A 57,671-nucleotide genomic window follows, 5' to 3' on the forward strand; every position below is an offset into this window, starting at 1 on the left:
ATGCATCCATAGATTTTTCTGGATGTACGATTTGCACTAACTCAACTTTGTCAAATTGGTGCATACGGATCAAACCACGTGTATCACGGCCATAAGATCCCGCTTCAGAACGGAAACAAGGTGTGTGTGCTGTCATTTTCAGAGGAAGTGAGTCTTCATCTAAAATTTCATCACGAACCAAGTTAGTCACAGGTACTTCAGCTGTTGGAATCAAAGCATAAGTGCTGCTGTCTGCTTCTTCTTCCAGTGGTTTAGTATGAAATAAGTCTTCACCAAACTTTGGTAATTGGCCAGTTCCGTAAAGCGTGTCATGGTTGACTAAATACGGAACATACAATTCTTGGTAGCCATGTTGTTCAGTATGTAAATCAAGCATGAATTGTGCCAATGCACGGTGCATACGAGCAATTTGCCCTTTCATGACAACAAAACGTGCACCCGTCAGTTTTACCGCAGCTGGAAAGTCTAAGCCGCCAGATAGCTCACCAAGGCTAACATGGTCTTTAACTTCGAAATCATACTGGCGAGGCTCACCCCAACGAGCCACTTCAACGTTGTCAGAATCATCTTTACCGTCAGGTACTTGGTCATCAGGGATATTCGGGATACTCAAGGCAATATCACGGATTTCTTGTTGCAGCTTTTCAAGCTCCGCTTTTGCAGAATCCAATTTTTCGCCTAATTGGTTAACTTCTAGACGTAATGGTTCGATATCTTCACCACGTGCTTTTGCCGCACCAATAGTTTTCGATCGCGAGTTACGGTCTGCTTGCAGGGTTTCAGTTTCAACTTGTAAAACTTTGCGGCGTTCTTCTAATTCACGCAGCTTTTCCACATCAAGGGTAAAACCCCTGCGAGCCAGTTTTTCAGCAACCGCGTCTAGCTCCGTACGCAGTAAATTGGGATCGAGCATGCTTATCCTGTGATTATTGTTAGTAATTAATGATACTTTTTGAGGTGCATTCCAGCACAACAAATAAAGTAAAGTATTTCGCTATATAACCTTACCGCATTGCCCAGTTTAGCGATAGCGTTTTGTGGTGCTAATTTGATCCTGTTGGGCTAACCAGTCTAGTTTTTCAGCAAACTTGCTTTCTTGACCCCGTTTCGTAGGGTAGTAATAACGTGTTGTTTGCATAGGTTCAGGAAAATAGTTTTCCCCTGCCGCATAAGCGTTAGGTTCATCATGCGCATAACGATACTCCTTCCCAGCTCCCATTTCTTTTAATAGTTTAGTTGGTGCATTTCGAAGATGTTCTGGCACATCGTAATCCGGTTGCATTTGTGCATCTTTAATCGCAGCTTTATAGGCGGTATAAACCGCGTTACTTTTTGGTGCACAAGCTAAATAAACAATGGCTTGGGCAATTGCACGCTCACCTTCGGCAGGCCCCACTCGAGTAAAGCAATCCCAAGCTGAGATGGCTACTTGCATCGCACGAGGATCCGCATTACCCACATCTTCTGATGCAATTGCAAGTAACCGACGAGCAACATACAAAGGGTCACCACCCGCAGTGATGATCCTTGCAAACCAATATAGTGCGGCATCCGGTGCTGATCCTCTGATAGACTTATGCAGCGCAGAAATTAAGTCGTAATAACGGTCGCCTTTGTTATCAAACCTTGCGGTTCGTTCACCACTGACTTCTTTTAATAAATCAGCGGTTAAAATACGCTGCCCTTGGCCATCCGCTTCGGCCATATCCGCCATCATTTCCAGCAGATTTAATGAACGCCTAGCATCCCCATTAACCAACTGAGCAACCATTTTGCGCGTGCTGTCAGGTAGAACAATATTTTGCCCACCAAGGCCACGAGATGAGTCTGCCAGCGCTTGCAGCAATACTTGTTCAATATCATTCTCTTCAAGAGATTTAAGCAAATACACCCTAGCACGTGATAACAACGCAGAGTTTAATTCAAATGATGGGTTTTCTGTTGTCGCACCAATAAATGTAATCGTGCCATCTTCTATGTGCGGTAAAAATGCATCTTGCTGGCTTTTATTAAAACGATGAACTTCATCCACAAATAAAATGGTTCTTCGCCCTGCACTACGATTTTGCCGAGCCTTTTCAATGGATTCTCGGATTTCCTTAATACCAGAGGTAACCGCTGAGATGCGTTCAATATCGGCTTGTGCATAATTGCCAATAATTTCAGCAAGGGTTGTTTTGCCTGTTCCTGGGGGCCCCCATAAAATCATGGAGTGCAGATGACCCGCTTTAATCGCACGCGGTAACGGTTTGCCCTCTGCCAATAAATGCTTTTGGCCAATATATTGTTCAAGGGTTTCAGGCCGCATTCTTGCTGCTAAAGGTTGAAATTCATTCTGCGAAAAATCAAGAGACAGGTTACCCACTATATCCTCTTTTTTACCTCTTAAAATACCTTATATATTAACCAGCAAATACTCATGTTGCTGGTTAATATTTTTTCTAATCAAGCTTATTTTGCGTTTGAGCGCTGGTCATCTAAAGTGACACCTTTTGGCACAGTAAACTTGAATTTACTTGCATCAACGCGACCATTTTTTTGCTCTTTTAATTGATAAGCACTGGTTTGGCCATCTTGTTCAACCGCTGAAAACTGCTCAATCGTCCCTTGGGGAGAAACTGTAATGGAAAAACGTTTTAAAGTTCCATTAGTTTGTTTTGGTTTTAAATCAAACGTATTTCCTTGTTGGATGATTGAGTACTGTTTCCAATCTTTCGGGTCGTTACGTGTAATTAGTAGAAATGGCGTATCCTGCGTAGCATCCGCTAAATTAGTTACGGTCACTTGTTCTACAAACGGATTATAAAACCACAAATTTTTTCCATCTGACACCAGTACACTTTCATCCGGTGATGTCATGTTCCAATTAAATAAATTTGGGCGCTCAAGCCATAAATCTCCAACACCTTCTTGAATCAAATCCCCTTCAGGACTTGTCACTTTTTGCGAGAAGCTAGCTTGGAAGCTATTGACCTTATTCAAACGTTCTTGAAGGTCTTCGCTTGCGTCTGCCAATACTTGGCCAATATGTAAACTCAGGGCTAACGCACCCAATAACATCATTTTTTTCATCGATGAAAGACCTTAAAATTATTACCTTAAGAGGCGTCCCGTCTTTATACACCCCTTAAATTAAACCAGCAATCAGCACACTAAATTATTAATGTCCCATTGACGGAGGAGCAAGAACTTCACGGTTACCATTGTGCCCTTGCTCACTGACAATGCCTTGGACCTCCATTTGCTCAACAATCCTTGCAGCACGGTTATAACCGATCCTGAATTGGCGTTGAACCCCAGAAATGGAAACTCGTTGTTTCTCAACAACAAACTCAACAGCTTGGTCAAACAGTGGATCGAGCTCTTCGCCACCACTATCATAACCACCGCCTTCGCTATCATCACTACAGGTTGTAATGCTATCAATATATTGTGGTTTACCGCGAGCTTTCCAATCATTCACAACGGCATGAACCTCTTGGTCACGGACAAAGGCGCCGTGCACCCGCACTGGAATTGAAGAGTTTGGCGGTAAATACAGCATATCCCCCATACCGAGTAAAGACTCCGCACCGCCTTGGTCAAGGATCGTGCGCGAGTCAATTTTACTGGATACCGTAAATGCAATCCGCGTTGGAATATTTGCTTTGATTAACCCTGTAATAATATCAACCGATGGTCGTTGGGTTGCCAATACCAAATGGATACCCGCTGCACGTGCCTTTTGCGCCAATCGTGCAATTAGCTCTTCCACTTTTTTACCTGCCGTCATCATTAAGTCAGCAAACTCATCAACCATGACAACAATGTAAGGTTCTTTTTTCAGCATTGGATGCTCTGTATCCATACTATCACCAGGTTTCCAATGCGGATCAGGAATTGGCCGGCCCATTTCTTCTGCCGCTTTGATGCGATCGTTATAACCCGCTAGGTTACGTACCCCTAATGCAGACATGAGTTTATAACGACGTTCCATTTCATTCACGCACCAGCGCAAGGCATTTGCCGCATCTTTCATGTCAGTAACCACTTCTGTCAATAGATGCGGGATACCTTCATAAATGGATAATTCGAGCATTTTCGGGTCAATCATGATAAAGCGAACATCTTCTGGTTTCGCTTTATACAAAATGCTGAGGATCATTGCATTGACCCCTACAGATTTACCAGAGCCGGTTGTCCCCGCAACGAGTAAATGTGGCATTTTTGCTAAATCAGCAACGACAGGATCGCCTTCAATATCTTTCCCTAAGACAATAGTGAGAGGAGATGGATTTTTGCGGAAGTCATCGCAATCTAATACCTCACTCAAGTAAACAGTTTGCCGTTTCTCATTAGGGAGCTCTAGGCCTACATAAGGTTTGCCCGGTATCACTTCTACAACACGTACGGCTACGGTTGACAACGAACGAGCAAGGTCACGTGACAATGTAGATATCCTTGCTGCTTTTACTCCCGGCGCTAGATCAAGCTCAAACCGAGTAATGACAGGGCCTGGAGAGAACCCAACTACTTCGGCTTTAACACGATAATCATTGAGCCTCGCTTCAATCAACCTCGCTGTTTGTTCTAGTTTGAACATGTCCACTGGCTCTTCTTGCGCTGGCGGGCTTGCCAGCAAATCAAGAGATGGCATTGGCGTTGTTGGTTTCGGTAATGGTTGGTCATTACGCACTAAGAACGGGTGGAATAAGCTATCTTGCTGTGGCTGCTGTGGCTGCTGTGGCTGCTGTGGCTGCTGTGGCTGCTGTGGCTGCTGTGGCTGCTGTGGCTGCTGTGGCTGCTGTGGCTGCTGTGGCTGCTGTGGCTGCTGTGGCTGCTGTGGCTGCTGTGGCTGCTGTGGCTGCTGTGGCTGCTGTGGCTGCTGTGGCTGCTGTGGCTGCTGTGGCTGCTGTGGCTGCTGTGGCTGCGCAAAAGTTTGTGTTACTGCTGGTGAGTTGCCAAGCCCTTCAGCAATATTATCAATATTATTTTGCGGAGCCGTAGGTGGAACAGAAGACGTACTAAATGACGGCATAAATAATGGGTCAGCAGGCTCGTTGTCAACCAAATCATCAACAGGGGTAAAACTATCCAGTACAGAGAACTCTTTTCTTAAATCAATTCTAGGCTCAAAGTCCTCTTGTACTTGCGAAGAATACTCTTGCGTGAACTGAGGCTGATAGCCATTATCAACGACTGGCGCAACTTCCTCAGGCTCTGGAATTGTATGCGTATTATTGGACTGTTGTGAAGCCGACGCCCAACGGTGTTCAATTTCTGGCTGTGTAAATGAGCTGATTTTATTTTCTGTCATTGGCTCATTTTGTAATGGTTCTTCATCTGAATGTACGCTATTTAATGGCGCTTCATAATCCGTTTCATCAACTTCACCATAACGTTCGCGTTGCTGCTCTAAAAACTGAGCTCGTAGTAATTCACCTTGTTGTGCTTCATCATCAGTTTCAAGTTGCTCAGACTCACTCGCAGACCACTGCTGATATATCTGCTCACGTTTAGAGGCTTCTTCTTCACGCCGCTGTAGTTCTGCATCACGTAACGATGGAATGCGAATACCATATAACTCACGACGAGTCGGTAAGCGAACAGGGTTTGGCCGCGGAAGCTCTGGTTCCATATTTTGTTTAACCTGAGCATGACGTTCCAGCGCAGCCACTGAAATACCCGCAGCTGCTAATGCCGCAGGGTTAGAGACCCTTTCAGTGACTGATGAAGGAATAACACTTTGCGTTATATTGGTAGTGTCAAATGATGGAACTGAGTGAGTTTGTGATTCAAAAGCCGCTTGCTGAACGGGCGTTTCTTGTTTATCCGAATACTCTTGGTAAGCGGTATTACCTTGTTTTTGTGGTTCTGATTGTTGATTATGCTGAACACTAAACAGCTGTTCTTCTGGTGCAACATATGGCGACGCTTGAGCTAACGGCTCATTAACGGTATCTGAAGTTGTATCAAAACCAGTACCAAGCTTAGGCTGGTAATCTTCAGGTACTTCAAAATGATATGTGCTCGGCTCATCCACTGCAGAGAAGGCCGTTACTGGAACTTGCTCAGACACGCTTTGATTCACCAATGGGATTGCGTTTTCTGTCGCTGTCATCGCTTCATTCGTCGTTTTTTCCGTTGTTGGAGCGATTTCAGTGACTAATTCAGCCACTGTGGGAGCAGAAAATAAAATATCATCCGCATCAATATTTTCTAGATCGTCATTGGCCCTGTGCTCAGCTTCTTGCGCACGCTGTAAAGCCCCTTCAGTCTCTTCAACGTCATAATCATAGTTATCTAAATCATCTCCCCTTGCTCGATTTGTCAGCAACGTAATTGGGAGAAGCACAGCCGCACCAATTTTTTCTGCGATTGTAAGCCATGACCACCCAGTAAACAGGGTAAAGCTTATTGCCCATAAAAATAGCAATGCTAACGTAGCGCCTAATGAATTGAACCACGGCATAATGGCACTGCTAAATACACTGCCAATCACTCCACCAGAGGCGAAGTTAGGTAAGTCGTCAAAATTGAGAGCCGCGAGTCCACAAGAGGATAAAATAAGTGCTAAACCACCGATTAATCTTAATGATAAAGAGAAAAAGTCAATATATCGGCGCTGACTTTCGTATTGAAAAATCGCCCAGCACCCTAGAAGTAATAAGGGGGGAATAGCAAATGCAAGAATACCAAAAGCCGAGAAAAGGATGTCAGCGCTCCATGAACCAACACTTCCCCCTAAATTCTTCACTGGGGCATTCCAAGTTGTCTGTGACCAGCTTGGATCTGAAGGGCTGAAGCTCAATAAAGCCACCATTAAGAAGAGTGCGCTCAAGCATATTGCGAGCAAAATAACCTCTAATAGCCGCCTTCCGCTACTTAGTTTTTTAAATTTGATGTGTTTATCTTCTGTATATTCTTGGCTCATTATTGTTTCTTTGCTAACTGATGTTCTTGACTAACCTAGGTTTATTCTACCATTAAACGACTGACTCTGCCTGCTTTACAACATCTAAGGTAAATCAGGGCATTATGAAAACGCTAAGGTGCAGTATTCCATCTAATGTATGACGATTCAATTTCTATTTCTCATCAAAAGTCCTAAATATTTATAGCTTTAGAATCAATAAATTGAAAATAAAATTTATCAATTGCTAAGTAATTTTTGCAAGATAACACAGAAAGACTGGGATTGCGGTCAGACAATGCCTTTTAAAGACGAGACATTACGTTTTTATCTAGCAGCAAATGAGGTGAGAAAAACGGAACAACGCTGAGTAAACTCAGCGTTGAAACTGCAGTGCGGCAACAAAGCTGAAATGCTGTGCTGAAGCGAGGTTAAAAAGCTCTGATTAGCGAGTTTTGATCACTAAGCGATTGCTTTGTTTAACTTCTTCCATAACTACATAGGTGCGAGTGTCGTTTACACCTGGTAAACGTAACAGAGTTTCACCTAATAGTTTACGATATGCGGACATATCTGGCACACGCGTTTTCAACAGGTAGTCAAAGTCACCAGAAACCAAGTGACATTCCTGAATTTCTTCCAATTTTTGAACTGCAGTATTGAATTGCTCAAACACATCAGCTGCACCGCGGTTGAGTGTAATTTCAACAAACACGAGTAAAGATGCATCTAAGTAATGTGGGTTTAATAACGCCGTATAGCCAGAGATAAATCCTTGTCTCTCAAGACGACGCACACGCTCTAAACAAGGTGTTGGGGATAAACCAACTCGTTTAGATAATTCTACGTTAGAAATTCGCCCGTCTTTTTGTAGCTCGTTTAATATATTCCTGTCGATACGGTCAAGGTCTTTGCCTGGACGCTTTTTATTGTCAATCATCTCTTTATCTCTCTTTCTCTAATTGTTATTTTCTACATCTAAAAATAAGCACCTTAGCCACCACCTTTTTTATTTAGGAATTCGTGTTCAGGAGCAAATTTTGTTCGTAATGCTGAAGTTAGTGTGAATGTAATTATCACCCACAATTTTTACTTGTATTTTAAATTTGTAAGTAGTGTAAAGTTAATTTTCCAGTGAGAACAAAAATGCGCCATTTCCATTGATCCGCTAGATAATTAACTCTTACACTGATGTTTTCGCAAATGCGCAGCCGATTGTCAAAGCAAATGAATAAAAATCAGTACAAGATTTCGCTTTTTTTTCCAGTAAAACGTTTCGCAGCCTTAATTCAAGATAATTCCTAAAAATTGTGATGCGTGACACAAGCAACTTTTTGTCACACTTTTTTACATTTTGTCGGTTTTACCTATTAATGAAATAAGCCAAATGAAACTAAGTCGCACTTAAACCACTTTTGTTAGCCTCTTATTTCTCCTACAATCTGATAAATGCTTTTTAGATTAAAGAGGAATTCATGAGCACAACAACACATCGCAAGTTAATCATTCTTGGTTCTGGCCCAGCTGGCTATACTGCGGCTGTCTATGCTGCACGTGCAAACTTAAACCCAGCATTGATTACTGGGGTGGAAAAAGGCGGTCAATTGACCACCACAACTGAAGTTGAAAACTGGCCTGGTGACCCAGAAGGATTAACCGGTCCAGGGCTTATGGAACGCATGCATGAGCACGCGTCAAAATTTGATACTGAAATCATTTCTGACCATATCCAAAAAGTGGACTTAAAACAACGTCCTTTCCGTTTAATTGGCGATGAAAATGAATATACCTGTGACGCTTTAATTATTGCGACAGGCGCTTCCGCACGTTATATCGGTCTGCCTTCAGAAGAAGCGTTCAAAGGCCGTGGCGTTTCAGCTTGTGCAACCTGTGATGGTTTCTTCTATCGTAATCAAAAAGTGGCTGTCGTTGGTGGTGGAAACACCGCGGTAGAAGAAGCGCTGTACCTTTCTAATATTGCATCAGAAGTCCATTTAATTCATCGCCGTGATAGCTTCCGTGCAGAAAAAATCCTTATTAACCGTTTAATGGATAAAGTTGAAAACGGTAATATTATCCTGCATACCGACCGTACATTAAATGAAGTCTTAGGTGATGACATGGGGGTTACAGGTGTGCGCTTAGAGTGTACTAAAACACACGCAACAGAAGATATCCCTGTTATGGGCGCATTTATTGCCATCGGCCACAGTCCAAATACGGGCATTTTTGAAGGTCAACTCGATTTAGACAACGGTTATATTAAAGTGCAATCAGGCACCCAAGGTAATGCGACCCAAACCTCTGTTGAAGGTGTGTTCGCTGCCGGTGATGTCATGGACCACATCTACCGTCAAGCCATTACCTCTGCGGGCACAGGCTGTATGGCCGCCTTAGATGCAGAGCGTTATCTTGATGGCTTAGCATCTAAATAATCAATAAATTATTGTGATTTAAATAGGCTTCAATGTTTATTCAATTGAAGCCTTTTTTGTTACTGATATTACCCATCTTAACTATTGGTTTTACATATATTTTTAAGAGCAAGTTTATATTGTACTTCTCGAATACTCCCTATACTGTTTTTACATAACATTTACGAATATAGGTGTAGGTATGGGGCAACAATTAGAACGTGATGCCATTCGCGGTTATTCTTATTTTATTATTGTCATACTTGCCGTGATGCAAGGCATCGTCATCACTGCCACCACTGATTACGCCATCCGTATAGAAAGCCAATTAAGCACGACCACTCTATATCTGCCTATTTTGCTCGCTATTTTTGTTCCTTCAGCAATAAGTTACCTAATTACCAATGCAAAATCCGGTATTTTTTATCTCAACATCGTCGTTATTATTGGGTTAATTTTCTGGCTCAATTACTGGCATGCCCAAGACTTTAAAAATCCTGCAGATACAGACCCATTCTTCGCCTTTATCACCCTAACCGTCCTGTTCTTTTTTATGCTTCCTTGGATGCAACTGTGGCAAGTAACAAGAACATGGAAAATCGATTACGGTTGCTTAATGGGGCTATATATTAAAAATACCTTTTTAGGTGTTCTAGCTGCTGCTATCGGTGGGTTGCTAACTCTAATCATAAAAATAGCCAGTTTCCTATTTGATATTGTTAACCTTAATTTTTTGAGTGAAGCTCTTGATAACGACGTTATCTACTGGGTGAGCTTTGCACTTGGCTTCAACGTGAGTTTAGTTTTTTTACGGGCAACACTAAATGTACAGCTCAGTAATTTTGCTAGCTTTATTGCTCGTTTTTTCTTACCCCTCTTAAATATTGTTGCCGTTATTTTCTTAGTTGGTTTTGTTGTTTCCTACTTTTCAGGTTTAAGCTCCACGAATTTAGGCTCCGCGGTGATGCTATGGTTTTTAATTTTAAACCTCATTTTCATCAATTTTGTGTATGGTGATGGCACTAGCCAATATCAATACCGTACAGGTCTAAATGGTTTTGTCTTAGTTAGCATTATTCTACTCAATGCATTTTCAGTGCTTTCCCTCTATGGCATTCTGGTACGAGTAAACCAGTATAGTTGGAGCGTTGAACGCCTGTATGCATTTACTATTGCCTTATTTCTATTTGTATTGGTTTTTGCTTACAGTATTGCCATTATTTATAAAAGATCAGCTTGGATGTCCTATTTAGGGTTTATCAATAAAGCGGGAATTTTGTCTCTAATTGCCATTATATTGGTCATTAACAGCCCTATTGCTGATTTTAAACGCATCACACTAAACAGTATTCTTGCTGGCGTTGAAAATGGCAAAATTAAAGTCAATAGTTCGCTTGCTTATGACTTAAAACAATTAGGTGAAAAGGGGCAACAGGCTTTTGAGCAACTCAACAACAACCCTGAATATCAAAAACTATTCCAAACTAGCCCTTATGAAGAAGAACAGCGTAAGCCGCTTAAATCAGTATTAATTCAAGCTAAAAATAGCCCTACAATACCAGACAACTGGTTCGATCTCGGAGAAAACCTTAGCAGTGCGTGGTATTGCACTTCACAATACGACCCATACCCATGTGTAGGCTTTATGGCCGATGTAAACCAAAACAACCAAAATGATGTGGTTATGTGCTATTCCTACCCAAGTAGTTCGAGTATTGATTGCAATATATGGCAACAAACGGAACAGAGCTGGGAGTTAATGGATACGCAAACTCGCACATTTAATACCATGCAAGAAAAAGCTCAGGCTTGGGATAATTTATTAAAAGGAAATTTTAAATTAAAACCCAAAGAATGGTTAATGATAGACCCCACTTCTTAATACTAATTAAAAATGCAGGTGACTTAACATTTCTTTGTTAAGCCACCTTTTCATTACGTAAAAATACAGTAACATCTCAAGATTATTACATCCCAAACTTTACTGAAATATTAAACTTACCTTTATAAAACAATTTAATAACAAAATACAACTCACCGTAAATAACCCACTTTTATTATGTAACATATCGTGGTGAAGCTGTTATGATGTACCCTAGTACCCGAATTTATGGGTAAGATCAAAAACGCAGATTTTCTTATAACCACCAATTGCGTTACCAGATCAAAAAATTATCGTTCTCATGCGGTATAAAATAGTCCAACTGTAATATAGCGCATGGTAAAAGCAACGTTAGGTTGGTATTTCCTAACTATACTCAATGACATTAAAACTACACCTGCTAACTAAATCATTATGGATAAATCAAGACAGACTGAATTGGTACGTTGGTTAAAACAATACAGTGCCCCTGCCAAGCGCTGGTTGCGGATCTCTATGTTACTAGGTATTTTGAGCGGATTACTGATTATTGCTCAAGCCTGGTTCTTAGCTGTTATCTTACAAGCATTGATTATGGATAACGTTCCTCGAGAACAGCTATTAACTCCCTTTATTCTTCTGATTTGCGTTTTCATCTTACGTGCAATTGTCACCTATATACGAGAACGTGTTGGCTTTCGTTGTGGCCAAGTGGTGCGCCAAGAAATACGCACCATGGTACTCGATAAACTTCAAGAGCTCGGCCCTGTATGGGTTAAAGGTAAGCCTGCGGGTAGCTGGGCCACGATTATTCTTGAACAAATTGAAGACATGCAAGACTACTATTCACGCTATCTTCCACAAATGTATTTAGCGGGGATCATCCCCATTATGATCCTGATTGCTATTTTCCCATTTAACTGGGCTGCTGCACTTATTTTATTCGTCACTGCCCCGCTAATTCCTATTTTTATGGCATTAGTCGGCTTAGGTGCTGCGGACGCTAACCGCCGTAATTTTATTGCATTAGGTCGTTTAAGCGGTAGTTTTCTCGATAGATTACGAGGCCTTGATACCTTACGGTTATTTTTTCGTGAAAAGGCAGAAATTAAGCAAATTCGCGAATCAACAGAGGATTTTCGTTCCAGAACGATGGAAGTACTAAGAATGGCATTTTTGTCTTCCGGTGTACTTGAGTTTTTTGCATCGATTTCTATTGCTGTTGTTGCCGTCTATTTTGGTTTTTCTTACCTAGGTGAAATGAATTTTGGTAGCTACGGTTTACCTGTCACGCTATTTGCAGGTTTTCTTGCCTTGATACTGTCTCCAGAGTTTTTCCAACCACTACGAGATCTTGGCACATACTACCACGCCAAAGCACAAGCTGTTGGTGCCGCTGAAACACTCGAAACATTGTTAAACAGTGATGGGGAACAAAACACTCAACAAGGAACCCAAACACTAAGCGATGATGCTATCTATATTCAGGCTAAACAATTAGAAATTTTATCCCATGATGGAGTGCGCCTTGCTGGGCCATTAGATTTCAATATTGAACCACAACAACGTATTGCGATTGTTGGTCAAAGTGGCGCAGGGAAAAGCTCATTACTCAATTTATTGTTAGGCTTTTTGCCTTATCGCGGCTCCATCACCGTAAATGGTGTTGAACTTCGTGAATTATGTCCTGATAAATGGCGTGAATTACTTGGCTGGGTTGGGCAAAACCCTCACCTTCCAGAGCAAACACTGGTTGAAAACATCTGTTTAGGCAAGCCAAATGCTACAGAGGCAGAAATTCAACAGGCTATTGATAATGCATATGTTTCCGAATTCTTAGCCCATTTGCCTGACGGTCTAAATACCAAATTAGGTGACTATGCCGCCCGCCTTTCGGTCGGGCAGGCTCAGCGTGTTGCCGTTGCACGAACCCTGTTGAAACCTTCTCGTATGCTACTTCTAGATGAGCCCGCTGCGAGCTTAGACTCCCACAGTGAGCAACGTGTTATGCAAACACTTAACCAGCTATCAAGTCAGCAAACAACCCTTTTAGTCACCCATTTGCTGGAAGAAACCCTTGATTATGACCAAATTTGGGTAATGGCTAATGGTCAAATCATTCAGCAAGGTAATTACACACAACTAAGTCAATCAGAAGGCGCTTTTGCCCAGTTACTTGCCCATCGCAGTGAGGAGCTTTGATAATGAAAATTTTATTACCTTTCTTAGCCCTTTACCGCCGCCATTGGTTTTTAATTACATTAGGTATCATCTTAGCGATTGTGACCTTACTGGCGAGTATTGGTTTACTTACCCTTTCCGGTTGGTTTTTAGCCGGAACCGCAATTGCTGGTTTTCCGGGTCTTTACTATTTTAATTACATGTTACCTGCTGCGGGTGTCCGTGGCGCCGCTATTTTTCGTACCGCTGGCCGTTATGGAGAACGCCTAGTTAGCCACGATGCCACCTTTAAGGTACTTGCCCATTTACGGGTTTTTGCTTTTAGTAAAGTATTACCCCTTTCACCGGGAGGTATCAGCCGTTTCCGTCAAGGGGAGTTACTCAATCGCCTCGTCGCTGACGTAGAAACCCTAGATCATCTCTATTTACGCGTTTTATCACCGATCATTACTGCATTTTTTGTTACCTTTGTCCTTATTTTTGGTTTAAGTTACCTCGACCCTCGTCTTGCGTGGACACTGGGTGGCATCATGCTGTTTTTACTGTTTACCATGCCATTTATATTTTATCGTGCTGGCAAACCCATCGGCCGTGAACTAACCGAATTACGTGGAAGTTATCGCACTATTTTAACCTCTGCACTGCAAGGGCAAGCTGAGCTAACATTGTTTGGTGCCACTGACCGTTTTCGCCAAAACTTGCTTAATATTGAAAACAAATGGCAAATACGCCAACAACAGCAAGCGGCACTTACCGGGCTATCTCAAGCCATTATTTTATTTGCCTCTGGTGTGACTGCGACACTACTTCTTTGGATGGCTGCCGACCATGTGGGAGGGGATACCAAACCAGGTGCACTCATTGCTTTGTTTGTTTTCTGTGCGCTGGCTGCTTTCGAAGCACTAGGCCCAGTTGCGGTAGCCTTCCAACATATGGGGCAAGTGATTGCGTCTGCTACTCGCGTTTCTCAATTAATGACCGCGAAACCGGAGGTAACTTTCCCAAGTGAAAGCCCTTCAATCGCAACATTGGAAAGCCTGACTGTCGACAATATTTCATTTACCTATCCAGAGCAGCCATTTGCCGTTCTTCACAATGTATCTTTAACGTTAAATAAAGGCCAACACCTTGCTTTATTAGGTAAAACTGGCTGCGGTAAATCAACGCTCCTTCAATTATTAACTCGTGCTTGGGATGTTGATAGCGGAACCATCTACTTAAATGGCACGCCTATTAACGAATTTAGCGAAAAATCGTTACGCAATATGATGTCTGTTGTGCCACAACGGGTTCATGTCTTTAGTGATACATTACGCAATAATCTATTACTCGCCAATGAACAAGCGACTGATATCGAATTAAATGAAGTATTGCAACAAGTTGGCTTGGGCAATTTATTAGAAAACGAATTAAAGCTTAATGCATGGATGGGAGAAGGCGGTCGACAGCTTTCAGGTGGGGAACAGCGCCGCTTAGGCATTGCCCGTGCTTTGTTACATAATACCCCATTAATTCTAATGGATGAGCCAACGGAAGGGCTTGATGCGCATACAGAACAACAGATTTTAGCACTACTCAAAGAAAAATGTGCTGATAAAACATTAATTGTCATTACTCACCGCATGCAGGGCTTAGAGGAAATGGATAACATTTGTGTGATGGATAATGGTAAAATCATCGAACAAGGTACTCATCAAGCGCTGTTAGGCATGCAAGGCCAGTATTATCAGTTCCGCCAGCGCCACTGGGCACAGCAACCGCTCTGAGGCGTATATGTATCAATTAGATGACGACTCCTATTTATTCCCTCCCGTGTCTGAAGCCATGCGGGAGCCCAATGGTTTATTAGCGATTGGCGGAGATCTTTCATCAAAAAGGCTGCAAGCCGCTTATTATGATGGTATCTTTCCTTGGTTTAATCCTGGAGAGATGCCTTTATGGTGGTCTCCGGACCCTAGAGCAGTACTCATGGTTGGTGAGCTTCATATTAGCCGGTCAATGAAAAAAGTATTAAAAAAGCAGACTTATCGCATTACCGTTAACCATGCATTCAAGCAAGTTATTGAAGCTTGTTCTGTACGCCAAGAAGGCACATGGATTTTACCCGAAGTTCAAGCTGGGTATTTGGCATTACACCAAGCAGGAATGGCTCATTCCATTGAAGCTTGGTATGGCGATAAACTCGTTGGAGGCCTGTATGGTGTGAACATGGGGCACCTATTTTGTGGGGAATCTATGTTCAGTAGAATGAATGATGCATCCAAATTTGCTTTTATTACGTTCTATTTTCATTTTTTGCGCTATAATGGGCAACTTTTTGATTGTCAGGTACTTAACCACCATACCGCCTCAATGGGCGCAAAAGAGATATCCCGTAGGGATTTTTTACATATTCTTTATCGGTGGCGTGACAAAGCGATTGACCCCGCCTGCTGGATACCGCAATCGATTGAAATACCGCCAATTTTCGATTAATGAATTTTGGTTTTACATTAATTTTATTCCTTCACTTAAAAATAAAGATCGCGTTAAAATGCGACACTTCTTTACTTAGTGCGGGTTTTTGGGCATTATCTTGCCCGTTAAAAATCACGGTTATTAAACTTAGAGGATTAGATGGCCAAAGAAGACAATATTGAAATGCAGGGCACAGTTTTAGATACCCTGCCAAACACAATGTTCCGTGTTGAACTGGAAAACGGTCACGTGGTGACTGCTCATATTTCTGGAAAAATGCGTAAAAACTATATCCGCATCCTGACAGGCGACAAGGTAACTGTAGAGTTAACACCTTATGACCTGAGCAAAGGCCGAATCATTTTCCGTAGCCGTTGATATTCGCTTCAGGCAAGGCCTGACAACCACAGGTGCATTGATACACCTGTGGTCTATTCGTCAGAATACCGCATCCTCCGGAGAGGCCTTGTGCACGCTACTGAAGCTGTATGTCAGTGTGTTACTTTTTTCATCAAGCCCGATACTTACAGAGCCACCATTCGTTAGTGAACCAAATAGCAACTCGTTTGCTAATGGTTTTTTCAGGTTATCCTGAATGGTGCGAGCCATAGGTCGGGCACCCATCGCTTTATCATAACCTTTTTCACATAACCAACGGCGAGCCGCCGCGCTAACTTCAATTGATACGCCTTTCTCATCAAGTTGAACTTGTAATTCCACAATGAACTTATCAACAACTTGCGTAATAATTTCCGGAGTTAATGAGTTAAACCAAATGATACCATCAAGGCGGTTGCGAAACTCTGGTGAGAATGCCTTTTTGATTTCTGACATCGCATCAGTACTATTATCTTGCTCAGCAAAACCAATAGAACGACGCTGAGTTTCTTGTACCCCTGCGTTGGTTGTCATTACCACAACAACATTTCGAAAATCTGCTTTACGGCCGTTGTTATCCGTTAAAGTACCGTGGTCCATTACCTGTAAGAGGATATTAAACACATCAGGATGGGCTTTTTCGATTTCATCTAACAGCACCACTGAGTGAGGATGTTTAATAACTGCATCAGTCAGTAAACCGCCTTGATCAAAGCCGACATAGCCAGGAGGAGCCCCAATTAAACGACTAACAGTATGACGCTCCATATACTCGGACATATCAAAACGTAATAATTTAATATCCAGCGCTTTGGCTAACTGAACAGTGACCTCCGTTTTACCCACCCCCGTCGGACCTGCAAACAAGAAAGAACCCACCGGTTTATTTTCTAACCCTAAACCTGCCCGATTCATTTTAATTGCCTCAGACAACGAATCTATCGCTTTGTCTTGCCCAAACACTAACATTTTCAAACGAGAGTCGAGTGTCTTGAGTTTGTCTTTATCACTTGAAGAAACGGTTTTTTCAGGAATGCGGGCGATACGCGCCACAACAGTTTCAATTTCGGGTACACCAATGGTTTTTTTACGCTTACTTGGTGCAACCAATCGCGTTCGGGCACCAGCTTCATCGATCACATCAATGGCTTTATCAGGCAAATGTCTATCAGTGATATATTTAATAGATAAATCCACCGCGGCTTGAATTGCCTTTGCGGTATACCGAACATCATGATGCGCTTCGTATTTAGGCTTTAACCCATTGATGATGCGAATTGTTTCTTCTGGAGTTGGTTCCACAATATCAATTTTCTGGAAACGACGCGCCAATGCTCTGTCTTTCTCAAAAATACTGCCAAATTCTTGATATGTTGTAGAACCAATAACACGAATTCGGCCACTGGATAGCAACGGTTTAATTAAATTTGCCGCGTCAACTTGCCCACCAGAGGCCGCCCCTGCACCGATGATAGTGTGTATTTCATCGATAAATAAAATACTCTTCGGATCTTTTTCCAGCATTTTTAATAATGCTTTGAAGCGTTTCTCAAAGTCACCACGGTATTTAGTTCCCGCCAGTAATGAGCCAATATCTAATGAATAAATTGTGCAGCCTTTCATTACGTCAGGAACATCATCTTGCTCAATACGCCATGCTAGCCCTTCCGCAATCGCGGTTTTACCGACACCTGACTCGCCAACTAATAGTGGGTTATTTTTACGACGGCGACACAGTACTTGAATGGTACGCTCTAATTCAGCCTGACGTCCAACTAGAGGGTCGATATTCCCTTTCTTGGCCTGCTGGTTCAAGTTGGTCGTAAAGTTGTCCATATGGTCTTCTGGGACCGGCTGCTCTTCATTTTGCATGCTATTAGAGGGGATATCTTGTTCTGATGGCGACTCTTCGCCTTTTATCGTGCCATGGGATATATAATTAACCACATCTAAACGGCTAACATCATGTTTACGTAATAAGTACGCAGCTTGGGATTCTTGCTCACTAAAAATTGCGACTAATACATTTGCGCCGCTAACTTCGTTACGCCCAGATGATTGCACATGAAAAACGGCGCGCTGTAATACACGCTGAAAACTCAACGTAGGCTGGGTGTCTCTGCTATCATTTTCGGGTAACAAAGGTGTCGTTTGCGCGATGAAGTGTTCAAGTTCTTGACGTAATGCAACAAGATCAACCTTACAAGCATCTAAAGCTTCGCGAGCAGAGATATTACTCAGTAGCGCTAGCAATAGGTGCTCTACAGTCATAAACTCATGGCGGCTGTCTTTCGCTTTCGTAAAAGCTACGTTTAAACTAAGCTCCAGTTCTTGATTGAGCATAAGCACCTCCCAAAATTGATATTAAGCCAAATTAGACTTTCTCTATAGTGCAAAGCAAAGGGTACTCATGTTCACGAGCAAAAGTATTGACTTGTGACGCTTTTGTTTCAGCAACCTCTGCAGTAAAAATTCCACAAACTCCCTTTCCTTGAATATGGACATCTAACATTATCTGTGTAGCGCGTTCTTCATCAAAAGAAAAGTATTTTTGTAACACTTCGACAACAAAATCCATCGGAGTGTAATCGTCATTATTTAATAGCACCTTATACATCGAAGGTGGCTGTAAGGTTTGTTCTATTTCATCTTTAAAAATGACATCAGTTTTAAATGTGCCCAGAAAATCACTCATTACTTTCTTGCTCAGTGTTTAACTTCAATTTAAGCATAGTCTTTATTATCAACGATTTCTATCAATCATATTGATAACACCACAAAACTATACCATTTCGTAACCATGCTGTTTTTGTTTATATTGTTTCAAGTCACAGTGTACCATGGGAATCACCTTTGCTTCCATGGTTAGCAATCTGTGAGCCACATCAAATATTATAGAAAATGAGCGCTATTGATTAGCGAATTCTTAACACTTTCCACTAATTCCTGTACCTCGCCTCTTGACCTTAGAAGGCAATTTATTACAGTATATTTTACGAACAAATAACATCGTATTTATACTTATTTTGTGTGTTTTTTATACATTACTTTAAACGCAAATATTGGTAAATCTGAAGGATGAAATATGGAGACGGGTATCGTTAAGTGGTTCAATAACGCAAAAGGCTTTGGTTTTATTTGCCCGGCTGATGGCGGAGAAGATATTTTTGCTCATTATTCCTGTATTCAAATGGACGGTTACAGGACACTAAAAGCTGGCCAGAAAGTTCAATTTAGTGTGACTATTGGCCCAAAAGGTAATCATGCAGACCTCATTGTTCCTATTAACACTGAGGATGTCCCAGACAACATTACCGAATTAAATCAATAGCTCAGCAATAGAGCACAGTTAATTATTTTAGTAATACTGACAACACTAATAATTAACTGTGACTATTTATCAATTAATCACTTCTTTACTTCACCATTGCCCGCGGTTTGCAGGTGCGACATATCACCATATAGTGACGTTAATAAATCATACTGTTCAACATCATAAAACGCACATTGCTTTCCTGTGAATGCTTTAGCCACTTCTATCATAAATTTCACTGTCGCTGCAATGTCAACCTCATGGCTAGCCCCTGTAGAACAACCAGGCACCACCGTTTCTGAGCAGATAGCGACGCCAACCACAGGCGCAGATGTAGATACTGCAGGTTGTAATATACTGTTGATATGATGCAGGCCATTACCATATGGCGTGATATCTTGAATTGACAACGGGAATGTCACCGCTTTTTGGCCACTGCTCCACTCCATCAAACGGATTAAATCCTCTGATACAGGTAAAATATAGCCATTTTTTACCGTTGGAGACAGCGCATACCCTTTATGATTGAGTAAACGATTTCCCTTTGTGGTATCTACAGACAAAATAGCATCCGCTTCAGGGATAGCTTCATGTTGATTCATCGTGGCATCTTCAAGGGGGGAGTCCATGAAATCAACAGGTGTATGCGGACGTGTTGGCGCATTGGGGCAAATATGTGTCGTGATCACGACATCGCCGAGTAGCCGATCGCCCTTTTCATGCATTTGTGCCAGTTTAAGCGCTGCTGCAAGTGCGGCAATCGCACCGTCTGCATCAGAGACAACACCAATTCGAGAAGGCCTAGCACCAATTCCGCCTAACCGCCCGATGATCCCCAGCGTTGGCGCATCTTTATGGTGTGATTTACCTTGTGTTCCTGGAATAAGAATACGAACAAAATCGCTTTGCCCTTTGTTATCCTTAACCGTTTTAGACATGACTTCAATGTGTGGGAAATCTTGGAACAATGCAACAATGTCTTCACCTTTAACACTAGCGCAATCGATTAGCTCATATAGGCAAAGAGTTTGTTTTAGACTCATTGTACTTCCTTTAATTTTTTTTATGGGAGTGAAGAGCTACTTTGAGGTTAACTTGCATAAAATAGCGAGTTAACCTCATTTCGCTCTAGATGGAGCCTCACGTAATTGAGGTTCCACTTTTCCTGATGAAGGCGTATTCACGCACTTAAAATACTAACAATATAAATATTTATAATTTACTGATTACTTCTACTACCTACTTCTTACTACTGATTGCTTTTATGACACGAAATAAGTTCATGACTTATTTATGCTTTTTTGCAACCAATATGGGTCACCCACCATACAACCAAGATAAGCGGCTTTATGGCAAAGACTCTTGGATAACAGCGCCATAACCTCATCATTCATTTGCGTCGCAGGCAAACTTAAACACAAGGCATATAACGTATTTTGCGCTGGGTCGAACACCGTGCTAGATATGGAAGCGACTCCAGCAACGGATTCATCCATCGAAAATTCCCAGCCGCGCTCAGCCACTAAATCCAAACGCTCAACTAATTTACCGCGCTCTTCTTTGGGTTCACGGTCAATAATTTTTGACCGCTCATTTAGCGGTAACCTTGCTAATAATGCACGCCCCGTTGACGTTCCCAGTATAGGTAAACGTGTCCCCGGTTGAGTAATCACTTGCAACATGCTATTGCCAAAGCGTGCATGAACGACACGAACCATATCATCGTCAAGTGCTGACACATAACTGGTAAAACCGCTATCTTTCGCAAGTTCATCAAGCGCTTCAAGCATCATATCGATTAACGGATTCATTCCCCTAGCTCGATGCGCTAATTCCATAATCAGCAAACCTGGCCGATATATCGGTGCATTGTTTTTCTTTTCTAGCAACCCAAGCTCTGCCATTTGCTTTAAAAGGCGGGAAGCCGAGCTTTTAGGCATACCTAATTCATTAACCAACGTTGTCACAGTCAGCTCATTTCCAGAACGCAGGAACAGTTGGTAAACGTCAACAACGCTAGATAAAATACTCATGACCCTAAACCTTGGGTTAATACACTGTAGCTTTGTGGCTTTCTATCTCTCAGATAAGGCACTTTTAAGCGGGTATGGGCTTGGTTTAAAAAATCAACCTCACCAATTAATAGCGCCTCACCTTCACAGCTGGCTTCACAAAGTACTTGGCCGCGAGGACCTAAAACCTTACTACCACCAAATAAATGCAAATCTTCTTCATGACCCCAACGGTTCACTGCAAGTAAGTGAGTTCCATTTTCTAATGCACGACATGCACTGTTAATATCCCAAACATCTCGGTCTTGAACACACCAAGCTGAAGGAGCTAATAACAATTCGGCACCTTGTAATGTTAAAATTCGTGCGACTTCGGGAAAGCCCATGTCATAACAAATCATGATACCGATTTTACCAATCGGTGTTTCAAACACAGGGAAACTATCACCGCGTCCAAACCACTGTTTTTCTAGTCCAAAAGCATGAACTTTACGGAAAACACCACTGATACCCTCGCATCCAGGGTTCCAAACACCGACAGAGTTATATATATCGCCTAAATATTCACCGCGCTCAACAAAACCGCTCACAATAGTGATATTTAGACGAGTAGCAAGCTCGCTAAATAGCGTATAAGTTTCACTTCCGATAGAATCACTTAAATCCCACAACTTAGTGGTCAGTAAGTCGCCACGGTAACCTGTTGTCGCCAGTTCAGGAAAACAGATCAATTTTGCTCCTGAATCCGCGGCTTGTTGGCACAACTGTGCCATTCGTTGTAAGTTATTGGTTTTATTGCCTAGTTCTGAATCAAACTGAGCCAGAGCAACTTTAACTTTTGTACCTGACATTGTTTAATCCTTAATCTAAATGAGAGACTTTGCGAAAGTGTACCGTTTCAACACCTTTCGCTTTCGCCTGCCAGCGCATGCCTATCCAATAGGCTACTGCACCAGTAATCAAAGAGTTAAGCGCAGGGATACCATAGTCAGCGTGCAATGGACCTAATTCCGAAGTTCCCCATCCAACAGCTACGGCAATCACCCACACAACTAAGGTAACAGGGTTATATGCTTCACAGCTTGGTGGTAATATGCCTTGCTCTCGAGTGATATCTAATTCTTTGCGATCACGCTTCAATAAATAATAGTCAACAACCATAATCCCTGCGACAGGCGGGATGGCTATTCCTAAGTAAATTAAGAAACCAATAAAGTTATCTAAGATCCCTAACATTGAAGCAATTGTGCCGAAGATACCAATCACCCACGTTAAATAGCGGCGGTCAAAGCGCTTATTGAAGATGGCATTTAGCAGTGTTGAAAAACCTAAAGATGACGAATACAGATTGATGTCATTCATTTTTATTGTCGAGAAGATAACAATCGATGCACCTAATAGGCCAGTCAGTGCCATCATTAAATCAAATACTTGGCTTGTACGTAATGATAATGCCATTAGTACCGCTATCATATTGACCAGTAGCTCACCAAAAAATGTGCCGATGAGAGTCATCCAAAACACATCTTTAGGCCCTTTCATAAAGCGGCTGATATCGGGTGTTGTTACTGCTGCAATAATAAAACCACCAGCAACCATTGTGATGGCCGCAGGCATAGTCATTAATGGCCCGGCGGGTTCAGTGTCATTGATAAGTGTACCAATATCTTGACCTGATAATAAATTATATGTCGCCCAGCCTAACGCGAATAAAAATAGCGGCGTTGAGATATTGGCAGTAATAGATAAAAATCGATACCCATATACTGTTATAACCGTCACCGCAATACCTGTAATAAGTGACCAAGTCCCTGGTGTTAGCACATTAGTCGCTTTATACATTCCATCCGCAAAGAAACCATTTTGGACGCCAAACCAGCCCATTAAGGAGATAGCAATCGCGCCACCAATGAGAGCTGAGCCTAACTTACCAAAACCCGCCCACCGAGACAGTAGGCTGATCGACATTCCTTCACGGCACGCAGCCGCTCCAAGCCCCCAGCTGACAACCTGTAAAATTACAGAGCCAAGCATTGTTGCCCAAAACGCCTGCCAAAAAGTTAACCCATACCCAAGAGCTGCACCTAACATCACTTGTGAAACACAAGCTAGCGCACCAATTCGTAGAATTAACACTTCATAGAACGGTCTACGAGCACTTTGGGGTACTCGAGCCAAAGAATAATCTTCACCTGCTTTATTCGCCATATCGCACCTGCTGTGTGGTTGTCTTTGCTTAGTTTTTACTGGCTTTATTATAAGTTCCATTATGTGGAACTAGGTTTCATTTATTCTACAAGGCAAATGATAGCCATGATCGATACCAATTCGCAAGCAGAATTTATCTTTTCAGATAGTTTTTTATTATGAAATATTTTGAGAAACGAGGGAATATATAGATTGAAAAAAATATTATCAGGAAATGAAGGAGTTAAAAATAACGCATTTAATTAGCAGAATTTATTTGAGGAACTCGGTTCCAATAAATGAGACTATTCTTGAGCAGATATCTCTTTCACGTTAGCATTTAATGCCTTCTATATATCTTCTGCACCAAACCCTGTGATGCAGAAGATACACAGTAATTATTTAGGTTATAAATGATTAGGTTATAAATGACTAAGCTATAAACTATTCCCTCGCTAATGCGTCAATTGGGTTTAAGCGAGCCGCATTTCGCGCAGGTAAAAAGCCAAAAATAATACCAATGGCTGTTGAACAAACAAAGGCACTGATTAACGCCACAGGATCAAAAGAAAAAGTCCAGCCCGGTAGCGCCATTTGAGCCAATAAACTAATTCCATACGATAAGCCGATTCCCATCAGGCCGCCCATTAAACATACCAGTACGGCTTCGATGAGAAATTGCTGCATCACATCGCTGGTTCTAGCCCCTACCGCCATACGAATACCAATTTCTCGTGTCCTTTCTGTCACAGAAACCAGCATAATATTCATCACACCAATACCCCCGACTACTAATGAAATGACAGCCACTAGTGTGAGGAATAACTGCATAGTTTGGGTTGTTTTCTCCGCCGTTTTAATAAAGGTATCTAGGTTATAGGTAAAAATATCTTTCTTACCATGACGCAATGTCAATAAGCGGATTAGTTGCTGCTCCGCTGTTTTAGCATCATAGCCCTCTTTAACCCGCACAGTGATACTGTCGTAGTATGGCCGGTTAAGCACTTTACTATTTACCGTGGTGTCTGGTAACCAAATGGATAATGACTTATTCGAACCAAAAGCCGATTTTTTTTCTTCAAGTACACCGATGACCGTTGCTGGCATATTACCAATAAGTAAAGTTTCGCCAATAACATGCTCTTGCTTAGGAAAAAAGCGGCGCTTGGTGTTAGCATCAATGACCACCACTTGAGCTCGTCTGTCCGCCATATCTTGAGTAAACCCCATTCCTTCTGAGAACTTCCAAGCATAAACATTAAAATAATCACGCCCAACACCTGAAAGTTGAGCTGATGCATCTAAATTGCCTTTCCTTAACCGAGTTGAGCTGTTCAACTCTCCAGAGACAGCGTGGACATAAGGCTGCTTAGCAATCGCGTCAATATCCAAAGATTTTAATGATTGCCTATTTTCTGCATCGTCACTCCCGAAATCTTTCCCGGGATAGATAGAAATGGTATTGGTTCCGATCGATTTAATATCATTGAGTACCATGCCCTGCGCCGCATCGCCAATCACCATAATTGAAACCACAGAGGCAATACCAATAATAATCCCAAGCATCGTTAGCAGCGTGCGCATTTTATTGACAACCATGGCACGCCAAGCCATCAGTAATGCCTCACTAAATCGGCCATACATTTGATTTAATGTGAGTTTCCTTGCGGGGGCTTTTGGTAATGAATTTGCACGTATCGAGGCTTTACTCCCCGAATCTTTCAAAATTTCGCCATCTTTAATTTCTACGATACGTTCCGCTTGCTGAGCAATTTCGGGATCATGAGTAACAATAATCACTGTATGCCCTTGGGCACAAAGGCCTTTTAAAATACTCATGACCTCTTCCCCCGAATGGCTATCCAGCGCTCCTGTTGGCTCATCCGCAAGAATTATCTGCCCGCCATTCATTAGGGCGCGAGCAATACTCACGCGCTGTTGTTGCCCGCCAGACAACTGACTTGGACGATATTCAATTCGCTCTCCAAGCCCTAAACGCTGTAATAGTTGGGCGGCTCGTTCACGACGTTGGTTTTTACCCGCTCCTGCATATACCGCAGGTACCTCAACATTTTGCTCCGCACTTAAATGGCTTAATAAATGGTAGCGTTGAAAAATAAAACCGAAATGTTCTCGACGCAATTCTGCCAATTGGTCGTTATCTAATGTTGCAACACTTTGGCCATCAATACAGTAATTCCCTTCTGTTGGTTTATCTAAGCACCCAATAATATTCATGAGTGTGGATTTACCTGAACCAGAAGCACCTATAATCGCTACCATCTCACCTGCATTAATTTGCAGTGAGACATTTTTTAAGACCGTAACTTGGTTTTCACCTTCCCCATAGCGGCGAGTGATCCCTTGAAGATCAATTAACGCAGCCATAGTTAGTATTCCGCCTCGTTGTGCCCAATGACCACTTTGTCACCTTCATTTAGGCCTTTGGTAATTTCCACATACACATCGTTTCGACCACCAATTTCAACTTGTTTTTTCTCGACTTTATTGCCTTGCAGAATATCCACTTCATAGGTTTGTGGTGAAATTTCATTACCTAATGCAGATAGTGGTAGCAATAGCACATTCTTACGTGAATCTAATTCAATCGTAACCTGAGCGGTCATTTGTAATTTCAACAAATGTTGCGGGTTAGGCACCTCAAAACGCGCATAATAGAAAATGGCATCATTAATTTTTTCAGGAGTTGGCAAAATATCCTTTAATTGCCCAGCAAATTTTTTATCTGGAGCCCCTAGAACAGTGAAAGAAGCATCTTGACCGGGTTCCAAATAAATTACGTCGGCTTCAGAAACTTCGGCTTTCACTAGCATCGTGTCCAAATCCGCAAGCGTTAAAATTGTTGGTGCTTCTTGGGCAGCAATAACCGTCTGTCCCTGTAGTGTTTTAATAAAGGTGACAATACCATCCATTGGTGCCGTAATTTGCGTATATTTTAGATTTGTTTTTGCCGAATCTAGAGTGGCTTGGTTACGCTTAATTTGAGCTTGATAAGTGGCGACTTGCGCTTTTTTTACTTCCACATCGGTTTTAGCTTTATCAAGTTCTTGTTGAGAAACTGCTTGCTGTTTTGCTAGGCTTAAATGACGCTGATAAGTCACTTGGGCAAGACGCAGCTCGGCTTGAGCTAATGATAAATTGGCTTCGAGCTCACGTGTTGTTGCCTCAGACTCAATAACATCATTTTGAGCTTTTTTCGGGTCAATAACCGCTAATAAGTCACCTTTTTTAACATAATCACCCTCTTTGACATACAGCGTTTGCAGCTGCCCACTCACCTGAGCGCCCACATCGACTTTACGTACGGCATCAAGTTTCCCCGTTGCCAGTACTTGTTTATCTAAATTGCCTCGAGTGACATCTACGGTTTGAAAAACCTCGGCTTCCTCTCGATTAAAAAGAAACCCAGCGGTGATTAGGGCAACAATAATGATTGCCAAATAAATCGGCCACTTTTTCTTAGGCTTTGCCTTCATGTTTACTTGCTTCCTATGAACAAAAAGAGGGCTTTGCCCTCTAAGATCGCTGACAACGTGTAAAAAGGAGGTTCCAATTAGTTGTCAGCTAAAAACTAATGATCAAATTATATATCACTTAAGTTATCAATTGATTCAACATGTGATAAACCTGAAAGAACCATTTCTTAATAATCAATCAACAACAAGTAATATTTCTCGATATCACGATTAATTTGCTTTCCCCCTTGCCAACCATGCCACGCGAGAAAACATACTTTTCAATTGCAGCGGAATGCTGTCTGGCCCTAATTCTGCGGCTCTATTTACAGTAGCTAGCGCTAAATCTGGTTTCGATGTACGAGAAATCGCCTTAATAATTACACGTCTGGTTGAAACCTTCGCATTATCTGGAATATCCGCAATTTCATGATAAAGGCTTCTAAACCCTTCACGATATAGGAAATGTTCCATATCTGGTGCGGGGAGCATCGTTAACCTATCTCTATCTGAAGAGTTAATTTTGTTGGCATAATGAGTCGCTGTTGCTGCATACTTGCGCCCCGCCTCATCACCATCGGTTAAAACATGCCATTCAATACCCATTTTATTGGCAAACTTTAGCAATGGTTTCAAACCACTTTGTGCAAATGCAATAACTTTTATTCCTTCAGTTTCAAAGTAATAGTTACACTGGCGCGAAAATTCATTCATCAACCAAATTTCCGTTTCCCCTTCCACTAATAACCAGCAGCGAGCAAACAGCGCTGATGGACGATTAAAGCGAATATGGAAAGAAATTTTACGTAATTCTTCAGCACTTAAATCATTTTCACTCAATCGATAAGCTGAAACTTTATTGGTATTGCGCACCAAACGACACAAATCTTCCAGAGGTGCTAATGAAAGCAACTCCCCTGAGTTCGTCGTGGTAATCCGCTGTAGAGAAAATAGGCTAAATAACCCCCATGCGATGGAGAGCATAATCGGGTGTAAGCGCGTTTCTGGATCTTCAACGATAATCAATGGCCTTGCATGTTTATCTAACTGAATATTACCTTTTGATTGTAATAACGAAGAAAACATTCCTAAGATGATTAAACGAATATTGCGTTGGTTTGGTTTTGCGATTAAACGGCTAATATTATCAAGTGCTTTCCACCCGCGCTTGCGCGGTTCTATATTGACAATTGAGTTATCCAGTTTTATAAGATGTGCGCTCTGCCCTGAAAAATAATGACTGAGCAGCTGTTGCATTGCATCAATACCATCACCAAGGTCCTCATCACTTAAACATTCAGGATTATTAACCAATGCATGGGTTAATTCTTTAATGCGGACGTTGAACAAATCACGTAAATCTTTTTGGCCTGTAACAATAGTTTCAGTGTTAAGTGTATGCAAAAAGCGGGCATCTCGCAGGCGAATAACCGGATACAATCTAATAATTTCTTTAATGTATTTACCTACATTATCCAAAGAAAGTTTATTACCACCTGAGTTCAAAAAGTTTTTATCTACAACAATCGTGTCATCATCTCTCAGCTCTGCACTAACACGATAGAAAATATGTTTAAGGCCATCTCCGTTATCGACCCAAACAGAGTTAAGATTATGAAAACGATATGATTGATGACGTCCTTTTCGGCGTTCACAAAATTTTAGAACAATCTGTAATGAGCGGTAACGCGATTCATCGTTCCCTGCTGGGTGATGAAAGTCATGAAGGCTGAATTGGTAATCTGTATGCTCAGGGGAAAGAAGAAGGTCAAGTGCGTCCAGTAAACTTGATTTTCCCCAAGAATTCTCACCGACTAAAACCGTACTATTATTCAGTTCTAAAGAAAGCCGGTTAATTCCTCTAAATCCGTATATTTCCACACGTTCCAGGTACATATTACTCTCCTTGGAAGATTTTTAATTCACCCTCAATATTATTAGTTTTCATTACATACCGGGTGATTCCGTCAATGAAACAGACTAAAAGACACTATTTAGAGCTTACCGATTAAGCGCCTTTATTACTATAAATATGTAAGCAAAATAAAAATACTTATAACAAAACAGCGAACTGTGTTGAGCATCTAATTACAGTGTTATAAAATAGTAAAACTTTCATTTTTAGTGTTTTTGACCTATTTTTCTTTCTTTAGCCAATAAAAAAATTTTATAACAATAAGTTCTTTTAGCACAGGGCGCTAAATCAGGTTTATGCTTCGATAACCTAAATAAAAAAGATAAGCATAACCCTTTGTTTACATTAACCTAGTCGATGGGATAACCTTTAAGGAAACGGCCATGTATTCAGGACTCTTAATTATTCTTCTACCGTTAACACTCGGTTATCTTATTCCTATTAAAAATAAACGTATTCTCCATCGAGTTCATCAATCCCTGAATTCAATGGTATATGTTATTTTATTTTTAATGGGAATTACCCTCGCACTGCTTGAAAACTTAAGCGTTCACTTATTTTCTATTTTAATTTATGCAGTTACCTTTTTTGGTTGCATATTTTCATTGAATGTAATCTCACTGTTATTGCTCGATAGATTTGATCCATGGAGAATTCCGCAACATAAACAAGAAAAGCCACCTTCACGAATCAAAATGGTTCTCGAATCTTTACAGCTATGCGGTGTGCTACTGCTCGGATTTGCCGTTGGCTTGACGCATTTTGACTTTCTACACTATGCCGACAAAGGCAGCCAACTGGCGTTAATGCTATTGTTATTACTTGTCGGTATCCAGCTACGCAATAGTGGCATGAGCATCAAGCAAATTTTAATCAACCGCCGTGGTACCACCATCGCGTTTGTCATGGCAATCAGTGCGTTAGCTGGTGGCGCGTTAGCTGCATTTTTACTCGATCTTCCGGTGAAAATGGGGCTAGCGCTGGCTTCTGGCTTTGGCTGGTACTCATTAACAGGCATCGTACTTACCGATGCATATGGCCCAGTCATGGGAAGTGCGGCTTTTTTCAATGACTTAGCAAGGGAACTTGCTGCCATCATGCTCATTCCTATTATTATCAACCGTTACCGCTCAACGGCTCTTGGCATTTGCGGTTCAACATCAATGGATTTTACATTACCTGTTTTACAACGCAGCGGTGGAGTTTCAATTGTCCCTGCCGCCATAGTTCACGGCTTCGTACTTAGTCTAATTACGCCAATTCTTATGGCCTTCTTTACATAGGTAAAATTTCAGTCACAATAGCCGTTAATTTGCGTGAAACAGGAAATTAACATGACAGATAAACAACGTGTTTTAGTGTTGGGCGCTAGTGGCTATATTGGTCAGAATTTGATCCCTAAACTCATTGAGCAAGGATATGACGTAACAGCAGGTGCTCGCCGTGTTGATTGGATGCTATCTCAAGGCTGGCAAGATACCCAATGCATTTATGTGGATCTTCACGACCCCGAAACATTAAAAGGTGTCATGGAAGGCATCGATATTGTTTATTTCCTCGTTCATAGCATGGCTGACCAAGCCAATTTAGTCGAACGTGAGCGCGCAGCCGCTCGCAATGTGCAACAAGCCCTTGAAGGCTCAAGCGTTAAACATGTTATCTATCTCAGCGCATTACAACACGGGCATACCTATTCACCACACCTAATAGCACGGCGTTTAACCGGTGATATTTTACGTGAAAGCCAAGTCCCGGTTACTGAAATTCGTTCATCAATTATCGTTGGCTCTGGTTCTGCCGCATTCGAAATTATGCGCGATATGGTCTACAACTTAGCGATTTTAACGCCACCACGCTGGGTTCGCTCTAAGTCGTCACCTATCGCTCTGTCGAATATTTTGTATTATTTAACGCAACTGGCAAAAATACCAACAACCGAAAACCGAATTTTCGATGCGGGTGGCCCTGAGTTTATTAGCTACCAAGAACTATTTAAACGCTTTATTAAAGTCAGTGGTAAACGGCGTTTACTTATTCCCATTCCGATCCCCATCAGTATGATCTCTGTGCATTTCATCAGTTTGATCACCTCTGTGCCACCGTCAATTGCTAAGGAGCTAATCCAAGGCTTGCAGCACGACCTCCCGGCAGATGATAAAGCGTTACGAGAACTGATCCCACAAACCTTAATTTCTTTTGATGATGCTGTTAGAACCACTTTAGCTGAAGAAGCCGATGCCGTTGATAACGCAGATTGGGGTTATGACCCAGAAGTCAGAAAACGTTGGCGTCCTGGTTATGGCTATTACCCAAAACAAGCGGGAGCAACCCTTGGAACAACGGCCAGTTCAGAATCGCTCTGGTATACAGTGCAACAGATTGGCGGAAAAAACGGCTACTTCTATGCCAATGGTCTGTGGAAAACCCGCGCCATCATGGATGATATGATGTTGAATAAAGTGAAATATGGCCGCCCCGATCGTGAACAGCTCCAACTCGGTGATGAGATTGACGGCTGGCGCGTGATTAATCTTGAGCCTAATAAACAACTTAGCTTGTTATTTGGTATGAAAGCGCCAGGACTTGGCCGCCTAACTTTTACTATTCATGATAGCGGAAACCGCCGTTCAATCGATGTTCGGGCATGGTGGCACCCTGCTGGCTTTTGCGGTCTACTCTATTGGTTTGCCATGATGCCTGCACATTTATTTATTTTTAAAGGCATGGCAAAACGCATCAGTGAGCTAGCTTATGAGCGGGATAAACAACTCGCTAAACAACAGCAAGCAGAGCAACTGACCGTTAAATCAGAATAAATTTAGCGTAAAAACCAAATTTTTATGCAGAAATTATTGCATAAATATGCTCGTAGGATTAATATCGCAGGTAGTGAAATAAGATATTATTGGTACACATGAGCATTCAATTAAAAAACATCAACTGTTTCTATGGTTCCCATCAGGCACTCTTTGATATCAATCTAGAGTGTTCTGCTGGTGAGACTATGGTATTACTCGGGCCAAGCGGAGCAGGTAAAAGCTCGTTGTTGCGTGTCCTCAATTTATTAGAAATGCCACGTTCAGGCCACTTAAATATTGTGGGTCAGCAATTTGACTTTTCTTCTGCTCCAGATGCGAAAGCGATTCGTGAGCTGCGTCAAAATGTGGGAATGGTATTTCAACAATATAACCTATGGCCTCATTTGAGCGTTATGGACAACTTAATTGAAGCACCGTGCCGCGTGTTAAAATTGTCCAAGCAAGAAGCGCAAGCAAAAGCCTCTAAGTTATTAGAGCGCTTACGGTTGTCTCAATTTGCTGATCGCTACCCCTTACATTTATCGGGTGGGCAACAACAGCGTGTTGCGATTGCTAGAGCATTGATGATGGAACCAAAAGTTTTATTATTTGATGAACCAACCGCTGCACTTGACCCAGAAATTACCGCGCAAGTTGTTGATATTATTCGAGAACTATCTGCAACTGGAATTACGCAAGTCATCGTTACTCACGAAGTGGAAATTGCTCGCAAAACCGCTAGCCGTGTAGTGTATATGGAAAATGGCCATATAGTAGAACAAGGGGATGCAAGCCATTTCACTGCACCTCAAACAGAAGCATTTGCAAATTATCTGTCACATTAATAGATATAGGATTAAGCAATGAAAAAAATTATATTAGCTGCACTACTGGGCGCTGTAACCCTATCTGCAACTGCTGCGGAAAAAGAAACCATCCGTTTTGCAACAGAAGCGACTTACGCACCTTTTGAAATGTTCGATAAGAATAACCAAATCGTTGGCTTTGACGTTGATTTAGCCAATGCCATGTGTGAAAAAATGAATGCAACTTGCACATTTACTCACCAATCTTTCGACAGCTTAATCCCTAGCTTAAAATTCCGTCGCTTTGAAGCATTAATGGCAGGTATCGATATTACCCCTGAGCGCCAACAGCAAGTGGATTTCACTGAGACTTACTACCCTAACTCAGCAGAGTTTATTGCTGTGAAAGAAAAAATCAGCTCAGTAGACCAATTAAAAGATAAAAAAATTGGTGTTCAAAACGGAACCACTCACCAAAAATATATCATGGAACAACATAAAGGTATGACAACCGTTCCTTATGATAACTACCAATCTGCTATTTTAGACCTGCAAAATGGCCGTATCGATGCCGTCTTCGGTGATACCGCAGTTGCTGACGAGTGGTTAAAAGCTAAAGGTAACGAAAACTTAGCCGCTGTAGGTGAAAAAGTGACTGATCCACAATATTTCGGTATTGGTTTAGGCATTGCAGTGCGTAAAGGAAATAAAGAGCTGTTGGATAAAATGAATAAAGCCTTAGCTGAAGTTAAAGCAGACGGCACTTATGATGCTATCCACAAAAAATGGTTTCAACAGTAATTGATATAATTAATGAGCAACTTTCTATTTTTAACAAGTGCCGCCGGTATCACCGTCGGCCTTGCTGTTTCTGCACTGGTTTTGGGGCTGATCCTCGCCATGTTATTTACTGCGTGGGAGTCCGTCCGTTTTAAACCTATTGCCTTTTTAGGGACTTGCTGGGTTACTTTGATCCGCGGTCTGCCTGAATTATTGGTCGTGTTGTTTGTTTATTTCGGTACATTACAACTGATCAATTTGTTTGGTGATGGGTTCGATATAAACCTCGGTTTTTGGCAAACCACTATCCAAATTGACCCCAGCATTTTCTTTGCTGATAGCGGTGAATTTGATTACACCCCATTTGTCTGTGGTGTCATTGCCCTCGCCTTGTTGTATGCATCTTATGCATCACAAACATTAAGAGGGGCTTTAAAAGCAGTACCTTATGGTCAGTGGGAAGCTGGTTTTGCATTAGGTTTAAACAAACGCACTATTTTCTTTCGGTTCATTATGCCGCAAATGTGGCGCCATGCGCTTCCTGGCTTAGGTAACCAATGGCTTGTATTATTAAAAGATACTGCGTTAGTTTCACTCATCAGTGTTAATGATTTAATGCTACAAACAAAAACAATCGTCAATAGAACTCACGAACCTTTCACATGGTACGCCATTGTAGGGTTGATTTACCTTGCCATTACGTTAGTCAGCCAAGTTATTTTAAAACGTATTGAATTGCGTACGACTCGCTTTGAGCGAGGTGAATCAAAATGATGGATTTAATTTTAGATATTCTTCCCGGGCTACCAACCAGCTTATCACTGACATTTAGTGCTCTTATTGTAGCTTTTATCTTAGCGATATTATTTACTTTAATTCTTTCACTTAAAACCCCCGTGGTTTCTCAAGCAGTTAAAGTCTATATCACGCTTTTCACTGGTACGCCTTTATTGGTGCAGTTCTTCTTAATTTATAATGGTCCAAGCCAGTTTAAATCACTGCAGAATTACCCAATGCTATGGGAGTTTATCTCAACCCCTTGGGTATGCGCCATGATAGCATTGGCACTAAATAGTGCAGCGTATTCTACTTTGTTATTCCACGGTGCAGTTAAAGCTATTCCGTCAGGCCAATGGCAATCGTGCCAAGCCCTCGGGATGAGCAAAATGCAAACCATGCGTATTATTTTGCCTTATGCCTTTAAGCGTTCGTTATCGTCTTATTCCAATGAAGTTGTCCTGATTTTCAAAAGTACTTCACTTGCCAGTACGATTACAATGCTAGATGTTATGGGTTACAGCCAACTGATCTTTGGTCAAAGCTGGAATGTGATGGCGTTTGTTGCTGCGGGAATTATTTATTTAGTGGTCAATGCAATTTTGACCGTTCTAATGCGTTTAATTGAACGCAAAGCGCTGGAATTTGAGCACAGAGGCTAGTCCTTCTTTCTCGCCGACAAGTAAAAAAAGCTTGGTATTATGCCAAGCTTTTTTTATTCGCTCAATCGGATTTTTAAAGAGTACTTTATTTGTAATATGTAATAATTAAACTAATTAAATAGATATGATTAATGCGTTTATTATGAAAAAAATTCAATTTGATATTCCTTTTGAGCAAGAAAAACTACTTACATACTTTAATAAAAAAGAAAATGACTCCCTAAGAAAAAAACTCACCCAAGTCAGAAACACCTCTAACGCTAGCAATGGGATTTGCCATGGTCTATCAAACCTATACCTTCTTAATGAAAACAAAAATGAAGGGGATAAATTAATTGAATCGATGGGAGCTGCTTTAAAATCTATAAAATCCCAAAGTGATCGTTTAAGAAATAAAAAACAAAATGATGTTGAAATAAGTTTATTAAATAAACAAATAGTCAATGGCCTGAATATTCAGATTAGCTATGAACGCGCATATGATTTCAATAAAATCGCACACAAAATAGACTCATTACTCATTGATAAAAAAAAGAATAAATCATCATTCATCAATAAAAATACAGATATTAAAATTGATAGAAACTTAATATCGTTAGAAAACAAGGAAAAGGGGCGTAATATAAGAAATCTATACGATATAACCCATCTACTAAAGAAAAACATATCTCATGTCAATAAAAATGTAAGTTACTTAGATAATAAATATGAAATTATAGATTTGATTACCTTTTACTATAATTTAGTTAGAAAAAACAAAGAGGATTCAATAGAAATTTACTATTGCCATGAAATATTGAATGAGACAATAAAAAATAAAATAATATCTGACTTGCCATTAGATGATGAAGAAATTAAAATTTTTCTAGCTAATGCTTTCGGGTTTATATCTAAGCTAGAAATGTATAAAAATACTGCTAAAAATATAAATTTTGGGTTAATCAATGATATAAGCCTACCTATTTGTGACTATACAAACTTACAAATAAATAAAAACCAATCAACTATTGAAAATCTAAAAGCTGAAATAGAGAATAAATTAAAATCTAACAATGATTACTATTCATTGATTTCTTATGATGGTCATTGCATGGCAATTTCAATTAAATTCGATAAAAACAATCATATATATAAGTTTTTTGACCCTAACAGAGGTATAAAAAAATATGATAACGAAAATGATTTTTTTGAAAACTTAAAATATTTGCTCTCCTATCATAGTGATAAACCTATACCGAATCACATAGATGAATTTAAGTTTAGAGTATTATCTATGGATTCATTCCTGCTAAAAAATTAAATTAATTACCCAAATGATATAACGAATATTGTATTGTCGGTTTTGTACAGTAAAGCCCATCACATAGCTTTTACTGTGCAATACGCTTTAACAACGTCAGCACTTCAAAGTGTGCTGTATGAGGAAATAAGTCGAATAACTGGACTTTACAGACTTGATAGCCAGCCAACAGTTGTAAATCTTGCGCCATGGTTTGTGCATTACAGCTAGAATACAAAATATATTCAGGCTGCATATGCGTAAGGTAATCGCATAATTCCTTACCGATCCCTCGACGTGGCGGATTAACTAAAATAAGCTGAGGGATATCCTGATTCGCCGTGGCAAAACGCGTTGAATCAAGGGCTTTAAACTCAACATGCTTTAATCCAAGTTCATCCGCGGATTGCTGTGCGCTGGCAATCGCTGGCGCACTAATTTCTATCCCTGTTAAGCGAGTGTCTTTTTCAGCACAGTGCAACCCAAAGCCTCCCACCCCACAAAACAGATCCCACAAGCTATCGATATCTAACGCTTTAACCCATTCCCTCGCGGTTTGGTATAATTTTGCAGCCACTATAGGATTCGTTTGGAAAAAACCTTGTGGCCGAATAAATAAAGGGACTTGATTAAACTCTTCACGAAGTGTGCGCTGCTCCGTTAAGAAAATCTCATCCTCACCTTCAAGTATTGCCATATGCACGGGTTGAATATTGGCGGTGATCACCGCAAGCAGTGGCAACTGTTCTTGTAGCCATGGCAGTGCCTTTTTTAACTGCTCAATTTTTTTCTCTGAGCGCAACACAAACCGCAGCATAAATTTCCCAGTATGATGACTTTGAGTCAATAATAGGTATTTTAACTCACCACGTTTGCGTTCAATGTTATAAGGCGTCAGCCCTGCCCTTGCAATAAAAGGAATAATGGCACTAAACACATCAGAAAAGGCATCTGGATACAACGGGCAGTCCGTTAAATCTACACCTTGCCCATCTCGCCCAACAATACCTAAAATTGGCTTCTCAACACTACCACTAACGACCATTTTAGCTTTATTGCGAAAAGCCGTTTGCGGCCCTGTAACTGGAGGCTGAAATAGGGAGGTATCAATAGCAGGTAAAAGAGCCTGTAGTTGGCTCTGCTTTTCAATAATTTGCTGTTCAGGAGTTAGTGTCAACCATTGGCATGAATGGCATTGCCCAGTGGCATACTTTTCACAATGCATAACAAAGACTTAGTGGAGTATTATCGAGGGTTTGTCGTCAAGAGAATGCTCTGAGTCTTCATCAGAATTGTCATCGTCTTCACCGAAATCATCTTGATTCGCATAGAGCAAGTTATTGCTAAAGATTTCAAATACAATGGCAGAAATTTGTTCCTCTGCTTGCTGTAAAAAATGGCCGAATTGACGATACGTCATCCCTGCTGCTAATGAAAATGATTGGCTAACAATCAATTTAGGCAAGTTTTCATTATTTATTTCAAGGAAAACTTTTGCCGTTAATGAGCTGGCATTAATTTGGCTGATATTCGCCACTAACGTCACAATCGCTGTCGGTTTGAGCTCAGCTAATGCAGACAACACCAAAACATTATTTAAAATATCGAGCTTCGCATCAAAAATACCATCAATATTTTGCATATGGGGTAAATGTAATGCAGAGCAGGAATCACACTCGAAATAAGAGGTTTTGAGTTGGTCTAGCCATTCACGTAACTTAGTGATGTCAGGGTAACAAATAGAATCCATGGGCAGTAACCTTCTTCAACTCAAAATAGTCGTGCAATATCGATTTGTTAGGGTTTCGGCACATCTTCCCCCTAACGAAAAAACGAATAATTCTCACATATTGTAGGCCGAAACACCAGTAAAACCGCGTTTAATCTATTTATTCATCAGGTTTATTATCTGTAGAGTCCGACTTTTTAGAGGCTTTCTTTTCTGGTTGTTTATTATCTATCCCCAAAAAACTCAGGCCATGAATTGCCCGCCAGACAATATTGATCATTGCAGGCACCAAACAACCAATACCGACCATAATAATGCTGACGATCGCTCCTGACTGCATTAAAGGCTCCGGCAGAGTGATATAGTCATTTAATGCCAACAACACAATGATAAGCAGAATGATCCCGACACCTTCTAACACGATAATGGGCTTTGGCATATCCGCCAATGAACGCATCGTCCCTTTAGACTGAGGTTTATTACTCATTCTTCTTCTCCTCTCATTATTGTGTCTCTTCCTCAAACTGAGGATTATATGCCATACCTATAGGTATAACAGGAAAATTCGACTTTTATTTCATAATTTATGTAGGCATAGTATTGAGCATTGTAATTAGAATCTGAGTTCAAGATAAAAAGGAGATACTATGTATACTGTTATTTTTGGTCGTCCTGGCTGCCCATACTGCGTTCGTGCAAAAGAACTCGCTGAAAAACTGAAAAATGAACGTGAAGATTTTGACTACCGCTATGTTGATATTCAAGCAGAAGGTATTTCTAAAGAAGATTTATCTAAAACTGTCGGCAAACCTGTTGAAACCGTTCCACAAATTTTCATTGATGAGCAACACATTGGTGGGTACACAGATTTTGAAGCTTACGCAAAAGAAAATTTAAATCTTTACAAATAGTTAGCCATACCTGTTTTTCATCTCAACAAGCAAAGTTGTTCACTTATTTATCGGTGCTGACACTTTGCTTGTTCTTTTTGTGCTATTTAAGCCAAATTTAATAAAAATATTGCACTTTTTTTCATCTAAGTGAGAACTTTCTTTTTTAGACGGAGTCTTAATTAATGCCACTGCTTTTCTTTGATGTCCCCATATTGAGGAGCCCGATAGCCAACTTTTTGTTTTCCTGCTATCGGGTTTTTTGTTTTTAACGGCTGAGTTCACCCTGTAATGTAATGATTAACCTACGTTTTCCACCATAATTTCGGTGCTCACATAAATAAATCCCCTGCCACGTCCCCAAGTTTAAACGCCCTTTAGTAATCGGAATAGTCAAACTTGCACCCAATAAACTGCTTTTTAGGTGAGCTGGCATATCATCACTTCCTTCATAATCATGTTTATAATAAGGCTCATTTTCAGGAACGGCCTGATTAAAAAAACTTTCGAAGTCTTCTCTGACAGTGTAATCCGCATTTTCATTTATCGTTAAAGATGCCGATGTATGTTGAATAAAAATATTGGCTAAACCAACATTGATTAAGCTAAGTTCGGGAAGTTGCTTGAAAATTTCTTCTGTCACTAAATGAAATCCTCTTGCTTTTGCGCTAAGTTGTATCTCTTTTTGCCACCACATCACTTTTTCTTCCTTTTACTTTTCTATGTCTGTTACTGCACTAAATAATTATTGAGTAATAGTTAAACCGCAAGTAAATTTGTCGCACAAAGCTTTCAATAATAAGACAAAGGGACTTTACCTGCGAGGTAAGACACTTTAACCTCCTCTCTTTATGTATCTACCCTGTCTTACTCACTATTTGCCCGAGGTACTGAACTGTGCTGGAACAACTGAATCTTGATCTTTTCAATTTGATCAATGCCACACCCGAGACCGCAAGTGGAACCATTGCTGTAGCTAACGTGATTGCTAAGCGCTTAATCCTCTTATTTCCACTTTTTACGGTTGCCTGTTGGTTTTGGGGCGCCCAGCCAAATATGACTCGCCAACGTGCCTTTGCCTGTAAAGCCGCTATTGCTATCGTCATTGGTTTAACTATCTCATGGTTAATTGGTTATTTTGCTCCACATGACCGCCCATTTGTCATGGGGATTGGCACCAATTTTTCTGAGCATAAAGCCACACCTTCCTTCCCGAGTAATCATGGCACAATTGTGTTTACATTCGCTTTCGCATTTCTTTTCTGGCTAAGAACTTGGGTAGGGCTTATAATGATGATCCCTGCCATTGTTATTGCCTGGTCACGAATTTACCTCGGTGTTCATTGGCCTTTAGATATGGCTGGTGCTTTCATACTTGCAATGGTGGCATGCGGCTTAGCTCAAATTCTCTGGTCTCTTGGTGCGAATAAAATTCAATTACCTATCACGCAACTATATAGCTTTATTTTTGCTCCTCTTATTCGTAAAGGCTGGTTTCAGCCATAACAACGTATATTCAAATACTGGCATTAATTAATGCCAGTATTCTTCGCATTATAAAAATTGCGCTAAATCAAAGTTTCTGTTTATTTTCACTTTCATCATTAAAACTTTTTTGAAGTTATCAATAAAATTATTAAAACAATTAATTAACAAATATTTCGTTACCTTTTTCAATTATTTTTTTCGTTGCGAAAAAAGTGACAAAAATAGGTCTGAGAAAAACGTAAAATAATTAATGTATAGTTCTATTCTCTCCAGTTTTTAAACTAATTAATCACGCAATAAACCAATTAGCAAATAAAAAATATCCCGTTGTTTTTCATATAAATACAAAAATACACAGCCTAAAAAATCGTACTACCGTTACAGTACAGTTCAATATTCACATTGATATAGATGATATTTTAGCCAGCTATATTTCGATCATTAATATAATAATATTTTTCTAACAGAATATTATTCTGCTCATATTTCAGCAAAGCAAAACTTATTTACTCAGTATTTAATTGCTAACAAAAATAAACTTAACACAAATTTATTTAACAATTTTATAAAATATGATTATTTTGCGCAATTTTGGGGGATATTTCTCTTTTGAGATAATGATCACGGCATTTTATTCTGGTAAAATATAAATTCACACACTCAAAATCCACTGTTAAAATTAAATGATAAAAATACAAAACTGATTGAAAATCAATTTACCGTAAATTTTAGTTTTATTTCCAATCAGATTGTTACGCAAAAGAAAACAATTGTTATTGAGTAATTGTTCGTACCTAAAGATTAAAAGTTCGTAACGCAATTGCCGTTACGCTAAATGATTTTTTTGACTTATATTTTCGGAGACTATTATGGATGCAACAAAAGTTGGTTCCATCGACAAAACAGCCTCGCAAACAGTAACGAGTAATGCTTGGCGCAAAACTGACACAGTATGGATGCTGGGTTTATATGGTACAGCTATCGGTGCTGGGGTGCTGTTTTTGCCAATCAACGCAGGTATGAGTGGTTTATTACCTGTTTTACTGATGCTGGTATTAGCCTTCCCAATGACATTTTTTGCTCACCGTGGGTTAACACGCTTCGTTCTCTCTGGTTCAAAACCTGACGGTGATATTACTGAAGTCGTCGAGGAACACTTTGGTCGCACAGCAGGTAACTGGATCACCCTACTCTACTTCTTTGCTATTTACCCTATTCTTCTTGTTTATGGTGTTTCCATCACCAATAACGTCAATAAATTCTTAACCGAATTATTGGGCGTTGGGGCACCACCACGCTGGTTACTTGCCTTAATTCTTGTCGGCGGAGTCATGGCGATTGTGGCATTTGGTGAAAAATACATCGTCAAAGTCATGAGTATGTTAGTGTTTCCATTTATCGCCGTACTGGTTGCATTCTCACTGTATATGATCCCACATTGGTCTGGTGATGTACTAAATACCTTAACTTGGGAAGGTATCACTGAGGCAACAAAAAATACGGGTGGGCAAAGTATTTGGGTCACCATTTGGCTGACAATCCCTGTGATGGTATTCGCATTTAACCACTCACCAATTATTTCTGCTTTCTCTGTGGCAAAACGTGAAGAATACGGTGATGCCGCTGAACAAAAATGCTCACGGATCCTTGCCTCCGCGCACATTTTGATGGTGCTGACCGTTATGTTCTTCGTGATCAGCTGTGTATTTACCTTATCTTCAGCGGATCTCGCACAAGCTAAAGCACAAAATATTAGTATCCTTGACTACTTGTCTGGCTATTTTGACCAGCCATTCATCAAATATGCTGCTGCAATCATTGCATTTATCGCAATTATTAAATCTTTCCTCGGCCACTATTTAGGTGCTCGTGAAGGTTTCAATGGCTTAGTTGAACGTGCTTACCGTGCAAAAGGTAAAACCATTGATGTTCGCAAGTTAAACCGCGGTACTGCAATTTTCATGTTAGTCACCACTTGGCTAGTGGCAACATTAAACCCGGGTGTATTGGATATTATTGAAAGCCTCGGTGGCCCAGTTATCGCTATCTTACTGTTCTTAATGCCAATGTATGCAATTAGCAAAGTACCTGCGATGCGTAAATACTCAGGTAAAATCAGTAATGTATTTATCGTAATTATGGGTCTGGTCGCTATCTCTGCGGCAACATATAAGTTATTCTTCTAATTGAAGCCACTAGGTAGCGACCAGTAATGGAAGCTACCTAATTTCAATGACTTTCTACAAAAGGAAGCACTGAATATGATTAGTGTATTTGATATCTTCAAAATTGGTATCGGCCCTTCAAGCTCCCATACTGTCGGCCCAATGAAAGCGGGCAAACAGTTTGTTGACGACCTTATCCAGCAAGAATTACTCACTCGCACGACACGAATTTCAGTAGACGTCTATGGCTCACTCTCTTTGACGGGTAAAGGCCATGCAACGGATATGGCGATTATTATGGGCCTTGCAGGTAACTTACCAGACACCATTGATATTGACGCTATTCCTGCTTTTATGCGTAATGTAGAGCAAACTGAAAGGCTCTCCCTTGCACACGGGCAACATGAAGTTGATTTTCCTACTGAAGGTGGCATGAATTTTCATACTACCAACCTACCACTCCATGAAAATGGAATGAGTATTACGGCATTCAGTGGTGATGATGTTATTTACAGCAAAAATTACTATTCTATCGGTGGCGGTTTTATCGTCGATGAAGAGCACTTTGGCCAATCTGATGAAAATGCAGTGCAAGTCCCTTACCCATTTAAATATGCGGCCGACCTGCAAAAACATTGTAAAGACACAGGTTTATCACTTTCCGCACTCGTGATGCAGAATGAATTAGCATTACGTAGTAAAGAAGAAATCCAACAATATCTCTCGTCCGTATGGGATGTCATGAAATCCGGTATTGAACGGGGAGTGACAACCGAAGGTTTACTACCCGGACCATTACGTGTACCACGCCGAGCAGCCGCATTACGCCGTCAACTCGTGACAACGGATAACACCAATATGGACCCAATGGCCGTCATAGATTGGATCAATATGTATGCGCTTGCCGTTAACGAAGAAAATGCAGCGGGTGGTCGTGTTGTCACGGCACCAACTAATGGTGCATGTGGCATCATTCCTGCGGTATTAGCTTATTATGATAAATTTATTCGCCCTGTGAATGAAAATTCCTATACCCGTTACTTTTTAGTTTCTGGCGTGATTGGCGCATTATATAAAATGAATGCGTCAATTTCCGGTGCCGAAGTGGGTTGCCAAGGAGAAGTGGGTGTTGCTTGTTCGATGGCCGCCGCGGGACTCGCCGAATTAATGGGCGGTAGCCCTGAGCAAGTGTGTATCGCAGCAGAAATTGCCATGGAGCATAACTTAGGTCTCACCTGTGACCCTGTTGGAGGGCAAGTTCAAGTACCTTGTATTGAACGTAACGCCATCGCTTCCGTTAAAGCCGTGAATGCGGCACGCATGGCACTACGTCGCGTCAGTGACCCACGTGTTTGCCTCGATAAAGTCATTGAAACCATGTATGAAACTGGTAAAGATATTAACGCTAAGTATCGTGAAACGTCTCAAGGCGGCTTAGCGATTAAATTGGCTCACTGCGAATAGTATTGTTTATCTATCATCTCTATAAAAATGCCTGTATTAACAGGCATTTTTTTGTTCACATCATTTTCACTCAATCATTATTAACCGAAAATGGCACTCCACCAGCCACTAATGGTTTTCATGATATAATCCCAAATACGCCCAAAGAACCCCGCTTCTTCAACCGCATTTTTTGCGACTAAAGGGTGCTGTTCGACAACTTCATCATTAAGAATAAAGTTAATCGTTCCCACTGTTTGGTTCTTAGCAAGAGGCGCTTCAAGTGAATCGTTGGTGAGTTGAATATCCACTTTTAAGTTTTGCAATTGCCCTTTAGGAATAGTAATAGAAACATCATCGGCAACACCTAAATCAACTTCTGAAGTATCACCAAACCAGACACGCTGCTTTTTCAGTGTGGCATCAGCTTTAATTGGCGTGACAGTTTCAAAGAAACGGAAACCCCATGTCAGTAATTTTTCGCTTTCAGAAAAACGCACTCGGTCACTTGGTGCCCCCAACACAACTGAAATTAAACGCATATCACCTTCTGTTGCAGAGGCGACTAGATTATGACCTGCACCACTCGTGTGCCCAGTTTTTACACCATCCACCTTTAAATTTTGGTTCCATAACAAACGATTACGGTTTGGTTGACGAATTTTATTAAAGGTAAATTCCTTTTCCTTGTGCAGTGCGTATTCATCCGGTACATCACGGATCATCGCTTGGGTTAACAATGCCATATCCCGTGCCGTGCTGTATTGCCCTTCAGAATCGAGACCATGAACCGTTTTAAAGTGAGTATTTTTCAAACCAATCTTTTGCACGTATTGATTCATTAAGCTCACAAATGAGTCTTGGCTACCAGCAACATAATCAGCAAGCGCGATACTGGCATCGTTTCCTGACTGGATCACAATCCCTTTATTTAAATCTAATACAGAAACGCGGTCTTTTGGCTTCAAAAACATCAAAGAAGAGCCTTTCAAAACAGGATTACCCGTCGCCCATGCATCTTCCCCTACCGTGACCATGTCTTGTGGGGTAATTTTCCCTGCATTTACTGCCTGACCAATCACATAGCTGGTCATAATTTTGGTTAAACTTGCGGGGTCTAAGCGTTCATCTGGATTCCCAGAAGCTAAAATTTTACCGCTATTATAATCCATCAGAACAAATGCTTTTGCATCGACTTGAGGAGCAACCGGTGTCTGCGCCGCATAAGCACTGGTACTTACGACAACCAAAAGACTCAACCCAATACCTGCTCGGCGGGTTTTTAAAGACAATATTTTCTTACTCATCGGTTATTCCTTCACTTAATTCTACACATTTAAAATACGGTCATTGACTCAGCGTCACTAAACGAGAACCCATCGCCGTGACAAAATTCGATAACTGGACCTAATATAAGACTTTAATTTCACAGAGGCCACCGCTAACAAATAAACATTTGCCTAAGAGTGAATTTAATCTATCTTAACCATGGCCGATACCAAAAAATCAATTTAGGAGACTGCAATGTTAACTGTTTGGGGACGCGTCAACTCTTCCAATGTCAAAAAAGTACTTTGGTGCTTAGAAGAATTAAATATCGCTTACAATCAAAAAGATGTGGGTGGCCCATTTGGTGGACTAGATACACCTGAATATATAAAAATGAATCCAAACAGCACTATTCCAACTCTACAGGATGATGACTTTGCGCTGTGGGAATCAAATACGATTTTACGTTACCTTACGGAAAAATTTGATCATTCTCACTTATTACTCGCACAAGACTTACAAGAGAGAGCTGCCGCCGATAAATGGATGGATTGGAGTGGTGCTAATTTATTCGGCCACATTAAGCAAATGATGAACAAAATTGTTCGTGTTCCTGAAGCGGATAGAGACCCGGAACAAGCTAAAATTATATATGGCAATATTAATCGATTACTCACAATTGCTGATAATACATTAGCCAACCAAGCCTATTTCAGTGGTGATAAATTTGGTATCGCAGACATTGCTATCGCGCCACTATTTTACCCTTGGCATGAAATTGTGACTGAACGCCCTGAATTTAACAATTTGGAACGCTGGTATCAGCAGCTGACCACGCGTCCTGCGTTCCAAAAAATTGTCATGATCCCAATTAAGTAATCACAAGGTCATACTCATCAAACTTGGGTTTGGGTACTGGTATTCAAACTCAAGTTCTTGGCAAATTTTATTACCGTTAATGACTTTCCCCTCTAATGCATTCTCCTCTTCAATAAATTGTGGTGGAACTAAACCAATAGATTGAGCGGCATGAGTATAAAATTCAGCTCGTGTCGGGTGAATTGGCGCACAAAGGTTATAAATATGCCCTCCCTGTGGCTGCTGGAGCAATAATAAAATGGCGTCAATTACATCGTCTTGATGCACCATATTGACAGGCTGATTTGCCCCCTTCACTCCGGTTTTACCTGCTAAAAAACGCCCTGCATGTCGTTTTTCCCCGACTAATCCAGCTAATCGCAGAATATCTACCGATATGTTCGGTAATTGATGCAACCACTGTTCTGTCGCCACTAAAGCTTTAGCTGAATCCGTCACTCCATCCAATGGGCTATCTTCGGTCATTTCACCATTTTGCTCCCCATAAACCGCAGTAGATGACGTGAAAATAACTTTGGGTACCTGAAATGCTATTGCGCTATTCACCAGTGTTTCAATCGCTGCCATATAGTATTCGGTATTAATTTTAGAAGGGGGAAGCAAGATGACGATAGCATCGCTTTGCATCATCAATTGCGCTAAATCATCGTTATCACATTCAAGTTCAGGGGTTAATTTCAATGCATAACACTCAATTCCTACCGCTTGAGCGGCTTCAATACCATCTGGTGTTGTTTTAGTTCCAACCACATGAATGCCTTGGGACAATAAAGCTTGGGCAAGGGGCAACCCTACCCACCCTAATCCAATAATGGTGATTTTCTTCATTCGATAACTCCTCAATCGACCAACTGACTGAAATTAATCACAGAGTAGCTGAAAACCATAAAACTTCCGAACACAATTTCTGAGAGATTAATCACTATAAAAGCGCATCAACTAATTATTATTGGTTATTTTTTAAAAAAAGGTTGCATTCATAGGGGGAAATCGGATAGGTTGAATACCAATGAGTATTTAGTTAACACAATGAATGTTTAGTCATTCACTTAAATAACAGAACGGAAGACATTATGAATCGTATTTCACGCAACCATCATCATCACCATCATCCTGACTAGTCTTTCGGGCGATGTGTGCTGGAAGACGTTCAACGAATCTTCCGGTGGCTGAAATGCAAATTGAGAGAACCCTCGGAAGATAATCTTCCGAGGGTTTTTTTATTCTTGAACAAAGAGTTACTAAACAAAAAATTTTAAAGGGATAAGGGTAAAGTCATGTTGGATAAATCACGTTTACGTATTGCAATTCAAAAATCAGGTCGTCTGAGTGAAGAATCAAGAGAACTACTGGCTCGCTGCGGCATCAAAATCAACTTACAACAACAACGTTTGATTGCTTATGCAGAAAATATGCCTATTGATTTACTTCGTGTTCGTGATGACGATATTCCAGGACTGGTCATGGATGGCGTTGTTGATTTAGGGATCATTGGTGAAAACGTTCTTGAAGAAGAGTTATTAAACCGCCGCGCGCAAGGCGAAAACCCACAATACAAAACACTGCGCCGCCTCGATTTTGGTGGCTGTCGCTTGTCATTAGCGGCGCCATTGGACTTTAACTACACGGGTGCAGAATGCCTGAATGGTTCACGTGTTGCGACTTCTTATCCACACTTGTTAAAACGCTATTTCGACCAAAAAGGCATTCAGTTTAAATCATGTCTGTTAAATGGTTCGGTTGAAGTTGCCCCGCGTGCTGGGCTTGCGGATGCGATTTGTGACCTTGTTTCTACTGGCGCCACATTAGAAGCAAACGGCCTAAAAGAAGTGGAAGTCATTTACCGTTCGAAAGCATGTTTAATTCAACGTGACGGTGAAATGTCAGCTGATAAACAACAGCTTATCGACCGTATGATGACCCGTATCCAAGGTGTTATCCAAGCGCGCGAATCTAAATACATCATGTTACACGCGCCAAGTGAAACACTAGAAGAAATCATTGCCTTATTACCAGGTGCTGAACGCCCAACTATTTTACCATTAGCCGGTGACAACAACCGCGTTGCCATGCACATGGTCAGCTCAGAAACCTTGTTCTGGGAAACCATGGAAAAACTCAAGGCATTAGGGGCAAGCTCAATCCTTGTATTACCAATTGAAAAAATGATGGAGTAAGCCGCCATGAAAATGGGATTTAACCAACCTGTTCGCTGGTCGGCTTGTAATCAAGAGCAACAAAGTGCTTTACTGATGCGCCCCGCAATTGCGGCCTCTGGCAGCATTAGTACTGCGGTGAGCCAAATTATTGACCAAGTCCGTAACGAGGGCGACACCGCCCTCCAAGCACTAAGCCGTCGTTTCGATAAAACTGAAATCGACACAGTGCGAGTACCTGCAAATGCCGTTGACGCGGCAGAGGCTCGTCTTGGCGATGAAATCAAAACAGCAATGAAAACCGCCATTGGCAACATTCGTCGTTTTCACGAAGCCCAAAAACCCACTCCGATTACAGTGGAAACACAGGCAGGCGTAGTATGTCAACAGGTCACACGCCCAATAGATGCAGTCGGTTTATATATTCCGGGGGGTTCTGCTCCCTTGTTATCAACAGTCATGATGTTAGGAACTCCGGCGAATATCGCAGGCTGTCGCAAAATCATTTTGTGTTCTCCCCCACCTATTGCCGATGAAATTTTGTATGCAGCGAAACTGTGCGGCATCAGCGATATTTTCCAAGTAGGTGGCGCGCAAGCGATTGCAGCAATGGCATTTGGCACCCAAAGCATTCCTACGGTTGATAAAATATTTGGCCCCGGTAATGCCTATGTCACTGAGGCAAAACGCCAAGTGAGTCAAAGCCATGATGGAGCCGCCATTGATATGCCTGCGGGGCCTTCTGAAGTGTTAGTGATTGCGGATAGCGGAGCAAATCCAGCGTTCACCGCATCTGATTTACTATCACAAGCGGAACATGGCCCTGATTCACAAGTCATTTTATTAACTGACGATGAAAACTTTGCCCAGCGTGTGATTGAAGAAACAGAAACACAATTAGCGCAACTTTCTCGTGCCGAAATTGCCAGAGAAGCACTAAGTGCCAGCCGTGTCATTATTGCTGATTCGATCGAACAATGCGTCGAAATTAGCAATCGCTATGGACCAGAGCACTTGATTTTACAAACACGCAATGCCGATGACCTAGTCGATTCTATCACTAGCGCAGGCTCCGTGTTTGTCGGAGACTGGTCACCCGAATCTGCAGGAGACTACGCTTCAGGCACCAATCACGTATTACCGACTTACGGCTATACTGCAACCTATTCAAGCCTTGGCCTCGCTGACTTTATGAAGCGAATGACGGTGCAAAAACTGTCGCAGCAAGGCTTATTAGGCTTAGCCAACACCATCGAAACTTTAGCGCAAGCAGAGCAACTCACCGCTCACAAAAATGCCGTTACCTTACGCGTTAACGAACTAAAAAAACAAAATCAGGAGTAAGTCATGAGCCAACCATTTAATGCCGCCAGTCTTGCACGTGAAAATGTTAAAACCATGACCCCTTATATGTCGGCACGCCGCTTAGGGGGAAATGGAGATGTTTGGCTCAATGCCAACGAGTATCCTATTGCTCCTGATTATCAATTCAGTGAACGTAACCTGAACCGTTACCCTGAATGCCAACCTGTTGCCGTGATCAATAACTATGCGGCTTATGCGCAAATCACACCAGAACAAGTCCTGGTTTGCCGTGGGGCCGATGAGTCTATCGAATTATTGATCCGCGCATTTTGTGAGCCGGGTAAAGATGCGGTGATGTTCTGCCCACCAACCTATGGCATGTACAGCGTCAGTGCAGAAACCTTTGGCGTTGAACAAAAGAAAATCATGGCGTTGCCTGACTGGGCATTAAACGTTAACGCGATCCGTGAAAATTTATCTAATACCAAACTGATTTATATTTGCAGCCCAAATAACCCAACGGGCAATATCATCGATAATAAAGATTTGCGTGAAGTGCTAAATATGGCAGCAGGCCGCGCATTAGTCGTTGTCGATGAAGCTTATATTGAGTTCTGCCCGCAATACAGTGTGGCAAGCTGGCTTGCACAATACCCCAATTTGGTGATTTTAAGAACCTTATCTAAAGCCTTTGCATTAGCCGGTTTACGCTGTGGCTTTACCTTAGCTTCTCCTGAAGTGATTGAGGTGCTATTAAAGGTTATCGCCCCTTATCCTTTATCAACCCCTGTTGCGATGATTGCCGCTCAAGCCCTTGAACCACAAGGTATTGAAACAATGAAAAGCCGTGTAATAACGGTAACCGAAAACCGTATTGCACTCAGTGAAGCTCTGCGCGACTTGTCTGTGGTTGAACATGTTTATCCGAGTGAAACTAACTATATTTTGGTGCGTTTCACCGATGGCAGTAAAGTCTTTAAAGCCCTGTGGGATCAAGGCATTATTTTACGTGACCAAAGCAAACAGCCGGGTCTCATTAATTGCCTGCGTATTACTGTCGGGACAGAAATTGAAAATACCCGTGTTATTGAAGCTATTGCCGCACTTTGCTAATTAGGAATGACTCATGAGCCAGAAAATTTTATTTATCGACCGTGATGGAACATTAATTACCGAGCCGCCAACTGACTTCCAAGTTGATAGCTTAAGTAAACTCGCCTTTGAAAAAGCAGTCATTCCTAGCTTACTTGCCCTGCAAAAAGCCAATTATCGCTTAGTGATGATAACCAATCAAGACGGCTTAGGAACAGATAGCTTTCCGACCGCTGACTTTGAACCACCACACAACCTAATGATGCAAGTTTTTGAATCACAAGGCATAAAATTTGATGACGTGCTGATTTGCCCACATAAGCCTGAAGATAACTGCGCTTGCCGTAAACCTAAACTTCAGTTGGTTGAGCGCTATTTAGATAGCAACGTGCTAGACAGTGAAAATAGCTATGTGATTGGTGACCGCGAAACGGACATTCAACTCGCTAAAAATATGGGAATTAAAGGGTTACGTTATAACCCAATGGAACTAGACTGGGAAGCTATCACCACGCAGTTAACCAAACGCGACCGCCATGCGCTAGTCAAACGCGTGACAAAAGAAACTAATATCCAAGTCGAAGTGTGGCTAGACCAAGAAGGCGGCAGCAAAATTAGCACGGGTGTGGGCTTCTTTGACCACATGTTAGACCAAATCGCGACTCACGGCGGTTTCCGGTTAAACATTGAAGTCAATGGCGACTTATTTATTGATGACCACCACACTGTCGAAGACACGGGCCTTGCTTTAGGTGAAGCACTGAAAATCGCGCTTGGTGATAAACGCGGTATCGCACGTTTTGGTTTCGTTCTGCCAATGGACGAATGCCAAGCACGCTGTGCACTGGATATTTCAGGTCGCCCACACCTTGAATATAAAGCAGAATTCAAATACCAACGTGTCGGTGACTTAAGCACTGAAATGATTGAGCACTTCTTTAGCTCACTTTCCTATGCTATGGGTTGTACATTACACCTGAAAACCAAAGGGAAAAACGATCACCACAAAGCGGAAAGTTTATTTAAGGTCTTTGGCCGTACCTTGCGCCAAGCAATACGCGTTGAAGGGGATACGTTACCTAGCTCAAAAGGGGTTCTTTGATGAACGTTGTCATCCTTGATACTGGCTGTGCAAATTTAGCCTCCGTGGCTTATGCGGTGAAACGCCTAGGTTATGACCCTGTGGTGAGCCGGGATACCAATACCATTTTACAAGCCGACAAAGTCTTTTTACCGGGTGTCGGTACGGCTAGCGCGGCCATGGAAAAGCTCACTGAACGTGAATTAGTGCCGTTAATTAGAGCACTGACTCAACCCGTGTTAGGCATCTGTTTAGGTATGCAATTACTCGGTTCTTTCAGTGAAGAAGGTCAATCAACGGTGCCACTACTGGGGTTAATTGATAGCCCTGTACAAAAAATGGATGCCAATGGGCTTCCAGTTCCACATAGCGGCTGGAACCAAGTCAAAGCCCTAGCAGGGAACCCTTTGTTTAGGGATATCCCTGATAACGCCTATTTCTATTTTGTACACAGTTATTCGATGCCAATTTCCAGTAATACCATCGCACAAACTCAGTATGGCAACCCGTTTAGTAGCGCGGTGAATCGCGATAACTTCTACGGTGTCCAATTTCACCCAGAACGTTCTGGCACCGCAGGTTCACGCTTGATTCAAAACTTTTTGGAGATGTAATTACCATGATCATTCCCGCATTAGATTTAATCGATGGCACCGTAGTGCGATTGCACCAAGGGGATTACGCCAAGCAAACTGATTATGGCAATGACCCGCTCCCACGTTTGCAACAATATGAAAAAGAAGGGGCAAAGCTCCTACACTTAGTGGATTTAACGGGCGCCAAAGATCCACAAAAACGCCAGATTCCACTGCTCAAAAAATTATTGGCTGGCGTGAATGTTCCAGTACAAGTTGGTGGGGGTATTCGTACCGAAGAAGATATTAAGGCCTTACTGGAAGCCGGAGCGGCTCGTGTTGTCATTGGCTCAACTGCGGTGACCAAACCTGAATTGGTTAAAACATGGTTTGAAACCTATGGTGGGGAAGCCATTGTACTTGCGTTAGATGTACGCATTAATGACAAAGGCGTAAAAGAAATCGCCATTAGCGGCTGGCAAGAAAATTCAAATTTAACATTAGAACAAGCCATTGAAATATATCGTCCTTATGGCTTAAAACATGTCCTTTGCACCGATATTTCCAAAGATGGCACCTTAGCGGGTTCTAATGTGAATTTATACCAAGAAGTAAGCCAAAAATTCCCCGACATTGCCTTCCAAGCATCAGGGGGCATTGGCAATTTAGATGATATTGCGGCTATCCCGCCATCTGGTGCGGCTGGCGTGATTGTGGGTCGCGCATTATTAGAAGGTAAATTCACCGTTGCGGAGGCAATCAAATGTTGGCAAAACGCATAATTCCTTGCTTAGACGTCCGTGATGGGCAAGTGGTTAAAGGTGTCCAATTTCGTAATCACGAAATTATCGGTGATATTGTTCCATTAGCACAGCGTTATGCCCAAGAAGGTGCAGACGAACTGGTATTTTATGATATTACCGCCTCTTCTGATGGTCGAGTGGTAGATAAAAGCTGGGTTGCCAAAGTCGCTGAAGTGATTGATATTCCTTTTTGTGTTGCAGGTGGAATTAAAAGTGTCGATGATGCTGCACAAATTCTGTCTTTTGGCGCTGACAAAATTTCCATTAACTCCCCAGCATTATCCGACCCTACATTAATCAGCCGCTTAGCGGAGCGTTTTGGCGTACAATGCATCGTTGTGGGTATTGATACTTGGTTCGATGAAAGTACGGGTGAATATCTCGTTTACCAATTTACCGGTGATGAAAAACGTACCACACAAACTACGTGGAAAACCCTTGATTGGGTAAAAGAAGTTCAACAACGTGGCGCGGGTGAAATTGTGTTAAATATGATGAACCAAGATGGTGTTCGTCAAGGGTATGACCTACAGCAACTAAAAAAAGTTCGCGAAGTATGCCAAGTGCCATTGATTGCCTCAGGTGGTGCAGGCGAAAAAGTACATTTCCTTGATGCCTTCACTGACGCAGGCGTTGATGGTGCTTTAGCCGCTTCTGTATTTCATAAACAAATTATTAATATCGGTGACTTAAAACAATACCTAGCCGAAAATGGAGTTCAAATTAGAGTATGTTAACCACAGAACAATCTAGCCAGCTAGCATGGCAAAAAGTCGATAACCTAATGCCTGTTATCGTGCAACACGCTGTTTCAGGTGATGTGCTAATGCTTGGGTATATGAACCCAGAAGCATTACAAGTCACTTTAGATAGCCGTAAAGTCACCTTTTTCTCTCGCACAAAACAACGTTTGTGGACGAAAGGCGAAACCTCTAATAATTTTTTAAATTTAGTGGATATTTACCCAGATTGTGACAGTGATACGCTGCTAGCTCTCGCACTGCCAGATGGCCCAACTTGCCATAACGGTACACAAAGCTGCTTCGCACCAGCACAAAGCGACTGGGGCTTTTTATTTGAGTTAGAAACGTTACTAAAAGAACGCAAAACTGCCTCTCCTGAAAGCTCCTATACCGCACGTTTATACGCTAGCGGGACTAAACGCATTGCGCAAAAAGTCGGTGAAGAAGGTGTTGAAACTGCATTGGCAGCCACCGTGAATGACCGCGCAGAATTGACCAATGAAGCCGCTGATTTGATGTACCACTTATTAGTCTTACTACAAGACCAAGAGCTGGATTTAAGCACAATAATCAAACGGTTAAAAGAGCGTCATCAGTAAACAACAGGCTGCCAGTCTCACTGGCAGCTTTATCATAGATGCAAGATGTGTTCAATTTGCTCGTGACTGAATAAATACCCAAGAATATTAGTAATAACAGACACAAAATACATCTGATACTTATTTTTTAATATTTCACCTATTTTAACGCTTTAGCAGCCTTCGGCCCCAAGGTTGTATCTACTTCCAAACTTGTTATCATTCCCTGTTATTGATGTGGTTTTAAAGGGAAAAAAACAGTGTCTGAAAATTCTATTTTTATGCAACTCACACAATTACTTGATAAAAACAATGCCAAATATCGTGTGATGGAACATTCCACTGCGGGGAAATCAGAAGAAGTGGCAAAAATACGTGGCACGCAACTTGGGCAAGGGGCAAAAGGATTAGTATGCCATGTCAAAGGAAATGGTATACGCCAACACGTACTGGCAATTTTACCTGCCGATAAACAAGCTGATTTGAGTAAAATTGCCACAGCAATTGGCGGGACTCGTGCATCTTTAGCAAGCCCAAAAGAAGTCGATGAGCTCACTCAATGCGTATTTGGGGCTATTCCCCCCTTTAGCTTTCATCCCAATTTAAAATTAATTGCTGACCCGCTACTTTTTGAACGTTTTGAGGAACTCGCCTTTAATGCTGGTACATTAGAACGCTCTATTATTTTAAATACAGAAGATTATCAAAGAATAGCAGCGCCTAGTTTAGTTGAATTTATTCGCACAGAAGAAAATTAGTTATATGTAAAAAGGGAGATTCCACAGAATCCCCCTTAACCTTAATAAGAAAAGCTAGCTAATCAATCGCTGGTCATATTTCTGGCTGGCATTTTTTAATGCCACAAAATCGGAACCACAAATAAACCGCTTTAATGCGGTAAATTTTTCCTCCGGCCAATCATAGATTTTCAATGCTAATAGTTCAGTAATGACGTCGTGTGAAAAGCGATAGTTAATCGGCTTTGCAGGGTTCCCCCCAACAATAGAATAAGGCTCGACATCTTTGATCACTACACTATTAGCAGCAATTACAGCTCCTTCACCTATTTTAACTCCGGGCATGATAAAGGCACGCATGCCAACCCAAGCTCCGTCGCCAATCACTGTGTCGCCTTTTCCTACATAAGCTTCTTCAATATATTCAAGAAAAGGATATAAGCAAAACCAATCCATTCGGTGAGTATGGTTCCCTCCCATTAATATCACCGCTTCGCTACCAATACAGACATAATCACCGATATAAAGTTGATCAACATCCCATGCTAGCTGCCAATCTCGGCTTTGTTCGTCACCTTGTAAATAGCGCACAACTGACTGCTCAAACCCGTTATCCCAACAGTCGCTGTAATAACTATGCTGACCTTTAATATGGATATTGGGATTTTGTACGACCTCATGAAGTAGTTCGTATTTTGACCAATGTTTTTGATTCATGGCACTAAACCTTTTAATTCGTTTATATTTACCATAGAACGCATTCTATGGTGATGCATTCGCGTTCAAAATACACCACCTTTAGCCACTCGAGGTTGTTTTAATAATGGATTCAACATGTTATTCATCCTAACAAACCTGTTATTATTTAAATTACTTGTGCAAATAATATCATAGAAAATAATTTCCATATAATTAATTATCAAATAATAGAAAACAACCGAATAGTATTTAAGACTAACTTTAAAATAAAAAAGCACACAATTAATATATTTTATTATAAATTAAATAAAAATAATTTCAGCATACTGTTAAATAGAAGAAAGATACAAAATGATAGTAAAAAAACCAATAATTCAAAATATTATTAATCAAAACACTTATAATTCATTAACTTCCCATTATTCAACAAACTTAGTCAATAACATTTATGAAATATTTCATATATTAAATAATGAAAATAACGAATCAAACTTGGAAATGATTCTCCATGCAGATAAAACAAGTAATCCACTTATTAACTTAGATAGAAACGACGAAAAAAGCAGTAATGGAATAAAACCGGATAAGGCTATTTACTTTAATAAAAATAAGTTTATTAACCCTTTAACACATAAAGAAATTAGTGACACGAGTGGTGAATTAAAGGGAAGCGTTTATTTCGCTCAAAACTCAATCATTCCTGCTGTGAATCGAATTGAAGGAGATATACAACCTAAATTGGTATCCGGTCGAAAAACTTTAGTCATGTTTAAACCTCAATCATCAATTCAACAAAATGAAAACATTAAATTAAATATTTATGATGAAAATAATAAATTGGTAACTAGTGAAAACCTAAGCCCTCCTACCAAATTACCTAAGATTGTAGACAACAGTACCATAGAGACAAATTTATTGCCTCACCATTTCAAACCACCTAAAAGATTTGATATTTTCATTGAAAATGAAAATCATTTAAATGTTATAGTTTCCAACCAAAAAGCTTTACATTATTTAATTTTAAAAAATAAAATAATACACTTAACATTTAATCATAAATATATGAAGGAAACATTCACACTAAATAATGATATGAGATATAAAGGAAAAACTATAGTTTTAGAAAACATTCATAAAAAAGACATTAATATTAGCTATGGAAATGAAACAGTCACATTACCAAAAGGTCTCACGATTCAATTTATTTGTGACAATAATGGACGTTGGCTCACTGAAGAAAATGTCAATCTAATCGAATACTGGAAATCACCTGATATTTCAGCACGTAATTTGCCTCCATTTTTCGATTCTGAAATTGAAGGTCTGCCAGATATCGATGTTAGCGAAATTGATGCAAACTTTATGAATGATATCTTGAATGAACATTCAACAATAAAAATAACCAAGGTTGATTATGATACGACTAATAGTTTAATGTTAAAAAGTAATATTAATCATGTATATAAACAAATCCTATTTACCTCAACATCCGATGAGACGACTCTTATTCATACTAAATATAAATGTGTTGAATTAAAAAAAGGAGACTTATATTTATTCAAGTGTGATACTAATGGGGATTGGGAAAATATACCTATCACCAGAGAGATCCCACCGCTAGACTATTCACAACCAGAAAACTATGATTTAACTTTAGATAATAACAAGTCGATTAATGAATCATCTGAAAATAAAAAAAACTTATTGGAATTATTAAAAAACAATGAATCAATAAAAATTGCTACAAGTGACGGGAACTGGGCTCGTGACTTTACACTTATGGCAGATAATGACCTTCATAATAAAAAAATCCTTTTCAGCTCTAGTGCCTACTATGATAGCCATATTCAT

The 57,671-nt window shown here is 40.9% G+C and carries 50 protein-coding genes and 1 other annotated feature (2 of these 51 only partly in view); of the genes, 29 read left to right on the forward strand and 21 right to left on the reverse strand.

Features of this window, described 5'->3' with window-relative positions; translation table 11 throughout:
• The 5 genes from serS to lrp all read right to left on the reverse strand — a co-directional run.
• A protein-coding gene (gene serS / locus FVA69_RS14730; RefSeq protein ID WP_164529055.1) for a serine--tRNA ligase crosses the window boundary here: on the reverse strand, positions 1 to 913 show its 5' portion. It extends 380 nt beyond the left edge of the window; 913 of the gene's 1,293 nt are visible here — the first part of the coding sequence; it begins with the start codon at positions 911 to 913; the stop codon falls past the left edge of the window.
• A gap of 108 nt (positions 914 to 1,021) precedes the next feature.
• Positions 1,022 to 2,365 carry a replication-associated recombination protein A gene (locus FVA69_RS14735; protein ID WP_004909469.1) on the reverse strand — a complete coding sequence of 448 codons (1,344 nt, stop codon included), beginning with the start codon at positions 2,363 to 2,365 and terminating at the stop codon, positions 1,022 to 1,024.
• Between the two features lie 86 nt (positions 2,366 to 2,451).
• Positions 2,452 to 3,072 carry an outer membrane lipoprotein chaperone LolA gene (lolA, locus tag FVA69_RS14740; RefSeq protein WP_004909466.1) on the reverse strand — a complete coding sequence of 207 codons (621 nt, stop codon included), beginning with the start codon at positions 3,070 to 3,072 and terminating at the stop codon, positions 2,452 to 2,454.
• An 88-nt stretch (positions 3,073 to 3,160) separates the two neighbouring features.
• Entirely contained in the window at positions 3,161 to 6,913 is a 3,753-nt protein-coding gene (locus tag FVA69_RS14745) for a DNA translocase FtsK 4TM domain-containing protein (protein WP_164529056.1), read from the reverse strand.
• Positions 6,914 to 7,337: 424 nt separating this feature from the next.
• Positions 7,338 to 7,832, reverse strand: coding sequence for a leucine-responsive transcriptional regulator Lrp (gene lrp / locus FVA69_RS14750; RefSeq protein ID WP_004256338.1), 495 nt, complete (start codon positions 7,830 to 7,832; stop codon positions 7,338 to 7,340).
• A 535-nt stretch (positions 7,833 to 8,367) separates the two neighbouring features.
• Between lrp and trxB the strand changes: the two genes are divergently transcribed.
• From trxB to infA, 6 genes are all read left to right on the forward strand, one after another.
• Complete coding sequence (gene trxB, locus FVA69_RS14755; RefSeq protein ID WP_109911028.1) at positions 8,368 to 9,327, forward strand: thioredoxin-disulfide reductase; 960 nt, start codon at positions 8,368 to 8,370, stop codon at positions 9,325 to 9,327.
• 181 nt (positions 9,328 to 9,508) lie between these two features.
• Positions 9,509 to 11,188 carry a DUF7057 domain-containing protein gene (locus FVA69_RS14760; protein ID WP_164529057.1) on the forward strand — a complete coding sequence of 560 codons (1,680 nt, stop codon included), beginning with the start codon at positions 9,509 to 9,511 and terminating at the stop codon, positions 11,186 to 11,188.
• 414 nt (positions 11,189 to 11,602) lie between these two features.
• On the forward strand, positions 11,603 to 13,369 hold the full coding sequence (gene cydD, locus FVA69_RS14765) for a heme ABC transporter permease/ATP-binding protein CydD (RefSeq protein ID WP_123382120.1): 1,767 nt from the start codon (positions 11,603 to 11,605) through the stop codon (positions 13,367 to 13,369).
• Between the two features lie 2 nt (positions 13,370 to 13,371).
• On the forward strand, positions 13,372 to 15,114 hold the full coding sequence (gene cydC / locus FVA69_RS14770; RefSeq protein ID WP_004909441.1) for a heme ABC transporter ATP-binding protein/permease CydC: 1,743 nt from the start codon (positions 13,372 to 13,374) through the stop codon (positions 15,112 to 15,114).
• A 7-nt stretch (positions 15,115 to 15,121) separates the two neighbouring features.
• Positions 15,122 to 15,823: a leucyl/phenylalanyl-tRNA--protein transferase gene (gene aat, locus FVA69_RS14775; protein WP_004256353.1), complete on the forward strand. Its 702-nt coding sequence runs from the start codon at positions 15,122 to 15,124 to the stop codon at positions 15,821 to 15,823.
• Positions 15,824 to 15,964: 141 nt separating this feature from the next.
• On the forward strand, positions 15,965 to 16,183 hold the full coding sequence (infA, locus tag FVA69_RS14780; protein ID WP_004244560.1) for a translation initiation factor IF-1: 219 nt from the start codon (positions 15,965 to 15,967) through the stop codon (positions 16,181 to 16,183).
• Positions 16,184 to 16,243: 60 nt separating this feature from the next.
• Here infA and clpA read toward each other — a convergent pair whose 3' ends face one another.
• The gene (gene clpA / locus FVA69_RS14785; protein ID WP_109911024.1) at positions 16,244 to 18,526 is read right to left on the reverse strand and encodes an ATP-dependent Clp protease ATP-binding subunit ClpA; all 2,283 of its coding nucleotides are present in this window, start codon (positions 18,524 to 18,526) and stop codon (positions 16,244 to 16,246) included.
• A 31-nt stretch (positions 18,527 to 18,557) separates the two neighbouring features.
• On the reverse strand, positions 18,558 to 18,878 hold the full coding sequence (gene clpS / locus FVA69_RS14790; RefSeq protein WP_004909410.1) for an ATP-dependent Clp protease adapter ClpS: 321 nt from the start codon (positions 18,876 to 18,878) through the stop codon (positions 18,558 to 18,560).
• 390 nt (positions 18,879 to 19,268) lie between these two features.
• Here clpS and cspD point away from each other — a divergent pair, with 390 nt between their 5' ends.
• Positions 19,269 to 19,514: a cold shock domain-containing protein CspD gene (cspD, locus tag FVA69_RS14795; protein WP_004909408.1), complete on the forward strand. Its 246-nt coding sequence runs from the start codon at positions 19,269 to 19,271 to the stop codon at positions 19,512 to 19,514.
• Between the two features lie 77 nt (positions 19,515 to 19,591).
• Here the strand turns inward: cspD and FVA69_RS14800 are convergent, their stop codons facing one another.
• From FVA69_RS14800 to FVA69_RS14830, 7 genes are all read right to left on the reverse strand, one after another.
• Positions 19,592 to 20,539, reverse strand: coding sequence for a DUF1177 domain-containing protein (locus FVA69_RS14800; protein ID WP_164529058.1), 948 nt, complete (start codon positions 20,537 to 20,539; stop codon positions 19,592 to 19,594).
• 237 nt (positions 20,540 to 20,776) lie between these two features.
• Positions 20,777 to 21,529 carry an IclR family transcriptional regulator gene (locus tag FVA69_RS14805; protein ID WP_109911022.1) on the reverse strand — a complete coding sequence of 251 codons (753 nt, stop codon included), beginning with the start codon at positions 21,527 to 21,529 and terminating at the stop codon, positions 20,777 to 20,779.
• A complete protein-coding gene (locus FVA69_RS14810; protein WP_109911021.1) occupies positions 21,526 to 22,359 on the reverse strand; it encodes a nitrilase-related carbon-nitrogen hydrolase in 834 nt (277 codons plus the stop codon). The genes FVA69_RS14805 and FVA69_RS14810 overlap by 4 nt, the downstream gene beginning before the upstream one ends.
• 10 nt (positions 22,360 to 22,369) lie before the next feature.
• On the reverse strand, positions 22,370 to 23,716 hold the full coding sequence (locus FVA69_RS14815; RefSeq protein ID WP_004909397.1) for a purine-cytosine permease family protein: 1,347 nt from the start codon (positions 23,714 to 23,716) through the stop codon (positions 22,370 to 22,372).
• A gap of 423 nt (positions 23,717 to 24,139) precedes the next feature.
• The gene (gene macB / locus FVA69_RS14820) at positions 24,140 to 26,083 is read right to left on the reverse strand and encodes a macrolide ABC transporter ATP-binding protein/permease MacB (protein ID WP_109911020.1); all 1,944 of its coding nucleotides are present in this window, start codon (positions 26,081 to 26,083) and stop codon (positions 24,140 to 24,142) included.
• Between the two features lie 2 nt (positions 26,084 to 26,085).
• Entirely contained in the window at positions 26,086 to 27,192 is a 1,107-nt protein-coding gene (gene macA / locus FVA69_RS14825; protein ID WP_109911019.1) for a macrolide transporter subunit MacA, read from the reverse strand.
• Between the two features lie 210 nt (positions 27,193 to 27,402).
• Positions 27,403 to 29,067, reverse strand: coding sequence for an ATP-dependent nuclease (locus FVA69_RS14830; RefSeq protein ID WP_109911018.1), 1,665 nt, complete (start codon positions 29,065 to 29,067; stop codon positions 27,403 to 27,405).
• A 402-nt stretch (positions 29,068 to 29,469) separates the two neighbouring features.
• On the opposite strand from FVA69_RS14830, the gene FVA69_RS14835 reads away from it, so the two are divergent.
• From FVA69_RS14835 to FVA69_RS14865, 7 genes are all read left to right on the forward strand, one after another.
• Positions 29,470 to 30,369, forward strand: a complete 900-nt coding sequence (locus FVA69_RS14835; RefSeq protein ID WP_004909390.1) for a lysine exporter LysO family protein — start codon at positions 29,470 to 29,472, stop codon at positions 30,367 to 30,369.
• Positions 30,370 to 30,420: 51 nt separating this feature from the next.
• Positions 30,421 to 31,902 (forward strand): DUF2867 domain-containing protein, encoded by a 1,482-nt coding sequence (locus FVA69_RS14840; RefSeq protein WP_004909389.1) that lies wholly within the window; start codon positions 30,421 to 30,423, stop codon positions 31,900 to 31,902.
• 98 nt (positions 31,903 to 32,000) lie between these two features.
• A complete protein-coding gene (gene artP, locus FVA69_RS14845) occupies positions 32,001 to 32,729 on the forward strand; it encodes an arginine ABC transporter ATP-binding protein ArtP (protein ID WP_004256404.1) in 729 nt (242 codons plus the stop codon).
• Positions 32,730 to 32,747: 18 nt separating this feature from the next.
• A complete protein-coding gene (artJ, locus tag FVA69_RS14850) occupies positions 32,748 to 33,491 on the forward strand; it encodes an arginine ABC transporter substrate-binding protein (RefSeq protein WP_004256405.1) in 744 nt (247 codons plus the stop codon).
• Between the two features lie 12 nt (positions 33,492 to 33,503).
• A complete protein-coding gene (gene artQ, locus FVA69_RS14855) occupies positions 33,504 to 34,244 on the forward strand; it encodes an arginine ABC transporter permease ArtQ (RefSeq protein WP_004909379.1) in 741 nt (246 codons plus the stop codon).
• On the forward strand, positions 34,241 to 34,909 hold the full coding sequence (gene artM, locus FVA69_RS14860) for an arginine ABC transporter permease ArtM (protein ID WP_004909376.1): 669 nt from the start codon (positions 34,241 to 34,243) through the stop codon (positions 34,907 to 34,909). The genes artQ and artM overlap by 4 nt, the downstream gene beginning before the upstream one ends.
• 142 nt (positions 34,910 to 35,051) lie before the next feature.
• Complete coding sequence (locus FVA69_RS14865; RefSeq protein WP_164529059.1) at positions 35,052 to 36,209, forward strand: hypothetical protein; 1,158 nt, start codon at positions 35,052 to 35,054, stop codon at positions 36,207 to 36,209.
• Between the two features lie 70 nt (positions 36,210 to 36,279).
• On the opposite strand, the gene rlmC is transcribed toward FVA69_RS14865, so the two are convergent.
• From rlmC to FVA69_RS14880, 3 genes are all read right to left on the reverse strand, one after another.
• Positions 36,280 to 37,413 carry a 23S rRNA (uracil(747)-C(5))-methyltransferase RlmC gene (gene rlmC / locus FVA69_RS14870; protein ID WP_164529060.1) on the reverse strand — a complete coding sequence of 378 codons (1,134 nt, stop codon included), beginning with the start codon at positions 37,411 to 37,413 and terminating at the stop codon, positions 36,280 to 36,282.
• Positions 37,414 to 37,422: 9 nt separating this feature from the next.
• On the reverse strand, positions 37,423 to 37,938 hold the full coding sequence (locus tag FVA69_RS14875; RefSeq protein ID WP_109911013.1) for a YbjN domain-containing protein: 516 nt from the start codon (positions 37,936 to 37,938) through the stop codon (positions 37,423 to 37,425).
• Positions 37,939 to 38,077: 139 nt separating this feature from the next.
• A complete protein-coding gene (locus tag FVA69_RS14880) occupies positions 38,078 to 38,404 on the reverse strand; it encodes a YbjC family protein (RefSeq protein WP_109911012.1) in 327 nt (108 codons plus the stop codon).
• Between the two features lie 160 nt (positions 38,405 to 38,564).
• Between FVA69_RS14880 and FVA69_RS14885 the strand changes: the two genes are divergently transcribed.
• Positions 38,565 to 38,828 (forward strand): GrxA family glutaredoxin, encoded by a 264-nt coding sequence (locus tag FVA69_RS14885; protein ID WP_004909359.1) that lies wholly within the window; start codon positions 38,565 to 38,567, stop codon positions 38,826 to 38,828.
• Between the two features lie 247 nt (positions 38,829 to 39,075).
• Here the strand turns inward: FVA69_RS14885 and FVA69_RS14890 are convergent, their stop codons facing one another.
• Positions 39,076 to 39,504 (reverse strand): secondary thiamine-phosphate synthase enzyme YjbQ, encoded by a 429-nt coding sequence (locus tag FVA69_RS14890; RefSeq protein WP_004909357.1) that lies wholly within the window; start codon positions 39,502 to 39,504, stop codon positions 39,076 to 39,078.
• Positions 39,505 to 39,704: 200 nt separating this feature from the next.
• Between FVA69_RS14890 and ybjG the strand changes: the two genes are divergently transcribed.
• The 3 genes from ybjG (at position 39,705) to FVA69_RS14905 (ending at position 43,924) form a co-directional block, all read left to right on the forward strand.
• Positions 39,705 to 40,313, forward strand: a complete 609-nt coding sequence (ybjG, locus tag FVA69_RS14895; protein WP_164529061.1) for an undecaprenyl-diphosphate phosphatase — start codon at positions 39,705 to 39,707, stop codon at positions 40,311 to 40,313.
• 851 nt (positions 40,314 to 41,164) lie between these two features.
• Positions 41,165 to 42,481 (forward strand): serine/threonine transporter, encoded by a 1,317-nt coding sequence (locus tag FVA69_RS14900; RefSeq protein ID WP_004909352.1) that lies wholly within the window; start codon positions 41,165 to 41,167, stop codon positions 42,479 to 42,481.
• 75 nt (positions 42,482 to 42,556) lie between these two features.
• Complete coding sequence (locus tag FVA69_RS14905) at positions 42,557 to 43,924, forward strand: L-serine ammonia-lyase (RefSeq protein ID WP_109911009.1); 1,368 nt, start codon at positions 42,557 to 42,559, stop codon at positions 43,922 to 43,924.
• Between the two features lie 80 nt (positions 43,925 to 44,004).
• Here FVA69_RS14905 and FVA69_RS14910 read toward each other — a convergent pair whose 3' ends face one another.
• A complete protein-coding gene (locus tag FVA69_RS14910; protein ID WP_109911008.1) occupies positions 44,005 to 45,210 on the reverse strand; it encodes a serine hydrolase in 1,206 nt (401 codons plus the stop codon).
• 217 nt (positions 45,211 to 45,427) lie between these two features.
• On the opposite strand from FVA69_RS14910, the gene FVA69_RS14915 reads away from it, so the two are divergent.
• Positions 45,428 to 46,051: a glutathione S-transferase family protein gene (locus tag FVA69_RS14915; RefSeq protein ID WP_109911007.1), complete on the forward strand. Its 624-nt coding sequence runs from the start codon at positions 45,428 to 45,430 to the stop codon at positions 46,049 to 46,051.
• On the opposite strand, the gene FVA69_RS14920 is transcribed toward FVA69_RS14915, so the two are convergent.
• Positions 46,052 to 46,879 (reverse strand): SDR family oxidoreductase, encoded by an 828-nt coding sequence (locus FVA69_RS14920; protein ID WP_109911006.1) that lies wholly within the window; start codon positions 46,877 to 46,879, stop codon positions 46,052 to 46,054.
• Positions 46,880 to 47,147: 268 nt separating this feature from the next.
• Positions 47,148 to 47,275, forward strand: a sequence feature (His leader region).
• Between the two features lie 53 nt (positions 47,276 to 47,328).
• Between FVA69_RS14920 and hisG the strand changes: the two genes are divergently transcribed.
• From hisG to FVA69_RS14965, 9 genes are all read left to right on the forward strand, one after another.
• The gene (hisG, locus tag FVA69_RS14925; protein ID WP_109911005.1) at positions 47,329 to 48,228 is read left to right on the forward strand and encodes an ATP phosphoribosyltransferase; all 900 of its coding nucleotides are present in this window, start codon (positions 47,329 to 47,331) and stop codon (positions 48,226 to 48,228) included.
• 6 nt (positions 48,229 to 48,234) lie between these two features.
• Positions 48,235 to 49,551 carry a histidinol dehydrogenase gene (hisD, locus tag FVA69_RS14930; RefSeq protein ID WP_109911004.1) on the forward strand — a complete coding sequence of 439 codons (1,317 nt, stop codon included), beginning with the start codon at positions 48,235 to 48,237 and terminating at the stop codon, positions 49,549 to 49,551.
• Between the two features lie 3 nt (positions 49,552 to 49,554).
• Entirely contained in the window at positions 49,555 to 50,625 is a 1,071-nt protein-coding gene (gene hisC, locus FVA69_RS14935) for a histidinol-phosphate transaminase (protein WP_004909336.1), read from the forward strand.
• Between the two features lie 13 nt (positions 50,626 to 50,638).
• On the forward strand, positions 50,639 to 51,706 hold the full coding sequence (hisB, locus tag FVA69_RS14940) for a bifunctional histidinol-phosphatase/imidazoleglycerol-phosphate dehydratase HisB (RefSeq protein ID WP_004909334.1): 1,068 nt from the start codon (positions 50,639 to 50,641) through the stop codon (positions 51,704 to 51,706).
• Positions 51,706 to 52,299, forward strand: a complete 594-nt coding sequence (gene hisH, locus FVA69_RS14945; protein ID WP_004909333.1) for an imidazole glycerol phosphate synthase subunit HisH — start codon at positions 51,706 to 51,708, stop codon at positions 52,297 to 52,299. The genes hisB and hisH overlap by 1 nt, the downstream gene beginning before the upstream one ends.
• A gap of 5 nt (positions 52,300 to 52,304) precedes the next feature.
• Positions 52,305 to 53,042 (forward strand): 1-(5-phosphoribosyl)-5-[(5-phosphoribosylamino)methylideneamino]imidazole-4-carboxamide isomerase, encoded by a 738-nt coding sequence (hisA, locus tag FVA69_RS14950; protein WP_109911003.1) that lies wholly within the window; start codon positions 52,305 to 52,307, stop codon positions 53,040 to 53,042.
• Entirely contained in the window at positions 53,024 to 53,800 is a 777-nt protein-coding gene (hisF, locus tag FVA69_RS14955; protein ID WP_004909328.1) for an imidazole glycerol phosphate synthase subunit HisF, read from the forward strand. The genes hisA and hisF overlap by 19 nt, the downstream gene beginning before the upstream one ends.
• Positions 53,794 to 54,405, forward strand: a complete 612-nt coding sequence (hisIE, locus tag FVA69_RS14960; RefSeq protein ID WP_004909325.1) for a bifunctional phosphoribosyl-AMP cyclohydrolase/phosphoribosyl-ATP diphosphatase HisIE — start codon at positions 53,794 to 53,796, stop codon at positions 54,403 to 54,405. The genes hisF and hisIE overlap by 7 nt, the downstream gene beginning before the upstream one ends.
• A gap of 260 nt (positions 54,406 to 54,665) precedes the next feature.
• On the forward strand, positions 54,666 to 55,142 hold the full coding sequence (locus FVA69_RS14965) for a YbaK/prolyl-tRNA synthetase associated domain-containing protein (RefSeq protein WP_109911324.1): 477 nt from the start codon (positions 54,666 to 54,668) through the stop codon (positions 55,140 to 55,142).
• A 54-nt stretch (positions 55,143 to 55,196) separates the two neighbouring features.
• Here FVA69_RS14965 and FVA69_RS14970 read toward each other — a convergent pair whose 3' ends face one another.
• Complete coding sequence (locus FVA69_RS14970) at positions 55,197 to 55,838, reverse strand: CatB-related O-acetyltransferase (RefSeq protein ID WP_109911002.1); 642 nt, start codon at positions 55,836 to 55,838, stop codon at positions 55,197 to 55,199.
• A gap of 333 nt (positions 55,839 to 56,171) precedes the next feature.
• Between FVA69_RS14970 and FVA69_RS14975 the strand changes: the two genes are divergently transcribed.
• Positions 56,172 to 57,671: the 5' end (the start) of a M66 family metalloprotease gene (locus FVA69_RS14975; protein WP_164529062.1), read on the forward strand. It continues 1,734 nt past the right edge of the window; the window shows 1,500 of its 3,234 coding nt (coding positions 1-1,500); it begins with the start codon at positions 56,172 to 56,174; the stop codon falls past the right edge of the window.

It is taken from the genome of Providencia sp. PROV004 (assembly GCF_011045615.1).
Lineage (GTDB): Bacteria > Pseudomonadota > Gammaproteobacteria > Enterobacterales > Enterobacteriaceae > Providencia > Providencia rettgeri.

Excerpts from the sequence above, each read along its gene's own strand:
- lolA (WP_004909466.1), bottom strand. The coding sequence starts at position 3,072 with ATGAAAAAAATGATGTTATTGGGTGCGTTAGCCCTGAGTTTACATATT.
- FVA69_RS14745 (WP_164529056.1), bottom strand. The coding sequence starts at position 6,913 with ATGAGCCAAGAATATACAGAAGATAAACACATCAAATTTAAAAAACTA.
- lrp (WP_004256338.1), bottom strand. The coding sequence starts at position 7,832 with ATGATTGACAATAAAAAGCGTCCAGGCAAAGACCTTGACCGTATCGAC.
- trxB (WP_109911028.1), top strand. The coding sequence starts at position 8,368 with ATGAGCACAACAACACATCGCAAGTTAATCATTCTTGGTTCTGGCCCA.
- FVA69_RS14760 (WP_164529057.1), top strand. The coding sequence starts at position 9,509 with ATGGGGCAACAATTAGAACGTGATGCCATTCGCGGTTATTCTTATTTT.
- cydD (WP_123382120.1), top strand. The coding sequence starts at position 11,603 with ATGGATAAATCAAGACAGACTGAATTGGTACGTTGGTTAAAACAATAC.
- cydC (WP_004909441.1), top strand. The coding sequence starts at position 13,372 with ATGAAAATTTTATTACCTTTCTTAGCCCTTTACCGCCGCCATTGGTTT.
- aat (WP_004256353.1), top strand. The coding sequence starts at position 15,122 with ATGTATCAATTAGATGACGACTCCTATTTATTCCCTCCCGTGTCTGAA.
- infA (WP_004244560.1), top strand. The coding sequence starts at position 15,965 with ATGGCCAAAGAAGACAATATTGAAATGCAGGGCACAGTTTTAGATACC.
- clpA (WP_109911024.1), bottom strand. The coding sequence starts at position 18,526 with ATGCTCAATCAAGAACTGGAGCTTAGTTTAAACGTAGCTTTTACGAAA.
- clpS (WP_004909410.1), bottom strand. The coding sequence starts at position 18,878 with ATGAGTGATTTTCTGGGCACATTTAAAACTGATGTCATTTTTAAAGAT.
- cspD (WP_004909408.1), top strand. The coding sequence starts at position 19,269 with ATGGAGACGGGTATCGTTAAGTGGTTCAATAACGCAAAAGGCTTTGGT.
- FVA69_RS14800 (WP_164529058.1), bottom strand. The coding sequence starts at position 20,539 with ATGAGTCTAAAACAAACTCTTTGCCTATATGAGCTAATCGATTGCGCT.
- FVA69_RS14805 (WP_109911022.1), bottom strand. The coding sequence starts at position 21,529 with ATGAGTATTTTATCTAGCGTTGTTGACGTTTACCAACTGTTCCTGCGT.
- FVA69_RS14810 (WP_109911021.1), bottom strand. The coding sequence starts at position 22,359 with ATGTCAGGTACAAAAGTTAAAGTTGCTCTGGCTCAGTTTGATTCAGAA.
- FVA69_RS14815 (WP_004909397.1), bottom strand. The coding sequence starts at position 23,716 with ATGGCGAATAAAGCAGGTGAAGATTATTCTTTGGCTCGAGTACCCCAA.
- macB (WP_109911020.1), bottom strand. The coding sequence starts at position 26,083 with ATGGCTGCGTTAATTGATCTTCAAGGGATCACTCGCCGCTATGGGGAA.
- macA (WP_109911019.1), bottom strand. The coding sequence starts at position 27,192 with ATGAAGGCAAAGCCTAAGAAAAAGTGGCCGATTTATTTGGCAATCATT.
- FVA69_RS14830 (WP_109911018.1), bottom strand. The coding sequence starts at position 29,067 with ATGTACCTGGAACGTGTGGAAATATACGGATTTAGAGGAATTAACCGG.
- FVA69_RS14835 (WP_004909390.1), top strand. The coding sequence starts at position 29,470 with ATGTATTCAGGACTCTTAATTATTCTTCTACCGTTAACACTCGGTTAT.
- FVA69_RS14840 (WP_004909389.1), top strand. The coding sequence starts at position 30,421 with ATGACAGATAAACAACGTGTTTTAGTGTTGGGCGCTAGTGGCTATATT.
- artP (WP_004256404.1), top strand. The coding sequence starts at position 32,001 with ATGAGCATTCAATTAAAAAACATCAACTGTTTCTATGGTTCCCATCAG.
- artJ (WP_004256405.1), top strand. The coding sequence starts at position 32,748 with ATGAAAAAAATTATATTAGCTGCACTACTGGGCGCTGTAACCCTATCT.
- artQ (WP_004909379.1), top strand. The coding sequence starts at position 33,504 with ATGAGCAACTTTCTATTTTTAACAAGTGCCGCCGGTATCACCGTCGGC.
- artM (WP_004909376.1), top strand. The coding sequence starts at position 34,241 with ATGATGGATTTAATTTTAGATATTCTTCCCGGGCTACCAACCAGCTTA.
- FVA69_RS14865 (WP_164529059.1), top strand. The coding sequence starts at position 35,052 with ATGAAAAAAATTCAATTTGATATTCCTTTTGAGCAAGAAAAACTACTT.
- rlmC (WP_164529060.1), bottom strand. The coding sequence starts at position 37,413 with ATGCATTGTGAAAAGTATGCCACTGGGCAATGCCATTCATGCCAATGG.
- FVA69_RS14875 (WP_109911013.1), bottom strand. The coding sequence starts at position 37,938 with ATGGATTCTATTTGTTACCCTGACATCACTAAGTTACGTGAATGGCTA.
- FVA69_RS14880 (WP_109911012.1), bottom strand. The coding sequence starts at position 38,404 with ATGAGTAATAAACCTCAGTCTAAAGGGACGATGCGTTCATTGGCGGAT.
- FVA69_RS14885 (WP_004909359.1), top strand. The coding sequence starts at position 38,565 with ATGTATACTGTTATTTTTGGTCGTCCTGGCTGCCCATACTGCGTTCGT.
- FVA69_RS14890 (WP_004909357.1), bottom strand. The coding sequence starts at position 39,504 with ATGTGGTGGCAAAAAGAGATACAACTTAGCGCAAAAGCAAGAGGATTT.
- FVA69_RS14900 (WP_004909352.1), top strand. The coding sequence starts at position 41,165 with ATGGATGCAACAAAAGTTGGTTCCATCGACAAAACAGCCTCGCAAACA.
- FVA69_RS14905 (WP_109911009.1), top strand. The coding sequence starts at position 42,557 with ATGATTAGTGTATTTGATATCTTCAAAATTGGTATCGGCCCTTCAAGC.
- FVA69_RS14910 (WP_109911008.1), bottom strand. The coding sequence starts at position 45,210 with ATGAGTAAGAAAATATTGTCTTTAAAAACCCGCCGAGCAGGTATTGGG.
- FVA69_RS14915 (WP_109911007.1), top strand. The coding sequence starts at position 45,428 with ATGTTAACTGTTTGGGGACGCGTCAACTCTTCCAATGTCAAAAAAGTA.
- FVA69_RS14920 (WP_109911006.1), bottom strand. The coding sequence starts at position 46,879 with ATGAAGAAAATCACCATTATTGGATTAGGGTGGGTAGGGTTGCCCCTT.
- hisG (WP_109911005.1), top strand. The coding sequence starts at position 47,329 with ATGTTGGATAAATCACGTTTACGTATTGCAATTCAAAAATCAGGTCGT.
- hisD (WP_109911004.1), top strand. The coding sequence starts at position 48,235 with ATGAAAATGGGATTTAACCAACCTGTTCGCTGGTCGGCTTGTAATCAA.
- hisC (WP_004909336.1), top strand. The coding sequence starts at position 49,555 with ATGAGCCAACCATTTAATGCCGCCAGTCTTGCACGTGAAAATGTTAAA.
- hisB (WP_004909334.1), top strand. The coding sequence starts at position 50,639 with ATGAGCCAGAAAATTTTATTTATCGACCGTGATGGAACATTAATTACC.
- hisH (WP_004909333.1), top strand. The coding sequence starts at position 51,706 with ATGAACGTTGTCATCCTTGATACTGGCTGTGCAAATTTAGCCTCCGTG.
- hisA (WP_109911003.1), top strand. The coding sequence starts at position 52,305 with ATGATCATTCCCGCATTAGATTTAATCGATGGCACCGTAGTGCGATTG.
- hisF (WP_004909328.1), top strand. The coding sequence starts at position 53,024 with ATGTTGGCAAAACGCATAATTCCTTGCTTAGACGTCCGTGATGGGCAA.
- hisIE (WP_004909325.1), top strand. The coding sequence starts at position 53,794 with ATGTTAACCACAGAACAATCTAGCCAGCTAGCATGGCAAAAAGTCGAT.
- FVA69_RS14965 (WP_109911324.1), top strand. The coding sequence starts at position 54,666 with ATGCAACTCACACAATTACTTGATAAAAACAATGCCAAATATCGTGTG.
- FVA69_RS14970 (WP_109911002.1), bottom strand. The coding sequence starts at position 55,838 with ATGAATCAAAAACATTGGTCAAAATACGAACTACTTCATGAGGTCGTA.